Origin of the sequence: Cryobacterium adonitolivorans, assembly GCF_004402695.1 — a bacterium.
Lineage (GTDB): Bacteria > Actinomycetota > Actinomycetes > Actinomycetales > Microbacteriaceae > Cryobacterium > Cryobacterium adonitolivorans.
On record NZ_SOFL01000057.1, the window covers coordinates 1 to 56,753 of the forward strand.

A 56,753-nucleotide genomic window follows, 5' to 3' on the forward strand; every position below is an offset into this window, starting at 1 on the left:
AACCGACGGCGAACCTCACGCGGAAACCCCGTACGACCACCCATAACCAACACCTCAATCAATCAGGTGTTGCAACGACCCCCTGAACCCAAGGGGCGCAATTGTCCGCACCGGCCACAGTTGCGGGGCTGGGTTCCCTAGGCGACGGTGGTGCCGAACAGCAGACCGAGCAGGTAGGTGACCCCGGCGGCGCCGAGGCCGATCACGAGCTGGCGCAGTGCCCGCTTCAGCGGCGGACCGCCGGAGAGCAGCCCGACGACAGCGCCGGTGGCCAGCAACGCCAGGCCCACGAGCACCGCGGCGACGATGATCGCGGCGACACCCTGCATGCCGAACACGTAGGGCAGCACCGGCAGCAGCGCCCCGGAGGCGAAGAAGCAGAAGCTGGAGATCGCGGCACCCATGCCGGTGCCGATGGCCTCGTGCTCGTCGATCTGGGAGGTGCTCGAGGCGTTCAGCCGGCTCACATCGAGCGCTCCGGTGGCGACGGCCACGGTGCGCAGCATCTCGCGGGCGTGCACCTCGGCCTCCTCGGGCGTCATGCCTTGGGCACGGTAAACCAGGGTGAGTTCGTTGGCGGCCTCGTCCAGGTGCGAGAGCACGCTGCGCGTGGCCGGGTTCGGGGTGGACGCCTCGAGGAGTTCGCGTTGGGAGCGCACCGACACGTACTCCCCAGCGCCCATCGACAGGGCCCCTGCCAGCAGCCCGGCGATGCCGGTGAAGAGGATGGTGGCGGTGGGCACTCCGGTCGCCCCGATGCCGAGTACGAGGGCGAGGTTGCTCACCAGGCCGTCATTGACGCCGAACACCGCGGCACGGAAGGTGCCGGACAGCCGTTGGCGGCCCCGAGCGGCCAGGCCGCGTACGACCTCCTCGTGGATACTCTCGTCGGCGGCCATGGCGCTGGTGGCATCGGCGTCGCCGTCGTATGGTGACCGGGCCTCAGCGCGTTGGGCGAGCGCCAGCACGAAGACCGAGCCGAACCGGCGGGCCAGCAGGCCCAGCACCCGGGTGCGCAGCGCACCCTTCCGGGGCGCCCCGACCCTGTCGCCGAGCAGGTCGCGCCAGTGCGCTTCGTGGCGCCCCTCGGCCTCGGCGAGGGCGAGCAGAATTTCACGTTCCTCCCCGGTACGCCGTCCGGCCAGGTCACGGTAGACGGCGGCTTCGGCCTGTTCATCGGCCAGGTAGCGCCGCCACCGACGGATGTCTGCCTCGGCGGGCTGGTTGAGGTCGGCCACCGCGATCACGACTCCGGAGCTGCCTCGAGCGAGCCCTGCGACACGCGGGCCGAATCGTGCGGGCCGGTGCCGTCGAGTCCGTAGAACGGCTCCTCGAAGTGCACCACCCACACCGCCTCCTTGCCCACCACGGGCGCGTAGAGCGCCGAGCCGACGAGTTCCCCGGGCGCGGTGATGACCCCGATCGGGTCCTCCACCATCGAGTCGGGGTAGCGGCTGCGGTCCAGCCGAACCACCACCTGCATACCGACGCCGAACACCACGGTCGCCCCATCCGGTGCGGGGGCGTTGGCCGGCCGGCGGTTCCAGAGGGCCATTACTCCCCTGACCCCGACGGTGCCGGCTCCACCGCTGCACTGCCGGCACGTTCGAGCACGAGTTCGCGCACCCTGGCGGCATCCGCCTGGCCGCGCATGGCCTTCATCACCGCGCCGATGACGGCACCGGCAGCCTGAACCTTGCCGTCGCGGATCTTCGCGAGGACGTCGGGCTGGGAGGCGAGAGCCTCGTCGATGGCCGCGATCAGCGGGCCGTCGTCGCTGACCACGGCAAGGCCGCGGCTGGCGACGACCTCGCTGGGGGTGCCCTCGCCGGCGATGACGCCCTCGAGCACCTGGCGGGCCAGGCGGTCGGTGAGCGTGCCGTCGGTGATCAGTTCGATCAGTGCGGCGACCTGCGCCGGTGTCACCAGGCTGTCGGCGGAGACGCCGGCGGCATTGGCGAGGCGGGCGATTTCGCCGGTCCACCACTTGCGGGCTGCCTGGGCGGGCGCGCCGGCGGCGATGGTGGCCTCCAGAACGTCGAGGAGATCGGAGTTGACGACATCCTGGAACTCGAGGTTCACAAAGCCCCAGTCGGCCTGCAGCCGCTTGCGTCGGGCCGCGGGCGGCTCGGGCAGCGTGGCGCGCAGCTCTTCGACCCAGGCGCGCGACGGGGCGACGGGCACCAGGTCGGGCTCGGGGAAATAGCGGTAGTCGTCGGCGTCGCTCTTGGGCCGGCCGGCGGAGGTGGTGCCGGTGTCCTCGTGCCAGTGCCGGGTCTCCTGGGTGATTGTGCCGCCGGCGTGTAGCAGCGCGGCCTGACGCTGGATCTCGTAGCGCACGGCGCGTTCGACGCTGCGCAGCGAGTTGACGTTCTTGGTCTCGGTGCGGGTGCCCAGGATGTTCGAGCCGCGCGGGCGCAGCGACACGTTCGCGTCGCAGCGCACGTTGCCCTCCTCCATGCGTGCGTTCGAGACGCCGAGCGCCTTGACGATCTCGCGGATCGCGGCAACGTAGGTCTTGCCGATCTCGGGTGAGTCGGCCTCGCCGCCCTCGATCATCTGGGTGACGATCTCCACCAGCGGCACGCCGCCGCGGTTGTAGTCCACCAGCGAGTAGTCGGCACCCTGGATGCGTCCGGCGGCGCCACCCATGTGGGTGAGCTTGCCGGCGTCGTCCTCCATGTGCGCGCGCTCGATGTCGACGGTCACCAGGCGGCCGGTCTCCAGCTCTATGGTGAGCTGGCCGTTGAACGCGATCGGTTCGTCGTACTGCGAGGTCTGGAAGTTCTTCGCGGTGTCGGGGTAGAAGTAGTTCTTGCGGGCGAAACGGCTGGTCTCGGCGATCTCGCAGCCGAGGGCCAGGCCCAGGCGGATCGAGGACTCGATGGCCTGACGATTCACCTGCGGCAGCCCGCCGGGCAGGCCCAGGCAGGTGGGGCAGGTGTTGGTGTTGGCACCGGAACCGAATTCGTTGGCGCAGCCGCAGAACATCTTGGTCTTGGTGTTGAGTTCGACGTGCACCTCGAAGCCGAGCACCGGCTCGAACAGTTCGAGGGCCTTGTCATAGTCCATCAATTCAGCTTTCGCCATCAGACGGCTCCCCCTTCGGTTGCGAACATTTCGATGTTGGCCAGCGCGGGCGCCTGGCTGAGCAGGGTGTGCCCCCAGTGCGCCTCGAGCAGCTGCTCGACGGCGGCGCCGAACGTGTACAGGCGGGCATCCGCGCGGGCGGGCGCCATCACCTGCAGACCCACCGGCAGGCCGTCCTCGGGCGCGAGGCCCATCGGCAGGCTCATGCCGGGGATGCCGGCGAGGTTGGCCGGGATAGTGGTGATGTCGTTGAGGTACATCGCCATCGGGTCTTCGGTCTTCTCACCGAACTTGAACGCCGTCGTCGGCGCCGTGGGCGAGACGAGCAGGTCGACCTTGTCGAACGCGGCGGCGAAGTCGCGCTGGATGAGCGTGCGCACCTTCTGGGCGCTGCCGTAGTAGGCGTCGTAGTAGCCGGCGCTGAGGGCATAGGTGCCCAGGATGATGCGGCGCTTGACCTCGTCGCCGAAGCCGGCGTCGCGGGTGGCGGCCATGACGCGCTCGCTGGTGAGCGGGCCGTCTTCGGGGTTGACCCGGATGCCGAAGCGCACGGAGTCGAAGCGAGCCAGGTTGCTGGACGCCTCGGCGGGCAGGATCAGGTAGTAGGCGGAGACCGCGTACTCGAAGTTCGGGGCGCTCACCTCGCTGACGATAGCGCCGGCCGCGGACAGCAGGGCCAGGGTCTCCTCGAAGCGCTGCTTGACGCCGGCCTGGAAGCCTGCGCCGTTGAGTTCCTTGATCACGCCGATCCGCACACCCTTGAGGGCGCCGTCGGCCAGCCCGGCCTGGGCGGCGGCGGTCATCGACGGCCACGCGTCGGTGAGCGAGGTGGAGTCCAGCGGGTCGTGCCCGCCGATCACGTCGTGCAGCAGGGCCGCGTCGAGCACCGTGCGGGTGACCGGGCCGACCTGGTCGAGCGAGGAGGCCAGCGCGATCGCGCCGTAGCGGGAGACGCCGCCGTAGGTGGGCTTGACGCCGACGGAACCGGTGACGGCGGCGGGCTGGCGGATGGAGCCGCCGGTGTCGCTGCCGAGCGCCAGGGGCGCCTCGAAGGCGGCGACCGCGGCCGCTGAGCCACCGCCGGAGCCGCCGGGGATGCGGTTCAGGTCCCACGGGTTGTGGGTGGGGCCGTAGGCGGAGTGTTCGGTGGAGGAGCCCATCGCGAACTCGTCCATGTTGGTCTTGCCGAGGGGGATGAGGTCGGCGTCGCGGATGCGTCGAACGACGGTGGCGTCGTACGGCGGGATCCAGCCCTCGAGGATCTTCGACCCGGAGGTCGTGGGCATGTCGTGGGTGGCGAGCACGTCCTTGATGGCGATCGGCACGCCGGCCAGCGGACCGAGCTTCTCGCCGGCGGCTCGACGGGCGTCGACCCTGGCGGCGGTGGCGAGGGCGGCGTCGCGGGCCACATGCAGGAATGCGTGCACGTCGGGCTCGACGGCGTCGATGTGGTCGAGGTGGGCGCGGGTGACGTCGACGGAGCTGACCGAGCCGTCGGCGAGCAGGCCGGCCAGGGCGGCGGCGGTCTGGTTGATGAGACTGGTCACGGGTTACTCCTCGTCCAGGATGGCGGGCACGCGGAATTTGTCACCGGCACGGTCGGGGGCGCCGGAGAGGGCCTGGTCGACGGTGAGCGACGGCACGACGACGTCGTCACGGAACACATTCGTGAGCGGCATCGGGTGGCTGGTCGCCGGTACGTCGGGCGTCGCGACCTCGGCGACCCTGGCGACAGAGTCGACGATCTGGCCAAGTTCGACCGTGAGGCGATCGATTTCTGCCGAGCTGAGGTCGATCCGGGCGAGGTTGGCCAGATGGGCAACCTGCTCGGCCGTGATTTCAGACATGAAACTCCCAAGAAAATCGAAGCGGAAGCTTCAATTCTATTCGTCGCCGTCGGTGGCCAGGTCCGCGTTGTCGGTGCCGATCAGCGCCATGTTGTGCAGGGACTCGCTTCCGGGCTTGAAATAGTCGTTGTGGCCGAGCGATCCGTCCAGCCAGGCGCCGGTGACGACGTCCGTCGCGCCGTTCACGCCGAGGGCCCTGGCGCCATAGGAGGAGGCGCCGGGGTCGCTGCCGAAGAACGCCGAGTTCACCGCCGGGTCCCAGTCGGCCTTGCCGACGAAGACGTTCCCATCGGCGACCTTGAGCTTGTCGGCGGATTGGATCTCGCTTCCAGGGGAACCGACGACGACGAGCGCGTCCACCTCCACGGAACCATTGGCCAGCGCCATGAGCGACACTGTCGAACCGTAGGAATGCGCGAAGACCGAGATGAAGGGCTGGTCGGCTCCGCGACTGGCACGAACGCCGGCCCAGGAGGTTTCGAGGAAGTTGGCGCCTGCCACGGCGCGGTCCCGCCCGCCGACGGAGAACAGGTCGGGCGCTTCATAGCCGATCCAGGAGATCGTGGCCACGGTCTTCGCGGTGGTCGCCGCGGCATCCGGGTACCCGGCGTCCAACCGGACGGGGCCGCCTGATGCGGATGCCGGCGTGACGGATGCGATGACGGATGTGGCCTGGGGCGCGGCGGGTTTTTTCGCTTGTGCCGCCAGGACGGCCAGCTGTTCGCGGTAGACGTCGTCGGCCACGGTGGTCCAGTTCACCATCTGCGGTTCGACCTGATAGTTCATCCCCGGCACCAGGTAGCCGATGTAGTCGGCGGTGTCCGGGTTGCCCAGGGCGATGGCCGCCCGCCCCGACCCGTTCGGGTCGAGCAGGATCAGGCTGCGTTTGGGCCCGCCGTCGCTGGGCTGCAGGGCGAGCTGGACCTGGCCGAGCGTGGCCACCCGGCTGGTGGTCAGGGAGCGTTCGGACTCCGACGGGTGGCCGGCGAGGACTCGCTTGGCGTCGGCGAGCGACGCGCGCAGGTAGCGCTCGTTGGCGCGGCTGCGCTCGGCCAGCGGTACGCCGTCGAGGTTGCCGACCAGCCGCGGCGTCGCGGCGGTGAGGGTGGCCCGCTGCCTGGGGTCGAGCATCGTCCACCAGGCCGAGACCACCGTGGCTTCGGGCGGGGTCGTCAGCAACGTGTCGATGTGGGTGGGATGTTCGGCCGCGAAGGTCCTCAGCTCGGCGTCGGCGAGGTGGGACATGCCCACGAGCAGGTTGGACCCGGTCATGGTGCCCAGGGCGGCCACGTCGATGTCGATGGCGGCGGCCGATTGCACCTCGAGCTGCGACCAGGCCGGCGAGGCGCCCACGTCGCTCTGGCGGTCGGAGACGCGGGTCGGAACGGCCTCGTAGACGCTGACCTGCGAATATTCAGGCATCGAAACGGGCCCGCCCACCCCGACGAGGGCGAGCGAGGCAGTGAGCAGAGCAGCGGCCTCGAATAGCACGATGCGTCCCGTCCCCTCCCGAACGAATGAGCAGCAAGCAGACTCGACGCCCCTGGCAAGTCATGCGCTCTCAGCCTACCGAGCCGAGCGGGCTGCCACTGCCCCTCATTCAGGGCGATCGGGGGCTTTTTGGTGCAAATTCACGCCAGTGTGTCCGGCAGGTTTCCGGCTCGGGCATCCGCGGACACCGTGAGGTAAATTTATAACGCCGAACGCAACTGTTGCCCGTTCGGACTTCTGCGCCCGGTGCGCCGGACGCAGACGTCCGCTTCGGCAACAGTTGCCCGGCCGGGGATCGGCTGGCCGACGACTCAGCCGCCGGCGAGCTCGGCCAGCAAGGCGACCTCGTCGGCGTCGGCCAGGCCCGCCCGGCGTGGGCCCTGCGGCACCCTGAGGCGCTCCCAGCGCAGGGTGTCTGCGAGGGTCTCGGCCAGCGGGCGGGTGACCAGTCCGGCGGCGCGGGCGGCGCTGCTGTCGCGGGCGTTGAATCCGGCGAAGTCGGGCAGCGGCAGCCAGAGCGGCAGCGACCGGGCCCCGGACCAGGGCTCGACGTCGTGGTCCAGCAGCCAGCGGGCATTCGCGCCAACGACCGGGCCGGTGTGCCCGGCAACTCCCCTCGCCACGGCCAGGTGTTCGGCCAGCGGCACCGTCTCCCCCATCGTGTTGAACACCCCGGCGGTGCGGTCCTCGGCGGCGTCGACGATCCACTCGGCCAGGTCGCGCACGTCGATCACCTGGGTGAGCAGGCCGGGAACATCCGGCACCAGCACACTCCCGTCCGCGGCAGCGGGCTGGCTGAACCGCAACGGCCAGTAGCCGGTGCGGTCGAACACGTCACCGGGGCCGCCGATCAGGCCCGACCGCGCGATGAGCGACCTGTCGGCGCCGAATGCCCCGAGCACCAACTCTTCGCAGGCCACCTTCGCTTCACCGTAGGTCTCCATGGATTCCATCACGTCCCCCTTCAGCGCCCGCAGCAGCCCGGCGCTCTCGTCCTGCCCCGGGGTGGCGGTGTCGGCATAGACGTTGCCCGACGACACGAAAATATACGAAGCGGCCCGCTCGCGCAGCGCCGCCACGGCCGAGGCGACCTGCCCGGGCTGCCGCGACACGTCCACGACCACATCCCAGTCCTCTGAGACCACTTCCGCGTACGCCCCGGCCTGGTCGCGGTCGCCTCGCACGAAGCGGATGCCTGCCGGCGCATTCCCGGATTCGCCCCTGGCCAGGCAGGTGACCCGGTGGCCGTGGTGCATCGCCGCCGTCGCGATGGTGCTGCCGAGCCAGGCCGTACCGCCGAGAATGAGGAATCGCATGAGGCCAGCTAACCCAATCATCTGTCCCCGCGGCAAGGGCGTTTCGCTCTGGGCACAGTAGATAGGGAGCAGCGACCGAGCCCTCCCGCCGGCGTGGGGCTAGTCGGTGTCGCGGCCGGGCTCGGTTGCGGCGACAGACTCTGGTTCGGCATCGGTCGCGGCCGGAGCCTCCGCCGCCACGGCATCGGGCAGCCCGGCCGGGCCGTGCTCGAGGAGCAGCCGGAACTGGTCGGCGTCGATGATGCGCACCCCGAGCTGCTCGGCCTTGGCCAGCTTGGAGCCGGCGCCGGGGCCGGCGGCCACGAAATCGGTCTTCTTCGACACGCTGGAGGCGTTCTTGCCGCCGGCGGCGATTATCGCCTCCGACGCGCCCTCGCGGGTGAACCCCTCGAGCGAGCCCGTCGCCACGACGGTGAGCCCGGTGAGCACTCCCCCGGCCGCTGCCGCTGCGCCGGGACCAGGATGCCCCGGCGTGCTGAACTGCACTCCGGCCGCGGCCCACTGCTCAACGATCTCGCGGTGCCAGTCCACCTCGAACCAATCGATCACGGCGTCGGCGATGATGCCGCCCACCCCGTCGACCTCGGCGAGTGCGTCGCGGCCGGCCGCCCGGATGGTCTCGAGAGAACCGAAGTGATTTGCCAGGGCCCGTGCGGCCACCGGCCCCACGTGACGGATGTTGAGCGAGACCAGGATGCGCCAGAGCGGCTTGGTCTTGGCGAGTTCGATCTCGGCGATCAGTTTCACGGCGTTGGACGAGGGCTGCGGGCCGTCCTGGCCGGCCTTCTTCTCGGCGGCGGACGGATTGCGCCGGAACGGGGTGCGCTGGCGCACCGTTCCGTCCTCGTCCTCGCGGGGCAGGCCGGTCTCGGGGTCGCGCACGACGACACTGATCGGCAGCAGATCCCCGATAGTGAGGTCGAACAACCCGGCCTCTGTATCCAACGGCGGCGTCTCGGGCACCGTGGGCTGGGTGAGCGCCGCCGCGGTCACCTCGCCGAGCACCTCGATGTCAAGGGCGCCGCGCGAGCCGATGTGCTCGACCCGGCCGCCGACCTGGGCCGGGCAGCTGCGCGCGTTGGGGCAGCGCAGATCGATGTCGCCTTCCTTGGCAGCCTTGAGCGGGGTGCCGCACACCGGGCAGTCGGCAGGCATCACGAATTCGCGTTCGGTGCCGTCGCGGAGTTCAACGACCGGGCCGAGAACCTCGGGAATCACGTCGCCGGCCTTGCGCAGCACGACGGTGTCGCCGATGAGCACGCCCTTGGCCTTGACGACGTCCTGGTTGTGCAGGGTGGCCTGGCGCACGACGGACCCGGCGACCCGCACCGGTTCCATCACGGCAAACGGAGTAGCCCGGCCGGTGCGGCCCACGCTCACGACGATGTCGAGCAGCCTGGTGTTCACCTGCTCCGGCGGGTACTTGTACGCGATCGCCCAGCGCGGCGCCCGGCTGGTGGCGCCGAGTTCGTCGTGCAGGGCAAGCTCGTCCACCTTGATGACGATGCCGTCGATCTCGTGTTCGACGCTGCCGCGGTGTTCACCGAAATACTCGATGAACGCGGATGCCTCGCCCGGCGTTGCGACAACCTTGTAGTGGGTGCTGGTGGGCAGGCCCCAGCTGTCGAGCAGGTCGTAGACGGCGGACTGGGACTCCGCGCCAGGGTGGGCCCAGGCGCCGATGCCGTGCACGAGCATCCGCAGCCGGCCGAGCCTGGCTTTCATCAGGGCCAGCTGGTCGGCGTTCTTGCTTTCGGCCTTCTGCCGCAGCGACCCGCTGGCCGCGTTGCGGGGGTTGGCGAACACACGTTCACCGGCAGCGCTCTGGGCGGCGTTGAGTTCGCGGAACGCCTCGACGGGAAAGAAGACCTCCCCGCGAACCTCCATCAGCGGCGGATGCCCGGTGCCGCTCAGCCGGGCGGGGATGCCGGGCACGAGGGCGATGTTCTCGGTGACGTCTTCGCCGACAACGCCGTCGCCGCGGGTTGCGGCGCTGACGAGCACCCCTTTCCGATAACGGAGGTTGATGGCCAGGCCGTCGATCTTGAGTTCGCAGAGGTAGTGCACGGCGCGGTTGGCGTCGCGTTGCACCTTGGCCGCCCAAGCCTCGAATTCGTCGATGGAGAACACGTTGTCGAGGCTGAGCATCCGTTCGGCGTGCTGCACCGGGTCGAACAGGGTGGTCTCGGCGCGGCCGCCGACCGTCTGAGTGGGGCTGTCCTGGCTGGCCAGCTCGGGGAAGAGCCGTTCGAGTTCGCCGAGCCGGATGATCAGGGCGTCGTACTCCGCGTCGGAGATGACAACCTCGTTGCGCTCGTAGTACGCGTCACGGGCCTCGAGGATACGGGTAGTGAGACCGGCGGCCTCGTCGCCGGCCGCGGCCAGCGCGGCCGCGGGCGAACCCTGCGTCGCGTCAGGCATTGACCGTGGCGGGGTCGGCAACTCCAGCGGAGTCGACGGGCACGGCGCTGACGGTGCGATCGATGGTGCACTGGCCCAGCACCCGGGTGCCCACGTAGACGACGGCGGTCTGGCCGGGAGCCACGCCGGTCAGCGGCTCGGTCGGGAGGATGCGCAGTTCGGTGTGCGCCACGGTCGGCGGGTTCGCGGAGGGGTCGGCGTGCACACTGATGACCTGGGCCACGGCGGGCTCCGGGTCGGCGTGGGCACGGATCTGCACGTCGCAGGCGAATTCGATCTCGGGGTACTCCGGGGCGCGTCCGGCCCAGGTGTACTTGGTGCCGGCGATCTCCTTGATCGCCAGGGCCTCCTTGGGCCCGACGACCACGGTGTTGGACACCGGGCGTACCTCGAGCACGAACCGGGGCTTGCCGTCGGCGGCGGGGGTGCCGATCGAGAGGCCCTTGCGCTGGCCGACGGTGAACGCCACGGCGCCCTCGTGCGAGCCGAGCTTGTTGCCCTCGCGGTCCAGGATGTCGCCGGTTTCCGGGGCGACCCGCTCGCCGAGCCAGCCGCGCGTGTCGCCGTCGGGGATGAAGCAGATGTCGTAGGAGTCGGGCTTGTTCGCCACCGAGAAGCCGCGCTCGGCGGCCTCGGCCCGCACCTCGGCCTTGGACGGCGTCGTACCGAGCGGGAACATCGAGTGCGCGAGCTGCTCCTTGGTGAGCACGCCGAGCACGTAGGACTGGTCTTTGGCCCAGGCGCTGGCGCGGTGCAGTTCACGGTTGCCGTCGGCATCCGTCACGATCGAGGCGTAGTGGCCGGTGCAGACGGCGTCGAAGCCGAGCGCCAGCGCCTTCTCGAGCAGGGCCGCGAACTTGATCTTCTCGTTGCAACGCATGCACGGGTTGGGGGTGCGGCCGGCGGCGTACTCGGCGATGAAGTCGTCGACCACGTCGAGCTTGAACCGCTCGGAGAAGTCCCACACGTAGTAGGGGATGCCGATGATGTTCGCGGCCCGTTGGGCGTCCATCGAATCCTCGACGGTGCAGCAGCCGCGGCTGCCGGTGCGGAGCGTGCCGGGCATGCGGCTGAGGGCCAGGTGTACCCCGACCACCTCGTGCCCTGCCTCGACCGCGCGGGCTGCGGCCACGGCGGAATCCACCCCACCGCTCATTGCTGCCAGAATCTTCACTGGTTAAGTGTACGCACGCGGCGCCGAGTCGGCCATTCCCGCGCCGAATGCCTGCGCCCAGGCGGCCGGGAGGGCGCTGATCAGGGCATCGACGTCGGCCTGGGTCGTCGTGCGGCCCAGGGTGATCCGCAGGGCGCTGCGGGCTTCGGCCTCGCTCCGGCCCATGGCGCGCAGCACGTGGGACGGTTCGGGGATGCCGGCCTGGCAGGCGGACCCTGTCGACACCGACACCCCGGCGACGTCGAGCAGGAACAGGAGCGAGTCGCCCTCGCAGCCGGGGAAGGTGAAGTGGGCGTTGCCGGGCAGCCGCCCGGCGGGGTCGGGATCGCCGTTGTAGACGGCGGAAGGCACCGTGGCACGTACCCCGGCGATCACGGCGTCGCGCAGCACGCTCAGGCGCCGGTTCTCGGCCTCGAGGTCGGCCGTCATCGCGGTGGCCGCCACCGCGAACGACACCGCCGCCGCCACATCCTGGGTGCCGCTGCGCACCTGGCGCTGTTGGCCGCCGCCGTGGATCAGCGGCACGACCGTAATCGTGCGCGACAGGACGAGGGCGCCGATGCCCACCGGCCCGCCGATCTTGTGCGCCGACACGCTCAGCGCGGACACCCCAGCGCCGTGCAGGGCTGCGAAGTCGATCGGCACGTGGCCGTACGCGGAGATGGCGTCCACGTGCACCGGGATGCCGTGGGCCGCGGCGAGCGCCGCGACCTCCTCGACGGGCTGCACCGTACCCACCTCGTTGTTGGCGGCCAGCAGGGTCATCAGGGCCACATCGTGCGGGTCCTGCAGGATCGCCGTTTCGAGGGCAGACACGTCGATACGTCCCAGCGCGTCCAGCGGGATCCACTGCACCCGGGCGCCCTCCTGCTGCGCGAGCCATTCCACGGTGTCCACGGTGGCGTGGTGTTCTCCACCGGGCACGAGGATCCGGGTGCGGGGCGCCCGGGCCCAGTACAGGCCCTTGATGGCCAGATTCACCGATTCTGTACCGCTGCCGGTGAAGACGATCTCAATGGGGTCGCAGTTCACGCTCGCGGCGACCCGTTCACGGGCCTCCTCGAGCATCCGCTTGGCGTTCTGTCCTTGGCTGTGGATGGACGCCGGGTTGCCGACGACGGCCATCGCTTCCGCATACGCGGTGATGGCGGCCGGCAGCATGGGAGCCGTCGCCGCGTGGTCGAGATACGCGTGGTCAAAATACACCGACATGTGCTCGCCTCCTGGCAGATGTGTGGACGGCGGGTAGGTCGCCTGGACTGGTTTAAATACTCTGTCCGCACTGATTACTCTAGATCTCATGACTCCAGCTGACTCCCTCCGCAATCTGGGCGTCCGCGCTACGAGCAATGGCGGGGAACTCCGCGTCTGGTCCGAAAACGCCGACGCCATCGAACTGTGTATCTTCGACCACACCGATCCCAACTGGATCGTGCGCACGGTCCCCATGGTGCGCGACGCCCACAACGTCTGGGTCGGCCGGTCCCGCACCCTCACCGCCGGCCGCCGGTACGGTATCCGGGTCTCCGGGCCCGCCGGCCCCACGCACTCGTTCCACCCCGAGAAGACCCTGATCGACCCGTACGCGCGGGGACTGGCCCGAGTGGGACCCGATCAGTGGCAGTCCACCATGGTCGACGGCGACTTCGACTGGGCCGGAGCCGTCAAACCGAACACCCCGATGGACCACACCGTCGTCTACGAGGCACACGTGCGCGGCCTGAGCAAGCTCAGCCCGGCCATGCCGGTGGAACTCCGCGGCACCTACGCCGGCCTGGCCCACGAGAGCACCATCGCGTACCTCAAGAACCTCGGCGTGACGGCCGTGGAACTGCTGCCCGTGCAGTCGTTCGTCTCCGAACAGCGCCTGATCAAGCAGGGCCTGTCGAACTACTGGGGCTACAACACCCTGAACTTCTTCACCCCGCACGCCGACTACGCCACTCAGGCTTCCCAGTCCGAGGGGCCGGAGGCGGTGCTGCGGGAGTTCAAGGGCATGGTCAAGCTGCTGCACGAGGCCGGCCTCGAGGTCATCCTCGACGTCGTCTACAACCACACCGCCGAGGAGGGCCCGGCCGGGCCGGTCACGAGCCTCCGCGGCATCGACAACGCCACCTACTACCGGCAGAACGCCAAGGGCCACTACATCGACGTCACCGGTTGCGGCAACACCGTCAACTTCGGCCACGAAGTGCCGATGCGTCTGGTGCTGGACTCCCTGCGGTACTGGGCAAACGAGGTGCAGATCGACGGGTTCAGGTTCGACCTGGCCGCGACCCTCGGCCGCGACGAGAACGTGCACTACACGCCGGACCACCCGCTGCTCACCGCCATCCGGGACGACCCGGACCTGGCCGGGGTGAAGCTCATCGCCGAACCGTGGGATGTGGGCATGGGCGGGTGGCAGACCGGCAACTTCCCGACCGGCTGGTCGGAGTGGAACGACCGGTACCGCGACCGGATGCGATCCTTCTGGCTCACCGACGTCGCCGCCGTGCGCAACCACTCCACCTCCGACAGCGGCGTCGGCCGGTTCGCCTCCCGCCTGGCCGGGTCGGCCAACACCTTCTCGCTTGAGCGCGGCCCTGTCGCCTCGCTGAACTTCATCACCGCCCACGACGGCTTCACCATGGCCGACCTCACCGCGTACAACGTCAAGCACAACGTCGGCAACGGCGAAGCGAACCGGGACGGCACCGACGGGAACAACTCGTTCAACCACGGTGTCGAGGGGCCCACTCGCGACGTCACGGTGCTGCGAACCCGTCGGCGGGCGATGCGCAACCTGCTGGGCACCCTCCTGCTCTCGGCGGGAGTGCCGATGCTCACCGCCGGTGACGAGTACGGTCGCAGCCAGCGCGGCAACAACAACGCCTACTGCCACGACAGCGAGCTCACCTGGCTGGACTGGAATTTCGACGACTGGCAGCTGGACCTGCACCGGGTCACCCGGCAGTTGCTCGCCCTGCGCCGGGAGAACCCGTCCCTGCGTCCGGTCAAGTTCGGCCGGCCGGGGTTCACCACGCCCGGCGCCAGCCAGATGGACTGGTACAACGCCGCGGGGGCGTCGATGTCGGAGACCGACTGGAACTCCCCAAAGGAACGCACTCTGCAATATCTGGCAGCCAGCACCCCCGAACACGAGGCGTTCAACCGCATCCTGCTGATCGTGCACGGCCTGGAGACCCCCGCTGAGGTGACCCTGCCCATCCACTCGGGCGTCGCCAGCTACACGGTGCTCTGGGACTCCAGCCACGACGACATCCGCGAGGTGCAGAGCTCGCACATGCCCGGCGCCCGCCTCACCATGCACGAAACCTCGATGCTGCTGTTGCGGGCCGAGGAAGCCCGGGCATGACCAAGCCGGATGCCGGCGGCACACCGGCCACGGTGGCGCTGCAGCGTGCGGGCATCCGGTTCACCGCCCACCGCTACCCGCACGACGCGGCCGTGGCCGGTTATGGCCTCGAGGCTGCAGACGAGCTCGGGCTGGACCCCGACCGGGTCTTCAAGACCCTCCTCGCCGACGTCGAGGGATCCCTCGTCGTGGCCATCGTGCCCGTCTCCGGCCAGCTGGACCTCAAGGCCCTGGCGGTCGCCGTCGGCGCCAAGAAGGCCGTCATGGCCGACCCGAAGACGGCCGAGCGCAAGACCGGCTACGTCGTGGGCGGCATCAGCCCGATCGGCCAGAAAACCCGGCTGAGCACGGTGCTGGACGAGACGGCCGAACTCTTCGACTCCGTCTACGTTTCCGGTGGTCACCGGGGCTTCGACCTCGAGCTCTCCCCCGGAGACCTCATCACTGTCACCGGCGCCATCGTGGCCGCGATCGGCCGGGACCGGTGAGGAACCGGTTCAGCCGGCGACGGCCACCAGCCCCATCTCGGCCGCGCTGATCAGCAGGTCGTTGCGCGGAACCACCCGCACCGTGTACCCGAACCCGCCGGCCCGGTCGAGTTCGACCGTGCCGGTGAACAGGGTGGGCGAGCCGAGCGTCACGGTTTCGGTGGCGTCCTGCCCCAGGGCGTCGTTGATCGGCTCGAGGGCCTGCGTGTTGACGTCGGTGAGATCGTCGCCGCCCGTGCTCCGGCCGTAAACGACCTGAACCGTCACGTCCTCCGGCGCGAGACCGTTCAACTGCACGTGGGCGCGGAGACGCAGCTCGTCGCCCACCTGCGGCACAGGGGCGACCCCACCGGACTCCACGTGCTCGACGGCCACTCCGGGCCACGCTCCCACGATGCGGGCCTTCCACAGGGCCAGTTCGCGGGCCGGCCGGTAGTTGTTGACCGACAACCGTGCCGCGGAGACACCCGCGGGCCGGTAGAGCTTCTCCACGTATTCGCGCACCATGCGGCCGGCATTCAGCTCGGGCGAGAGTCCGGCCAGGGTCTGGCGGATGTTGGCGACCCAGCGTTCGGGCACGTCATCGGCGTTGCGCTCGTAGAACGGCGGCGCCACCTGGTGCTCGATGAGTTCGTACAGGGCCTCGGCCTCGAGGCGGTCGCGTTCGGCGGAGTTGGTGCTCGCGTCGGCCGAGGGAATGGCCCACCCGTTCTGACCGTCGAAGTACTCCGGCCACCAGCCATCCAGGATCGAGAGGTTGAGGGCGCCGTTCAGGGCCGCCTTCATGCCGGAGGTGCCGCAGGCCTCGAGCGGGCGCAGCGGGTTGTTCAGCCACACGTCGGTGCCCGGGTACATCAGCTGCGCCATGCCGATGTTGTAGTCGGGCAGGAACGCGATGCGGGTGCGCAGCTCCGGGTCGGCGGCGAACTGCACGATCCTCTGGATCAACCGCTTGCCCTCCTCGTCGGCGGGGTGCGACTTTCCGGCGATGACGATCTGCACAGGGTGTTCGGGGTGCAGCAGCAGGGCGCGCAGCCGCTCGGGATCGTGCAGCATCAGGGTGAGGCGCTTGTAGGTGGGCACCCGGCGGGCGAAACCGATGGTGAGCACGTTGGGGTCGAAGACCTGGTTGATCCACGCCGGCACGAGTCCGCCCGGATTCTGCACCAACCAGGCCGCGCTGATCCGGCGACGGGCGTCCTCGACGAACTGGCGGCGCATGTCCCCCCGCACCCCCCACAGGTCCTGGTCGCTCACCTCGGGCGACGCCCAGTCGGCCGTGGAGGTGTCGGCTGTGCCGAGGCGGTTCTCCGCGAGGGCCTTGAGTGCCGGGTCGGTCCAGGTGGGTGCGTGCACACCGTTGGTGATCGAGGTGATCGGCACCTCGCTGGCGTCGAAGCCCGGCCAGAGGCCGCTGAACATGCGCCGGCTCACCTCGCCGTGCAGCTTCGAGACGCCGTTGGCGTGCTGCCCCAGCCGCAGACCCATGATGGCCATGTTGAACACGTCCGGCGACCCGCCCGGGTAGCTTTCGGCGCCCAGGCCCATCAGGTCGTCCACGGCCACACCTGGCAGCAGGTCGGTCTCGAAGTAACGGCGCACGAGGGAGGTCTCGAACCTGTCGATGCCCGCCGCCACCGGGGTGTGCGTGGTGAATACAGTGCCGGCACGCGCCACCTGCAACGCCTCGCCGAAGCTCAGGCCCTCACCGATCAGGCTGGAGATGCGCTCCAGGCCGAGAAATCCGGCGTGTCCCTCGTTGGTGTGGAACACCTCGGGCTCATCACGGCCGTTGAGGTTGCTCCACAGGCGCACGGCACGGGCACCTCCGATGCCGAGCAGCAGTTCCTGCAGCAGGCGGTGTTCGCCGCCGCCGCCGTAGAGCCGGTCGGTCACCTGGCGCAACTCGTCGGTGTTCTCCGGGATGTCGGTGTCCAGCATCAGCAGGCGGATGCGACCGACCCTGGCCTCCCAGACCCTGGCGTGCAGGGTGCGGTCGTCCGGCAGGGCGAGGGACACCTGGACCGGCGAACCGTCTGCGCGGCGCAACACCGACAAGGGCAGGCCGTCAGGGTCGAGCAGCGGGTAGCTTTCCAGCTGCCAACCGTCGGTTGAGATCGCCTGGCTGAAATATCCGGCCTTATAGAACAGGCCGACCCCGACAAGCGGAACGCCCAGGTCCGAGGCGCTCTTGAGGTGGTCGCCGGCGAGGATGCCCAGCCCGCCGGAGTATTGCGGCAGCGCGGCCGCGATGCCGAACTCCGGCGAGAAGTAGGCGATGGACGCCGGCTTCTCCCCCTCAAGGCCCTGGTACCAGCGCGGCTGCTCAAGATAGTCGCGCAGGTCGTCGCGCACGACGTTCACCCCGGAGACGTAGTCGTGATCCTGAGCGAGCTCCTGCAGCCGGGCCGGGTCGACGGCGCCGAGCAGGGCCACAGGGTCGGTGCCGATGCGCCGCCAGAGCTCTGGGGCAATGTGCTCGAAGAGCTGCCGGGTGGGTTCGTGCCATGACCAGCGTAAATTGCCGGCCAGCTCGTCGAGCGCGGCCAGCGACTCTGGCAGGACTGCACGGACTGTAAATTTACGGATCGCCTTCACGAACCTTACTTTAGGGGCGCGACGCGACGAACGGGTAACGGCGGTGCGCGCGTGTGACCACCGATTCGGCCCCCGTTCGCGCTACGGTCATCATGTGGCTAAGACACCAAAACGAACCGGTACCGCCCTCTCAACGCCGAGCATCGCGGATGTTCCGACCCAAGTCGGTCGAATCCCCGTCCTCGACCTCTCCCCGCAGCTGAACGACAACCTCTGGCCGGCGAAGGCATTCGCCGGCGAGGTCGTACCGTTCGGGGCAACGGCTTTCAGGGAGGGGCACGACGCCATCGGCGTGATGCTGCACCTCACTGCGCCGGACGGCACCCAGACTCAGCACCCGATGCGCCCTGGCGCCCCTGGCACCGACAGGTACGAGACCCTCGTACGCCTGGACCTTCAGGGCTCGTACACCTATAGGGTGCGCGCCTATGCGGATGACTTCGCCACCTGGGTGCACAACGCCGAGATCAAGATCCCCGCCGGCATCGACGTCGAGCTGATGTTCCTGATCGGTTCGACGCTACTGGCCTCGGCCGGCAGGGACCTCAAGCGTCCCACCGTCGAACGTCGGCTGTTCGCGGGCGCCGCCAAGACCCTCGCCAACCGCAAGCTCGCGCTCGAGACCCGGCTGGCCGTCGTCACCGATCCGGCCCTCGCCGCTGCCGCTGCCGTGCGCCCCCTCGCCAGCCTCGACTCGTTCTCGGCCGAGCGCACCGTTCGGGTCGAACGCACCCGCGCCGGCGTCGGCTCCTGGTACGAGTTCTTTCCCCGCTCGGAGGGCGCCGTCCGGCTGGACGACGGCAGCTGGCAGAGCGGCACGTTCCGCACCGCCGCCGCACGCCTGCCCGGCGTCGCCGCGATGGGCTTCGACGTGCTCTACCTGCCGCCGATCCACCCCATCGGCCGCTCCTTCCGTAAGGGCCCGAACAACACCCTCGACGCCGGTGAGAACGACCCCGGCTCGCCGTGGGCGATCGGTTCGGCGGCCGGCGGCCACGACGCCATCCACCCCGAGCTGGGCACCATCGACGACTTCAGCTTCTTCCTGGACGCCGCCCGCGACGCTGGGCTCGAGGTCGCCATCGACCTGGCCCTGCAGGCCTCGCCGGACCACCCCTGGGTGACCGAGCACCCGGAGTGGTTCACCACCCTGCCCGACGGCACCATCGCCTATGCCGAGAACCCGCCGAAGAAGTATCAGGACATCTATCCGATCAACTTCGACAACGATCCCGCCGGCATCCGTGCCGAGGTCCTGCGCCTGGTGCGCTACTGGGTCGGCGTGGGCGTGAACATCTTCCGGGTCGACAACCCGCACACCAAGCCGTTGGACTTTTGGGAGTGGCTGATCGGCACCATCAACCGGGAATCGCCCGATGTGGTGTTCCTGGCCGAGGCGTTCACCCGGCCGGCTCTGTTGCAGGGCCTGGCCAAAATTGGTTTCCAGCAGTCGTACACCTACTTCACCTGGCGCAACACCAAGGAAGAGCTCGAGGAGTTCTTCGAGGGCCTGGCCCACGACACCGCGGACTATCTGCGCCCCAACCTCTTCGTGAACACCCCCGACATCCTCTCCGAGTACCTGCAGTTCGGCGGCCCGGCAGCGTTCAAGATCCGCGCGGCCCTGGCCGCAACCGCAGCGCCCACCTGGGGCCTGTACGCGGGATTCGAACTCTACGAGAGCGTCGCCCGCGCCGGCGCCGAGGAGAACATCGACAACGAAAAGTACGAGCTCCGGCCCCGCGACTACGCGAAGGCCGAAGCGCTCGGCAAGTCGCTTGCGCCGTTCCTCGCCCGGCTGGGCCGCATCCGTGCAGCTCACCCCGCCCTTCGCCAGCTGCGCAACCTCGACATCCACTCCAGCGACGACGACTCGATCCTCGTCTACAGCAAGTACCTGTCCGGTGAGTTCACCGACGACGGTCGCAGCGACGCGCTCATCGTCGTCGCCAACGTCGACCCGCATTCGGTACGCGAGACCGTGGTGCACCTGGATGTGTCCAGGTTCGGCCTCCCCCTCGGCTCGCACTTCGAGGTCGAAGACCTCATAACCGGTGCCGTGTGGACCTGGTCTGCGGACAACTTCGTGCGCCTCGACGCCTTCACCGAACCTGTGCACATCCTGCACGTGCGGATCCCGCAGGTACAAAATCAGAACGGACTGGCCGAATGAGACACGCCACCGGCCGCCCGGCCGACGAACTGCCCACCATCTCCGCGCACATCCTCGAGACCGTCTCGGTGGGCTCGTACTACAACCCGCACGAGGTGCTCGGCCAGCACCTGCTCGACCTGCCGGACATCGCCGACCCGCTCACCGTCATCCGGGCCCTGCGCCCGCTGGCGATCGAGGTCGTCGCAGTGCTGTCCACCGGTGCCCGCGTTGAGCTGTCCCACCTGGGCTACGGCATCTGGCAGGGCGTCAGCACCATCGGCCCGCAGGACTACGAGATCGAAGCGCACTACGAGGGCGGTCCGGCCTGGATCAGTGACGATCCGTACCGCTACCGGCCCACACTGGGCGAGCTAGACCTGCACCTGATCGGCGAGGGCCGGCACGAACGCCTCTGGGACGTGCTCGGCGCCCAGGTTCGCACGTTCACCGGCGTGACCAAGCCCGTCAGCGGCACCTCGTTCTCAGTCTGGGCGCCGCACGCCCGAGCCGTGCGCGTGATCGGCGACTTCAACAGATGGTCCGGCGTTCTGCACGCGATGCGCAACATGGGCAGCACCGGCGTCTGGGAGCTCTTCGTGCCCGGCCTGGCCGCGGGCTCCAACTACAAATTCGAAATCCTCACCCAGGCCGGCGAATGGGTGCAAAAGGCAGACCCGATGGCCCGCTACACCCAGGTGCCGCCACTGACCGCGTCGGTGGTCGGCGAGAGCGACTACACCTGGCAGGATGCCGCGTGGCTGGCCGAGCGTAGCGCCACCGACCCGCACAACCGGGCGATGAGCGTCTACGAGATGCACGTGGGCTCCTGGCGTCCCGGGCTGGGCTACCGGGCACTGGCCGACGAGCTGATCGGTTACCTCGAGGAACTCGCCTACACACACGTGGAGTTCATGCCGCTGTCCGAGCACCCGTTCGGCGGCTCCTGGGGCTACCAGGTCACCGGCTACTACGCGCCGACGAGCCGGTTCGGCCACCCCGACGACCTTCGCTACCTGATCGACCGGCTGCATCAGGCCGGCATCGGCGTGATCATGGACTGGGTGCCGGGCCACTTCCCCAAGGACGAGTTCGCCCTGGCCCGCTTCGACGGCCAGGCGCTGTACGAGCACCCGGACCCGCGCCGCGGCGAGCAGATGGACTGGGGCACCTATGTCTTCGACTTCGGTCAGATGCAGGTGCGAAACTTCCTCGTCGCAAACGCTCTGTACTGGCTCGAGGAGTTCCACATCGACGCCCTCCGCGTGGACGCGGTCGCCTCGATGCTGTACCTGGACTACTCGCGCAAGGACGGCGAGTGGGAACCCAACAAGTTCGGCGGCCGGGAGAACCTCGAGGCGATCAGCCTGCTGCAGGAGATCACCGCAACGGCCTACAAGCGCAATCCCGGCACGATCATGATCGCCGAGGAGTCCACCAACTGGGGTGGCGTCACCGCGGCGACCTCCGGCGGCGGCCTGGGCTTCGGGCTCAAGTGGAACATGGGCTGGATGCACGACTCGCTCGAGTACATGAGCGAAAACCCGATGCACCGCGGCTACCACCACAACGAGATCACCTTCTCGTTCGTCTACGCGTTCAGTGAGAACTTCCTTCTGCCGATCAGCCACGACGAGGTCGTGCACGGCAAGGGCTCCCTGATCGCCAAGATGCCGGGCGACCCGTGGCAGCAGCTCGCCAACGTGCGCGTCTACCTGGCCTTCATGTGGGCGCACCCGGGCAAGCAGCTCCTGTTCATGGGGCAGGAATTCGGGCAGCGTTCCGAGTGGAGCGAAGAGCGCGGCCTGGACTGGTGGATGCTCGACCAGCCCGGCCACCGCGGCCTGTTCAACCTCGTCGGCCAGCTCAACCGGGTGTACCGGGACACGCCCAGCCTCTGGGCCAGGGATAACGAACCCGGCGGGTTCGAGCTGCTCGACGGCGGCGCCGCGGCGGAGAACGTGGTCAGCTTCGTGCGCTGGGACAACGACGGCACTCCAGTGGTCTGTCTGTTCAACTTCTCCGGTCGGCCGCATACCGGCTACCGGGTGGGGCTGCCCATGGCCGGGGCCTGGGAGGAGATCCTCAACACGGATGCCGAAAACTTCGGCGGCTCCGGGGTGGGCAACCTCGGTGAGGTGACCGCGTTCGCCGAGCCGTGGGCCGGCCGGCCGGCATCCGCCACCCTCACCCTGCCGCCGCTCGGCGCGCTCTGGCTGCGACTGCGCCGCTAGGAACAACCGTGAGTTGAGCTTGTCGGGACCCCCTCGGGGTTTCGACATGCTCAACCAAAGGATGGCGCAACCGATCGTTGGTCGAGCCTGCAAGGAGACCCCGCGAGCCGACCTACCTATGCAGCACACGAGGTTTTGACAAGCTCACCCAACGGATGGGAGCGACGAGACCCCGCGAGCCCGCCCACCGGCACAACCGATCGTTGGTCGAGCTCGTCGAGACCCCGCGAGCGGACCTATCGACCTGACTCACCAGGTTTCGACAAGCTCGACCAACGGATGGGCGCGACGACGACTCGGCACGCTCAACCGGTGCTGTCAGTAGAGCAGCGCGGTGAGGCGCTTGCGGGCCGGCGGCACGCGCGGGTCGTCGGTGCCGACGACCTCGAACAGCTCAAGGATGCGCTGGCGGATCACGTTCCGGCCGGCAGCATCCTGACCGGGGAACAGGCCCAGCAGCCTGTCGAAGGCGTCTTCGATGTGGCCGCCGGACAGGTCCAGGTCGGCGACGAGGAGCTGCCCGTCGAGGTTCTCCGGGTCGTCAGCGGCTGCCGAACGCACCTCGGCGATGGTCTTGCCCTGCAGGCGACCGAGCAGACTCACCTGGGCGAGACCGGCGGCGGCCATGGTGTCGCGGGGGTCGCGGGCCAGGGCGAGCTTGTAGATGTCGATCGCCGCGGCGTAGTCGCCGCGTTCGATGGCCTCGTAGGCTTCGCGGTGATGCGGCGGCAGTTCGGGCTCAACGGGCTCGGCCGGCGGGCCGTCCGGGGTCTCGGCGGCCTCGGCCACCCCCGTCACACCGTGCTGTGTCGCGAGCTCCAGCACACGTTCGAGCACTTCGCGGATCTGCACTACAGGCAGCACCCCGTCGAAAAGCTGCACCGGCTGACCGTTGATAACGGCCGCGAGGGTGGGCACCGACGTGGCCTGGAAGGCCTGCGCGAGCTGCGGGTTCGTGTCGATGTCCACGGTCGCGAGGACGAACCGGCCGTTGTACTCCCTGATCAGGTTCTCGATCACCGGGGTGAGCTGTGTCGCCGGTTCGCTCCAGGTGGCCCACAGGTCCACGATCACCGGAACGATCTTCGACAGTTCCAGCAGCTCGGCGAAGTTCGTATCGGTTCCCTCGAGCACCAGATTCGGCACCGGAACGACACCGGCGACGGCGCCGTCCGGCGCGGTCCCGGTGCTCACACCGGGCGCAGCCGCCGGCGGACGGTTCACAAGCGAGGACAGGTCGACGGCGCCGCGCAGGTTGGCGCCGGCTGGGGGGACAACGGTCATGGAAGCTCCACGGAATTGATCAGTCCCTGGGCGAAGCCAAGGAGAACGATTTTGTCGGTTGAATTGGCGGCAGGCACATGGAACAGGAGCTGTTCGCCGTAGGTGCTTTGGATGCCCTTGGACGTCGTATCGATACCGGAGAGCGCCTTGCTCGGGCCTTCCTTGGGAGTGATCGTCGCCTTGCCGTTCACGGCGGTGACCGTCGTGATCTCGTTGACGCTCACGGCCACGATACTGCCCGAGTCGTTGGTGGCAAGGGCGATGACCTCACCACTTCCGGCGTCGTTGGTGAACTCCATGGTGCCGGTGTCTTCGAGGTCGAGCAACTGCTTGTGCTTGTAGTCGATACCCAACTGGGTACGCGCAGTGTCACCCTCCGCTTCGAAAAGCGGGAACGAAGGGCTTTCCTCGCCGTGGAGGAGGACATCGGCATAGGCCGGTCCCACCTCGTTCGGCGGCATCGACATGAACTTGTTGTCCGGTGCGATGAGCGGTGCGCCGATGGTGGCCGGGGCGACCCCGGGCACCTTGGCCGAGGCCTCCAGCTGAACGGCGTACTCCACGAGGTAGTTCTCCCGCGGAGAGTTCTGCTTGAGCACCAGGGCCATGGTCGGCACCGAGGCCTCGTCGGAGGATTGCAGCACAGTCATGACCACGCGCGGCCAGGAGTCGGTCTGCTGCGGCAGCGTCAGGGTCAACGGGGAGTCCGGCAGCGCGGTGGTGGCCGCGAACGACGAATCGGCGGTGCGGATCTTGTAGTTGGCCAGCCTCTGTTCCAGAGCCGGGCCGGTGAACCGGGTGGCGATGCTGTCGGCGTCCAGGTTGGCGTCGGCGTCGGCGGTCAGCGTGACAATGTCACCGACGATGCGCTCGAGCTGCGGCACTGTCACCGCGGGCTGCGGCGCCTCGTCGGCGACGGGCTCCTGGGTGTCCTCGGCGCTGGGTGAGCGCGTGGCCGTTGCGGTACCGGTAGCCCCTGGAGCGTCGGTCGGCCAGAACTCCGGCGAGCATCCGCTGAGCACCAGGCCGGAGGCCAGCACGAGGGGGACGGCGATCATGGACCGGCCGATCGAGCGGCGCGGACCGGTGATCTCGCTGGCCTTGATGGTCTTGGGACGCGGCGCCCGGGGCAGCCTGGGCATGCGCGGCCCGCGCGGCACGTTGCGCCGCGGGCGCCGGGACCGGCGCAGGTGCAACAGTCCCAGCAGGTAGATCACGAAGCCGATCAGGGCAATAAGCGCTCCCCCGACGATCAGCGGGCCGGCCCACGGTGTCGCGTTGTCGGTCGGCCAGGCCACGGTGACGTCGGTCGGGGCCGGGGCGGTCCCGTCGGAGGCGATGAGGACGGAGATGCCCTCCGGCGCACTGATCGTGGTGGTCACCGACCGCTCGCCCGCGTACTCCTCCAGCCACAGGTCGGAGCCTGCGGGGTCGGTGGGCAGCGGGGCCGCTTCGGGTTCCTCGGTCGGCGCGACGGCGGTTCCGGTTGACGGGGTCACGGCCAGCTTCTTCGTGTCGGCGTCGAGGCTCACCGCCGAGTAGTCGTCGCCGCCGATCCAGGCTTGGATGTCCGCGGTGCGCGCGTAGGCGACGAAGACGCTGTCGGAGCCGGAAACCGTGAGGGTCTGGTTGCCGGGGAACGCACCCAGGGCACTGCCGTCGATCACCGCGTACGACGTACCGTCGTCGATGGTCGTGCTCAGGCTCGTGGAATCGGGTTCGAGAAAGACTGTTCGCTGCGCGATGCCAAATGCGATCATCAGCGCGGCGAGGACGAATGCCAGAATGGCAAAGACGAAACGCACGTAAAACCCTCCTGTGTTGCCTGCCGATGGCTGCAAATCACAAAACCTGCCACCGCTTCTCGGTGCCGGGAAGCAACAGACACGGACGTCCTACGATACTGGACGCTCCTGAGAGGTGCCTAATAGCCGTTTCTGCGCGATTCCGCCCTCCCCACGACCTCTTCTCCCCTGAAGGCGGGATGGGGAGCGTGTTCCGCGGGCACTAAAATTGCACGGGCTGCTCCGGCTGAATTTGACTCGGGGTCAGGCCCATCTATGAGGAGATAACGTGGCGACCGACGAGGCTGACTTCACCCAGGTATTCCGGGGGTACGACAAGGACGAGGTCGACAAGGCCATCCAGGGACTCCGGCGCGACCTGATCCAGGCCAACGCGCAGAGCACGGAGTCGGCCAAGGAAGTCAAACGGCTGGGCGCTCGGATCGACGACCTCAATGCCGAGATCGAAGAGGTCGGCAGTCCCACCTTCTCCGGGTTGGGCACCAAGCTCGAGAACACCCTGCGTGTCGCCGAGGAGCAGTCGACCCGGGTCATCGCCCAGGCCGACATCGACGCCGAGAAGCTCCGCGCGTCCGCATCCGCTGAGATCGACGCGCTGAAGCGCCAGGCGTCTGAACACGCCGAACGGTCGGTATCCGACGCCACCGTCAAGGCCGGCCGACTGCTCACCGATGCCCAGGCCGAGGCGGATGACCTGCTCGCCCGCGCCGGGCTGGCCTCAGAACAACTCACCCAGGATGCCCTCCAGGAGGCCGCAGCGATCCGTGGTGCCGTCGCGACCGAGGCGGCGGAGCTTCGTGCCACGGTGAAGCGTGAGGTCGCCGCCATCCGTACCGAGGCGGAACGCGAGGCCGCGGAGGTGCGAGTCGTCGCGCAGCGCGAGGCCACCGAAGCGAGGGAAATCGCCGCCGGCCTGACCCGCGAAACAGAGTTGACGCGCGCGGAGGTGGCCCACGAGCTGGACCAGCAGCGTGCCGACCTGGCCCGCGAAACCGAACAGGCCCGGATCGATCTCGCCGCAGAGACCGAACAGGATCGCATCGACCTGGCACGCGAGACCGAACAGGCCCGGATCGATCTGGCCCACGAGACCGAACAGGCCCGCTCTGACCTGTCCGTGGAGATCGAGCAGGGTCGCACCGACCTGGCCAGGGAGATCGAACTGGCTCGCGCGGCCCTCGCCATCGAGGGTGAGCAGGCGCACACCGACCTCGACCGCGAGCTGGACCGGGACCGGGCGGCCGTGAACCGCGACCTCGACAAGGCGCACGCCGACCTCGCCGCGGAGACCGAGCAGGCCAGGGCCGACCTCGCCCGGGAACTCGAGCAGGCCAAGGCCGACTTCGACGCCGACAGCGAGCAGGCCAGAATCGATCTGGATAACCACCTCACCGCCACCCGCAAGCGCGGCGAGCACGAGGCGGCCAAGCTCCGACGCGAGATCGACCAGATCCGCGCAGACCTCGAGGTGGAGCTCAAGGCCCGCAGGGACGAAGCCGAACAGGACCACCTGGCCCGGCACCAGGCGGCCGTCGCCCAGACCCAGCGGTACCTGGACGACTCCTCCGCCCAGCTCGCCGACACCAACGCCCGCACCGTTCAGCTCCGCGCCCTCAACGAACAGCTGGACGCCGGCGCCCGCGCCGAGGCGAAGGCGGCGAAGTCGAAGGCCGACGATGAAGCCGAACGCATCGTGCGCGACGCGGAGGACCGGGCCGCCGCCCTCGTCGCCGGCGCGGAGACACGCACGCGTGAACTGGTCGCCGACGCTGAAGACCGCCTGGCGCAGATTAGGATGGAGCGCGACTCGGTCGCCGGCTACTTCGAGAGCCTGCGCAGCGTCCTGACTCAGGCGGAGAAAGTGAACGCTGACCAGGACTAGTCACGACAACGCCGTAGCCGGTCCGCGCCTCGCGGCCGGCCTGGCCCGCCGAGCAAGTGGAGACAACAGTGAAGATCCAAAACGCCTTCCGTCTGGGCCTGGTGGCAACGCTGGGTGTCGGCGTCGGGATGCTGATCCTGAGCTCGATCGTCTCACTGTCCACGATCATCACCTATATCGGGGCGGCCCTGTTCCTCGCCCTCGGACTCGACCCGGCCGTCTCGTGGCTGGAGAAGAAGAAGTTCCCGCGGTGGGCGGCCATCCTCACGGTGCTCGTCGCCGTGCTGGGCGCGCTGACCGGCGTGATCTTCGCGATCGTGCCGATCGTCGCCGACCAGATCTCCAACCTGTCTGAGCGCATTCCCGCCCTGGTGAAGTCCGTGAACTCGGCCACCTTCCTGGTCGACCTGCAGAAGCAGTTCCCGGCCCTGGACGTGCAGGAAATCGTCAAGGCCGTCACGGACTACCTCGGCGGAAACCTGACGACGATCACGTCCACCATCGTCCAATCCGGATTCGCCATCGTCAGCGGACTGTTCGGCGGCCTGATCATCCTGATCCTCACGCTGTACTTCACGGCGTCGCTGAACAGCATCAAGCGAGCCACCTACCAGCTGGTTCCCGCGTCCAAGCGGGAACGCTTCGCCGACCTGAGCGAGCAGATCACCACGGCCGTGGGCCGGTTCATCGTGGGCCAGGGCGCCCTCGCCGCCTGCAACGGTGTCTTCAGCTTTATCTTCCTGTCGATCATCGGCGCACCCTTCCCCGCACTGCTGGCGTTGATCGCGTTCCTCTTCTCGCTCATCCCGCTGGTGGGCACCATCACCGGGTCCGTCATCATCGTCGCCACCTGCATGATCCCCGGCATCGGCAGCTCCTGGCTCACCGTGCTCGTCGCGGGCATCTACTACCTGGTCTACATGCAGATCGAGGCGTACGTGCTCAGCCCGAACATCATGAACCGCGCCGTCGCCGTTCCCGGCGCCGTCGTGGTGGTGGCAGCCCTCGCCGGTGGGTCGTTGCTGGGCATCCTCGGTGCCCTCATCGCGATCCCGGTCGCCGCGTCGGTCATCATGATCATCAAGCAGGTCGTGATCCCCCGCCAGAACGAGCTGTAGGGCCGCCGGAGCGGCCCGTCAGGCGGCGAGCAGCGGCGGGGTTGCTGGCGCCCGCCGAGCGCTCACACGCTGGGCAGAGCTCGCCGGGCCAAAGTTCGCCGGGTCAGAGTTGGCTGGGCCATTCCTCGGGCAACGGGCCGGCCGCCGGGTTGACGACGGCGACGATCTCGTTGAGCACCCGGCGGGTCTGGCTCTCCCCCACCCACAGGTGCTTCGCGCCGTCCACACTGATCAACCGGGCGTCCGGCACACTCGCGAACCGGATGCGCGCCTCGTCGGGACGCAGGTAGTCGTCGTGCTCCGGCACCAGCACCACAAGTTCGCGCTCGTCGCCCGCCCAGGCGGCCAGCTCGGCATCCGTCGCCCGGTGAAGGGGCGGTGACAGCAGGATGGCGCCGCGGATCGGGTACTCGAGGCCGTACTTGATCGCGAGCTCGGTGCCGAACGACCAGCCGACCAGCCAGGGGGCCGGCAGGCCGCGTTGGGCAACGAAGGCCATTGCGGCGGCGACGTCGGCACGTTCGGCGTCACCGTGTCCGAAGCTGCCCCCGCTGGTGCCCCGCGGCGAGCTGGTGCCCCGCGTGTTGAAGCGCAGTACGGCGAGGTCGGCCAGCGCCGGCAGGCGTCCGGCGGCCTTGCGCAGGATGTGCGAGTCCATGAAGCCGCCGTGCGTGGGCAGCGGATGCAGGGTGACCAGGGTGGCGACTGCGGGACGGTTCACCGGCGTGGCAAGCTCGCCCACCAGGGTGAGGCCGTCGTCGGTGTGCAGCTCGATCTGCTCGCGGGTTGCGGGCAGGTCGATGCCGCCGCGGATCTCGACTGGTCCAGCCATGGTGGTGCTCCTCAGGGGTGATGAAGGCGTGCGGGAGAGCTACGGTTACTTGATCTTCCAGCAGTGCAGGTGCCAGTGCCGCCGGGCGGCGAGGTCCGCCGCGTCGCCGGTCACGCCGTCGCCGCGCCAGGTGACCATGTGGGCCACGCCGGGGTTGATGTCCAGCAGGCAGCCGGGGCAGAGGTAGGTCTTGCCCGCCTGGGCAGCGCTGATCGGCTGAACGTGCCAGACCCCGTCGCGTTTCACCTCGGTGCGGCGCCAGCCGGCGAGCATGCGCGACAGGTCATCGGTCTCGTCTTCGCCGGTGCCGGTTCTGCGGCCCTTGGGGCGATTGCTGCGCGGCATGGTGCAAGTCTAACCCTGGCTCGGCAGGCCCCACGGGACCGGTCGGTCGGGCGGCTCAGTACCAGCCGACGTCGACCGAATGGCCCCAGGCGCCGCACGGGGTGCCGTAACGGCCGCTGATGTAGCCCAGGCCCCATTCGATCTGGGTGGCGGCGTTGGTCTCCCAGTCGGAGCCGGCTGTGGCCATCTTGGAACCGGGCAGTGCCTGCGGGATCCCGTAGGCTCCGCTGCTGGAGTTGGCCGCGTTGACCCGCCAGCCGGATTCCTTGTTCCACAGCGACACCAGGCAGCTGTATTGGTCCTCGCCCCAGCCGCGGGACGCCACAGCGCCGTACGCGTAGGCCTGGGCGGAGCCCGGGTCGGGGACGGCGGCGGGTGCGGCGCTGACGGTTCCGGACGACAAAGCTGATGCGGCGGCCACGGGGACGGGCGCGGGTTCCGGCTCGGGTTCGTTGATGGTGTAGCCGTCGATGACGACAGCGTTGGCTACGGTGCTCGCCACGAGCAGTGACTGGGCGGCCTCGCCCTTGTACCGGTCGGAGGCTGCGCCGGGCACCTGGAAGTACGGTGACGCCGTCGCCCCGGAGTAGGGGTCGACCACAGTGACGAGCACGAAGGCGGCCGCGGCGGTGAACGCGAACAGCGAGAGCGTCACGTTGCTGCGGGACCGCGGTCGGTGCATGCTCCGCTGGCTGGGCCGGGAGGGCGCCTGCCCGATCAAGGCAACGGGTGCACGGAGCGATTTGGTGACCGGTGTGCTCACCGGCGTCGCGCCCGAAACAGGCGCGGAAATATTGAGATGTCTACCCACGATGATTCGACCCTAGCCCACTTCGCGGGTAACAGCGAGGTAACGACACGCGTGATGTCACCGAACGGCGAGCATCACGTCCACGACACTGTCGAGGACCAGGTCGACCTGGGCCTCCCTGTAGCCGGTTCGCTGGGGGCGGAAGACTGACGTGCGCACGTCGTCGACGGTGACCGGGTGACCGTCCTGGAAGTAGGTGACGAGCTTCGCGGCGAGGCGGTCGACATCGGCCTTGTTGTAGCCGGTGCTGAAAATGCTGGTGCGGGCGAACCGGTGCCCAGCGGGTCGGCCGAGGCGGTTGATGAGCACCTGTGCGGTCTGACGCGCCTCGTCGAGCCAGGCCTGGGATCCGGAGTCGCCTGTGGCCTGTTCCCGCTCCCTCAGCGCGAAGGCGTCCTCGAGACGCTCCAGGGCCGCGTCGACGTGAAGAGGCGAATAGCCGCCCTTCTGCATGGCGAAAGCCGTGTGACGGATGTCGGTTGCGGTGAGCCGGTCCGTCCCGCCCGCGTCGTCGTACGCCTGACGTGTCGACTCGAGGAACTCCTCGACCTGCTTGAGGTTGTAGCCGAGCATCTTCTTGCTGGTTCGCGGAAACGTAGTGCTCACCGCCTCATTCTGCCTCACCGGACGCCGAGTGTCGAAAGCAGCCGGGTCAGGCGAAGATCAGGTAGAGCGCGTACGCCGCTGCCGCCGACGGAAGGATCGAGTCCAAGCGGTCCAGGAAACCGCCGTGCCCCGGCAGCCAGGAACTCATGTCCTTGATGCCCAGGTCCCGCTTGATCAGTGATTCCGCCAGGTCACCGAAGGTGGCCGTGATCAGGATCACCACACCGAAGATCGGACCGAACCACCAAGGTTCGCCCAGCATGAAGACGGCCAGCATGATGCCGACGAGCACACACACGACGGCCGCGCCGGCGAACCCCTCCCAGGTCTTCTTGGGACTGATCGACGGCACCATCCGGTGCTTGCCGAACGAGAGGCCGGCGGCGTACGCGGCGATGTCCGCGGAGATCACCAGTAGCAGGAACGCGAGCGTCCACCACTGGCCGCCGTCCTGGGCGACCAGCAGCACGGCGAAACTGGACAGGAACACGACATAGACCTGGATCAGGAAGCCGCCGCCGATGTCGGAGAGCACCAGCCTGCCCGGCGCGCGGTGCCGGGGGAAGGCGAGCATGGCCAGCCGCCACAGGGTGATCAGCACGATGCCGCCCAGCGTGGCGAGCCACTGGCCGCCGGCACCCCAGTAGAACGCGGCGGGCACGACGGCAACCGCCGACACCAGCACCGGGATCCGAGGCACCTTCCGGCCGCCCCGGCGCAGTGCCTCGGCGAGTTCAAAGGCCGTGAAGCCCACGACGACGAAGGCCACGATCATGAACAGCTCTTTGATGAAGATGAGGCTCACGAGCATCGCGCCGCCCAGGACCAGGCCGATCAGGGTCGCCAGAATGAGGTTGCGCCCGGTGCGCGCCTCGATGCGTTCGTTCGTCGCATCCAGCTGCGCCTTGGTCGCCTGTACCTGGCGTTCAATGTCAGCCTTGGTGGACTGCACCTGTGCCCGGAACTCGGCGCGGCCGGTGCCGCGACCCCGCTGGGGTGGCTGGGTGGGCCCTGGCTGATCCGTCATTCGCTTGGCCTCCGCTAGATAGCGAGGAGTTCGGCTTCCTTGCGCTTGAGAGCGTCGTCGATCGCGTCGATGTGCGTCTTCGTGATCTGCTCGAGTTCCTTCTCGCCACGAGCCACGTCATCGTCGCCGACCTCGCTCTTGAGCGCGTCGAGTTCGTCCTTGGCCTTGCGGCGCAGGTTGCGTACCGACACCTTGGCGTCCTCGCCCTTGGTCTTGACGATCTTGACGTATTCCTTGCGACGGTCGTTGGTCAGCTCGGGCAGGGACGCCCGGATGACGATGCCGTCGTTGCCGAGGTTGGCGCCGAGGTTCGGGGTGTCCCGGATAGCGTTCTCGATGTCGCGCAGGGCGCTCTTGTCGTACGGGGTGATCAGGAGCGTGCGTGCTTCCTGGTTCTGCAGCGAGGCCAGCTGGCCGAGCGGCGTTGGCGTGCCGTAGTAGTCGACCAGGATCTTCTGGAACATCTGGGGGTTCGCTCGACCCGTTCGCACGGTGGCGAAGTCTTCTTTGGCGGCCTCAAGCGCTTTGCTCATGCGCTGAGTGGTATCGGACAGGACATCCGCAATCACGGTGACTCCTTCTTCGGTGGCTTCAATAATCCTAGTTGGAGACGAGGGTTCCCAGTTCGGCGCCGAGAATGGCGGCGGTCACGTTGCCGTGCGGAGCCATCCCGAACACCCGCATGGGCATGCTGTTGTCCATGCAGAGGCTGAATGCCGTCGAGTCGACGACCTTGAGGCCGCGCTGGAGCGCATCCTGGTAAGTGATGCTGTGGATCTTGTGTGCGTCGGGGTTCGTGCGCGGGTCGTCGGAGTAGACCCCGTCGACGCCGTTCTTGGCCACCAGGACGACCTCGGCACCGATCTCGAGGGCGCGCTGGGCGGCCACGGTGTCGGTGGAGAAGTACGGCAGTCCGGCGCCGGCGCCGAAGATGACAACGCGGCCCTTTTCAAGGTGACGCTCGGCGCGGCGCGGAATGTACGGCTCGGCGACCTGGGTCATGGCGATGGCGGACTGCACGCGGGTCTCCGCGCCGGCCTGTTCCAGGAAGTCCTGCAACGCCAGGGCGTTCATCACGGTGCCCAGCATGCCCATGTAGTCGGCGCGACCGCGGTCCATGCCGCGCTGGGAGAGCTCGGCGCCGCGGAAGAAGTTACCGCCACCGACGACGATGGCGATCTCCACGCTCTGGGCGGCCTCGGCGATTTCCCGGGCCAGGCTGCTGATGACGTCGGGGTTGACGCCGAGGCTTCCCGCCCCAAATGCTTCACCCGACAGTTTGAGGAGGACTCTGCGCTTGGTACCTGTTTCTGACATGCCCGTGAGCGTCCTTCCGTTGTGGATCGTGATTCTAAAACTACCGGCTGAGCACCGGCGCGCTGTACTCCCGCTGCGGCCCGCCCGAGGGCGGGCAGAGAAGAAGGAGACCGGATTGCCGAGGCGATCCGATCTCCTTCTGTCTCAAATGTGTTACTGCTGGCTTACGCGCCGACCTTGAACCGGGCAAAGCCGGTGACGGTCAGGCCCGCGTCGGCGAGCACCTTGCTGACGGACAACTTGTTGTCCTTGGCGTAGTCCTGCTCGAGCAGGGCAACCTGCTTGAAGTACGCCTGAATGCGACCCTCGACGATCTTGGGCAGCGCGGCGGCCGGCTTGCCTTCGTTCTCGGAGATCTCCGTGACGATGCGACGCTCGGCCTCGACGGCTTCTGCGGGAACGTCTTCGCGAGCCAGGTACTCCGGGTTCGCGAACGAGATGTGCTGAGCGATGCTGCGAGCGGTTGCGGCATCCTCACCGGTGTAGCCCAGGACAACGCCGACCTGCGGGGGCAGGTCCTTGCTGGTCTTGTGCAGGTAGATCTCGAAGTTGTCACCGGTGACGGCTGCGACACGGCGAAGTTCGAACTTCTCGCCAATGATCGCGGCTTCGCCGTTGATGAGCTCACCCACGGTCTGCCCGTCGGCGGGGGCGGCAAGCGCCTCCTCGACGGAAGTGGCGCCGGCTGCGGAAACCGCGTCCAGAACCTTCTCGGAGAGAGCGCCGAACTTCTCGCCCTTGGCGACGAAGTCGGTCTCGCAAGCGAGCTCCAGCAGGTAAGCGATGTTGCCGATCACCTTGGCGGCGACGAGGCCCTCGGAGGTGGAGCGGTCAGCGCGCTTGGCGTTGCCCTTTGCACCCTTGAGACGCAGGATCTCGACCGCGCGCTCGATGTCGCCATCGGCTTCGACGAGTGCGTTCTTGGTGTCGACCATGCCGGTGCCGAGGCGCTCGCGCAGGATCTTGACGGATTCGAGGTTGAAGTTTGCCATACCTGTTGTCCTTACTTGGTGTCGGCTACGGGAGCGTCGGCTGCAACCTCTTCGGTTGCGGCTTCGGCCGCTGCGGGCTCTGCTGCTTCGGTCTCGGCGACGGGTGCCTCTTCTGCAACCTGCTCGGTGGCGACGGTTTCGTCGGCGACCTTCTCGGTGTCAGCGGAGGACTGCTCCGGGGTGGTCTCGGCCGGAGCTGCGAGCAACTCGGCTTCCCACGCGGCGAGGGGCTCAACTTCGGCGCCCTCTTCCGGCTTCTGGTGACGCTGGATGAGGCCCTCGGCTGCGGCGTCCGCGATGATGCGGGTGAGCAGGCCAACGGAGCGGATGGCGTCGTCGTTACCCGGGATCGGGTACTGAACGTCGTCAGGGTCGCAGTTGGTGTCGAGGATCGCGATGACGGGGATGCCGAGCTTGCGCGCCTCGTCGATGGCGAGGTGCTCCTTGTTGGTGTCGACAACCCAGAGCGCGGACGGCGTCTTGGTCAGGTTGCGGATTCCGCCGAGGCTCTTGTGCAGCTTGACGAGCTCGCGCTTCTTGATGAGCATTTCCTTCTTCGTGAAACCGCTCTTGGCGGTGTCTTCGAAGTCGAGCTCTTCGAGCTCTTTCATGCGGGCCAGACGCTTGGAGACGGTCTGGAAGTTGGTGAGGAGGCCACCGAGCCAGCGCTGGTTGACGTAGGGCTGGCCGACACGCGTCGCCTGCTCCGAAATCGATTCCTGCGCCTGCTTCTTGGTGCCGACGAAGAGGATGGTGCCGCCGTGGGCGACGGTCTCCTTGACGAAGTCATAGGCCTTGTCAACGAACCCGAGCGACTGCTGCAGGTCGATGATGTAGATGCCGGAACGCTCCGTGAAGATGAATCGCTTCATCTTCGGGTTCCAACGGCGGGTCTGGTGCCCGAAGTGCACGCCGCTGTCGAGCAGCTGGCGAATGGTTACGACGGCCATGAGCCGTCCTCCTTATCCGACGTTTCTGCACAGCAGAAAACGCCCATCGGTTTGTGTCGTGATCGGATGATCACTACTCCTGGTGCCCGGCGCACAACCGCCCGACTTCGTGAGAAGCGGGACCGAATGGATGTGTTGGCCGAATGGGCACGCGTAGTCAGCGCGCAAAGCGCTGCTCAGAGAACTCTAGCACCCGGCCGACCTCAGCCGCTGACCACCCCGCTCCCCGCAGCCGCTCCTCCACAGCCGGTCTTCCCGCACGTTGGGCACAGCCGCGCCCGCGGCGCGTCCACCGGCGGCCAGTCGTTCCATGGTGGGGCCATGACAGCCACAGGACGCCCCGACAGACACCGTGCCGCCACAGGCTGGTCCCTCCGCCGGTTCCGCTTCGCGGCACTGCCGGCGTGTGCCGTCTTGGCTGTAATGCTCACCGACGCCACGAGCGCCTCCGGCTCGCCGGCTCCGGCACCTGTCCCCGCGCTGCCGGCCGCTGCGGCGGTTCCGGGTGCGGCGGTCCCCGTTGCGACGGTGCACGCCGGATGGGCCTGGCCTGTCGGACCAGCGCGCGAGATGGTGCGTCCCTTCGAGGCGCCGGCCAGCCGGTATGCGGCCGGACACCGCGGCATCGACCTCCTAGCGGGCGAGGGCCACCCCGTGCGCTCCCCCGCTGACGGCGTGGTCACGTTCGTGGGCCGGGTCGTGGACCGGCCCGTTCTCTCCATCCAACACGGCGAAGACCTGGTGTCCAGCTTCGAGCCGGTCACCGCCACCGTGAGCGAGGGCGACCGGGTGCTGGCCGGCCAGATCGTGGGCGTCGTGGCGACAGGTTCGCACTGCACGGCGCGGTGTGTGCACTTCGGGGTGCGCCGCCACGGCCAGTACATCTCGCCGATGCTCTTTCTCGGCGGACTGGCTCGCGCCGTGTTGCTCCCGCTCCCGCCCACCGGTCCGATGCCGTACCCGGCCCGCTGACGCAGCGCGGCCGCGAGGCGAGCAGCGAGGCAATGCAGCGTGGCAATGGGAACCTGTCCGGTGCAGGCCGCGCAGCTTCGGTCGCCCGGGCCACGGTGAGTGGATGCGCCACCTTCGCGAGCTGTGACTTAAGCCCCGAAAGTCATAGGTTTTAGGTGCTTAACTCACAGTTCGCGAACGTGTCGGCCGGGAGGCATCCGCGGGGCGCGAGGTACACGACCCGCGCGCTTGCGACCCCGACTCGCTGAGTCATTCGCTCGCTTTGGTCGCGCGGGCCACGGCGAGTGGATGCGCCACTTTCGCGAGCTGTGACTTAAGCCCCGAGAATCATGGGTTTTAGGTGCTTATCTCACCGTTCGCGGAGGTGTTGGCCGGGGGACATCCGTGAGCCCGTCAGGCGCGGGGGTGCGCGAGCCGGTAGCTCTGTTGCAGCCGTTCCGCCGAGACGTGGGTGTAGATCTGGGTCGTGCCGAGGCTGGCGTGGCCGAGGATCTCCTGCACGGCACGCAGATCGGCGCCGCCGTCGAGCAGGTGCGTGGCCGCGGTGTGGCGCAGGGCGTGCGGACCGGCGGGACCCGTTCCGGGCATCGACTCCAGTAGTGCCGCCACCAGGCGGTACACGGCACGCACCCCGAGGCGCTGACGGTGGCTGCCGAGGAACAGGGCGCGAGGGTCGGACTGAGCCGATACGGACACCACGGGGGCGACGGCCAGCGCCGGGCGCGCCGCCTGCAGGTACCGCACGATGGCGGCCTGCGCCGGCACGCCGAACGGTACGACGCGTTCCTTATCGCCCTTGCCGGTGACGCGCACGGTCAGGCGGGACAGGTCGACGTCTCCGACATCGAGTCCGACGAGTTCGGAGACCCGCAGAGCCGATGCGTAGAGCAGTTCGATGATGGCCAGGTCACGCACAGCGCCGGGATCATCGGTGCCCGCTGCGGCCTCGAGCCGGTCCAACAGTTCCTCCATCTGGGTGTGGTTGATCACCCGCGGCAGGGTGCGGCCGGGTTTCGGCGACCGCAGCCGTACGGCGGGGTCACTGGGCAGCACGCCGTCGCGGGTGAGCCAGGCGGTGAACCCGCGCGCTGATGCGGAGCGCCTGGCGATGGTGGCTCGCGCCAGTCCCGCCTGCGTTCCGTTCCACAGCCAGTCGCGCAGGAGCTCCAGGGTCAGGCCGTCGACGGTGTCCACCGCCTGGTCCTCGGCGAACGTGGCCAGCCCGGACAGGTCGGCGCAGTACGCGCGCACCGTGTTCGCGGAGAACCCGCGTTCGGTGCCGAGATAGCGGGCGAAGCCGTCGATCGCCGGGTCGAGATGCATGTCTCCAGCATCCCCTGCGACGGGAGAGATTCCGGCAGCGACGCGGGAAAGGGCGTCATCCGCCGGCTCTGCCACGCTATTCACGCTCGTGCTCATGCTCCCCCGATCTCGGCTACCCCGCTGGTTGTGCCGCGTGCCGGGAGAACGCCTCCAGCCGGTCCTGTGGGCTGAGCCCCTCCATCCGGTCGAGGTAGGCCGGATCGAAGCGGGTGACCACGTCGAAGGCGCCCAGGGGAACGTTTGAGTGCACCACCTGATCGGCGTAGACGTGCACAAGATTGATCGACTGGCCGCCGCCGACACCCGTGAGCTGGCGTGGCGGGGCTGCCGCGTCGATCGTGTAGCAGGTGGCCGCGGCGACGGACACCGGGATCCCGGCGAACAGTCCCGTCGTGGCGTAGTGCAGGTGACCGCCGAGGATCGCGCGCACGTCGCTGCCCACGAGCACCTCGGCGAGCGCCGTCTGGTCGCGCAGTTCCAGAATGGTCATCAGCGGCAGGGCCGTGGGCACCGGCGGGTGGTGCAGTGCCAGCAGGGAACCGTGCTCGGTGGGTTCGCTCAGCACGTCGCGCAGCCAGGCGAGTTGGTCGGTCGTGACCTCTCCGTGGTGGTACCCGGGCACGCTGGTGTCGAGCGAGACCACCCGCAGTCCGTTGACGTCCACGACCCTGTCGACGGGCGCGTCGTGGGCCTCAAGACGCAGCAGTTCGGTTCTGAACGCCGCACGTTCATCGTGGTTGCCCATCACCCAGACCAGTGTTGCGCCCATCCGATCGGCGGAGGCCTCAACGATGTCGCGCACTCGGCGGTACGCATCCGGCTCGCCACGGTCGGCGATGTCGCCGGTGAAGACGAGGGCGTCGATGTCCAGACCGGAGGCTTCCAGTTGCGCCATCGCGCGATGCACGGTGCTGTCGGTGTCGACAGCGTCATACAGCAACCGCCCGGAGCCGTCCGCGCCCGTGCCGAGGAAGTGCGTGTCGCTGAGGTGCGCGATGAGGTGGGAGGCCCGCGGGTACTGGCCCATCTGCGCTGGACGACCCGGCAGGGCCGCGTTCGGGCCGCCGGTCGGTGCTGTTCCCGTCATGGCTGACCCCTCGCATTCGCGGATGACTCCGTATGCGGCGCGTCGTGTGCAGCGCCGTCACGAATCACCCTAAGCGCAACCACCGACCGTCTCCGGCATGAACGGGCGCAACTGTTACCGCTGCGTGCGCCGGTGTGCCGGGAACAGTTGTCCGGAGCGGCAACAGGTGAGATGACCGACGGCGTCGGCGCGTCACTCAGGCAACCCGCACCCAGCCGGTCGCGCGTTCCCGCACCGAGCCCTCGAAGTCGAGGGTGCCGAGCGCCCCGAGCACCGCAGCGGTCGACAGCCCGGAGCGCCGGGCGATGTCGGCAGGAACGCGAGGCGCCCGCACGCTGAGCGCGTCGAACACCCGCACCTGATCGCTCGTGCGTTCCCGGCTTCTTCCATCAGCAGCCCGGCCGTCCGCGCCGGCCAGGTCCAACTCCAGATCCACGCCCACTCCAATGAGCTCGGCCATCTCGGCCGCCGTCGTGACGCAGATGGCGTCGTAGTCCCTCAGCAGCCGGTGGCAGCCGGCCGAAGCGGGCGACGTCACCGGGCCGGGCACTGCGCCCAGCGGGCGCCCCAGGGCCGCCGCGTGCCCGGCCGTGTTGAGCGATCCGGAGCGCCAGCCCGCTTCGAGCACCACCGTGGCAGCACTCGAGGCGGCTATCAGCCGGTTGCGCTGCAGGAATCGCCACTTGGTGGGCGGCGCCCCACAGGGCAGCTCTGACAGCACGGCCCCCGCCTCGACGATGCGGGTGAGCAAGGCGTCGTGTCCGCTGGGATAGAAGCGGTCCACTCCCCCGGCCAGGAAAGCGACAGTCGTTCCGTGGCTGGCCAGCGCCGACCGATGCGCCATCCCGTCGATCCCGTACGCCGCCCCAGACACGATAGCGAGTCCCCGGTCGACCAGGCCCGCCGCCGCCTCCATCGCCACGTGTTCGCCGTACCCGGTCGCGGCGCGAGCACCGACCAGAGCGATCGAGTGGCGGAGCGCCCTCAAGGCATCCGGTCGGCCCCGCCACCACAGGGCCAGGGGGGCATGTCGGCCCAGGTCGTCGACCCCAGCGGGCCAGAGCGGGTCGCTGGGAAGGAGCAGGGCCGTCCCCGTGCGACGGGCCTGCTCGAGCGACCGGATCACCTCCGTCGACGACAGCCGCGGCCGCCACCGGGCGAGGGCCTGCTCCAGCTCGGGGCGCAGCCCGGCAGGGTCCCCCGCCTCGTTCTCGTCGACCATGGCCGTGAGCGTGCCGGCCAGCCGGTCCTGCGGCCACGACTCGACCACGGATCGCAGCGCCGTGGCCGCGCCGAGCAGGCCCACCACGGCGCCGGCCACCCCGTCGCCGGGTTCGGCGATGGTGGTCCAGGCCGCCCGGGCGAACACCTCGCTGGGGTCGGAGAGCAGCGCATCCGTGAGATGCGCATCCGAGTGCTGCCCATCCGAGTGCTGCGCATCCGCTAACCGCGCATCAGCTGATGCGGCCGTGCCTGCCGGGCGAACGCCCGCGGTGAGCGAGGCCACCACCGACTCGTCGAGACCGAACAGTGTCATGACGCCATCCCCTTTCGCAGGTACAGTGCCTGCCCCACTTCGTCTGGCCCGGGCCTGGCTACTCCGGTCAGGTCCGCGACGGACCACGCCACCCGCAGGATCCGGTCATAACCGCGCATGGTGATCCCACCCCGCTCCAGGGCCCGGTCGAGCATCGCCGTCACCGGGGCGCCCAGGCGCCTTTTGGAGCTGCGCAGCCACGGCCCGGACACCTGCGAGTTCAACGTCCACGGCGTTCCGGCCAGACGCTCCGCCGCGGTTTCCCGTGCGGCCAGAACCCGGTGCCTGGCCGCGGCGCTGGACAACCGTCCGCCGTCGGCCGACAGGCGCAGCTGCGCGGCGGTCACCCGGGTCACGGTGAGCTGGATGTCGATGCGGTCCAACAGCGGGCCGGAGATACGCGCGAGATAGCGCCGGCGGGCGTTCGGCGGGCAGGTGCACTCCTGATCCCCGGTGCCGTATTGGCCGCACGGGCATGGATTCGCGGCGAGCACCAGTTGGAACCTGGCGGGGAAATGGGCGATACCGTTGGCCCGGTGGATGCTGATCCGGCCGGATTCCAGGGGCTGGCGCAGGGCGTCGAGTACCGCTCCGGCGAACTCGGGCGCCTCGTCGAGGAAGAGCACGCCGTGGGACGCCCGCGCCGCCGCACCCGGCCGAATCTGCCCGCTGCCGCCGCCGACCATCGCGGCCGCCGTGATGGTGTGGTGCGGGGCCTCCAGCGGGGGCCGAGTGATCAACGAACGCCCCACCGGGCGACCGCTCAGCGACCGCAACGAGCTCACCTCCAGCGACGCGGCGGGGCCCAGGTCGGGCAGCAGCCCCGGCAGTCGGGCCGCGAGCATGGTCTTACCCGCCCCGGGCGGCCCGAGCATGAAGAGGTGGTGGCCTCCGGCCGCGGCTACCTGCAGGGCAAGGATGGCCTCGTCGTTGCCGACCACGTCGAGCAGGTCGATGCTCTCGTCGGCAGGGTCGTCCTCGACCGGTGCACACAGCACCTCCACGTCCTGGGGCTCCAACCTGGCGCCGTGCCAGATCAGCGCGTCACGAAGCGACGCGACCCCCACTACCCGGATCCCCGGCACCAGGGCCGCCTCCTCGGCGTTGCCGGCCGGGACCATCACCGTGCGGTGCCCGAGCCGTGCCGCGGCGATCACCGCCGGCAGCATGCCGGGTGTCGGCCGCAAGCGCCCGTCCAGGGCGAGCTCACCGATGTGCACGACGGCGCCCACCGACGCGGCGGAAACGACCCGGTCCGCGGCCAGGCAGGCCAGGGCAATGGCGAGGTCGAAACCGGAGCCGTGCTTGCGCAGGGCGGCGGGCGAGAGGTTCACGGTGAGCCGGTGCCCGTTCAGCGCGCAGCCAGAGTTCTTGGCGGCGGCGCGCACCCGTTCGGCGGCCTCTGCCAGGGCCGCGTCCGGCAGCCCGATCAGCCGCATCCCCGGCAACTGGCTGGAGATGTCGGCCTCGACCTCGACGAGCGACCCGGCCAGGCCGATCAGCGCGACGGAGTGGGTGCGGGCCAGGCCCATCAGGACACGCCCTCGAGATGTTCGACCACCGGTGCGTGGCCAGGGCGGGCGATCACGGCGATGGCGTCGATACGGATGTGACGCGCCCGCGGCTCGAATTGTGCGCACCACGCCCCGGCCAACCGGCGCAGCCGGGCCAGCTTGGCCACCGTGATGGCCTCGAACGGATGCCCGTACCCGGTCCCGGAACGGGTCTTCACCTCTACGAACACGAGGTCGCCGTCCTTGGCGACGATCAGGTCGATCTCGCCCTGCCCGCACCGCCAGTTACGCCCCACCACCGTGTACCCCGCCCGCGCCAGGTACTCCGCCGCGCAGTCTTCACCGCGCCGGCCCAAGTCGTCTTTGCGTGCCATGAGCACCTCCGCGACCAGCATGCGAGGGCCGGTATCGAACGCGGCCAGGCACGGTCAAGCCTGTGCACAGGCACGCGGGCACGCTCCTTGTGGAGGAGCGGGCTCCCGGTGTCGGGCCAACGGGGACCAGGCGGTGTCGGAGCGCCCCTCCGCCTGTATCTCCTTGGAGGCCTGCGCAAGCTCCTTGTCGCGCTCCTTGCCGTCGACCTTGAGCTCCTTCTTGGATGTGTTTCTGAGCCACGAGGACCGCTTTGCGGATTTCCTCGTCTAGCCGGTCCTTGCCCACGACGATGAGCGCGGCCTCGCCGGAGTCGAGCATCTCGCCGAGTTCGTTGATGTAATCCCGGTCCAGGCCGCGCCAGAAGTGACCGACGACACTGCCGGCCACGCCACCGACGATGGCGCTGCCGAGGATCGCCGGTGTCAACAACAGGCCGACAACGGCGCCGGCGTGCTTGCTGGTCTTGCGGTGCACCTGCACCGATCCGTCGGCCTCCTTGATGGCTACGGCGGCGTTACAGGTTCCGATCACCTTGGTGGAGTGCAGCTCGCTGACAACTTCAGGGTCGGACTCGGCCGTTGCCGCATTGGGGTAGACAGCTCCCGCTTTTTCGCGTGGGGTCGTGGGAATGGGGCCTTGTCGCAGGGGACGGTACCCAGCACCCGTGCGGGTGCCAACCGGCGCGGCCATAGGCTGATGCCATGATCTCCGACCGCCTGACGGACCTGTCGATGCGAGCCATGAATGCCGTGCACCGGACGTTGCTGGTGCTCACCCGCGGTCGGCTTGGCTGGAGGATCGGGCCGATGCGCGTAGTGGAACTGCACACCATCGGACGTAAAACCGGCGCGCGACGCTCCACGATGCTTACCGCCCCGATCCACGAGCCCGACCGGGTGGTGCTGATTGCGTCGAAGGGAGGCGATCACCGCAACCCGTTCTGGTACCTCAACCTGGTCGCCCACCCCGACGTGGAAATCACCGAGAACGGGGTCACCCGCCCGATGCGGGCCCGCACGGCCGGCGAGGCCGAGAAGGCGGAACTCTGGCCTGCGATCGTGCGCGCCTATTCCGGCTATGCCGGATACCAGCAGAAAACCACCAGGGACATCCCGGTGGTCATCTGCGAGCCGCCCGCCGCCTGAGACGGGAACCAGACCCTGGCTCGGGCTCAGTTGGCCGGGCTCAGCTGGTCAGCCGAGAAGTCCGTTCACCACCGATGCGCCACGTCGACCACGAGCCGGCTCCCGTCACCGGGGCCGTCGAGGATGAACGACCGGAACGGCAGCCGGGCGCGAACGCCGAGTCCAAACGTGCTCTGGCCTTCGAAGCCGCCGGCGAAGGAGACCTGTCGGAAGGTCTGGTAGCCGGAGACGTTGAGCGCTTCGCTGTCATTGTCCGGGTCGTAAGTCACAACACCGTTGGCATCGTACGAGTGCGCGAGTGCGATCACCCGCAGATCGGCTGCACCGCGGAGAGGCACGGGTATGCCCGATCCATCCTGAACGACCTCCGGCACGTAGCGAACATCGAACCCCTGAATGTCGCCGTTCACGTCGATTACGAAGCGGTCGAAGCACGCGTGCTCGCCCGAGCGTGCGTTGGTGACCGTCGCGGCCGACATTGTGCTCTGACTGTCGGGGAGCGAGCCCCAGGTGATGCCGCAGTAGGGGGCGGCCGTGGCGGCAGTGGTGCCGGAGGTGAGAAATACTGCACCCATCAACGCGCTGAGGATGAGTGCTACGGAACGCTTCATTGCGATCCACTCCTTGTGTCGAATTCCTAGGATTAATGCTACGCCGGAGCTTCAGATCCTTGGAGAACCCGATAGTTACGGATTGGACGCAATTTCCTATGAGTCTCCCCGGCCGGTCAACGGGTCAGCCGGGTGAGCTCCACATCGGTCCCGGCGAAGGCGGCATCCGTCGCGCGCAGCACACGCAACACGTTGGCGCCGGCCAGGGCGGCGAGCTCTGAGGCGCTCCAGCCGCGCCGGGCCAGTTCGAGCAACAGGGCCGGGTAGCCGTCGACTCCCTCGAGCTGTTCGGGGAACGCGTCGGTGCCGTCGAAGTCGCCGCCCAGGCCGATGTGGCGGATGCCGGCGACGTCCCGCGCGTGCTCCACGTGATCGGCCACCTGCGCCAGGGTCACCCGCGGTGCGGGGTGCTCTGGTCGCCGCCGAACCAGCCGGCGTACTCCGCCGACACGAACTGCGGCACGAAGGTGACCATCAGCACGCCGTCGTTGTCGGCCAAGCGCGCGAGGACGTCGTCGGGCACGTTGCGCGGGTGGGCGGTGACGGCGGAGCAGGAGCTGTGGCTGAAGATCACCGGGGCGCTCGTGGCGTCGAGGGCCGCGTGCGCCGTCGCCGGGGAGACGTGCGAGAGGTCGACGATCATGCCCAACCGGTTGAGCTCCCGGATGTACTCGACGCCGCGCGCGCTCAGGCCGTTGTGCACCGGATCGTCGGTACCCGAGTCGGCCCACGTCGTGTTGTGCACATGCGTGAGGGTGAGGTAGCGCACGCCCAGCCTGGCCAGCATCCGCAGCACAGCGGGGGAATCGTTGAGCGAGTGGGCGCCCTCGGCGCCCAGCAGTGAGGCGATGCGGCCGCTCGCGCGGGCACCCTCCACATCGGCGGCGCTCGTGGCGATCACGAAGCTCTGCGGATACCGGGCGGCGAGCCGGTACACCCAGTCGACCTGTTCCAGGGTGCCCTGCACGGCGCTGGGTCCCGCGAGGGAGTCCTTCACGTACACCGACCAGAATTGACCGCCAACCCGGCCTGTGCGTAGCCGGTCGATGTCGGTGTCGGTGTCCAGGGCGCCGTCCAGGCCCTCGACGGAGTAGTCCCGGTTCTCGCGGCACTCCCAGGCCCAGTCGTTGTGGCCGTCGATGAGCGGGGCCAGGTCGAGGGCCGCGGCCACCGTGGCGAGGGCATGGGCGCCGGACGGGACGGCGCCCACAGGGACAGCGCCCACAGGGACAGCGCGGGAGGGGTCGGTGCGTGCGGTCATCCGCACACGCTAGCAGCCGCTCGGCGGGCCGGCCGGGCTACTCGTCGAGCGCAAGTTCCTTGGGCAGCTCGAACTCCTTCGACGCCAGCTCCTCGACGTTGACGTCCTTGAACGTCAACACTCGCACCGACTTCACGAAACGGTCGGACCTGTAGACATCCCAGACCCAGACATCCTTCATCGTCAGCTCGAAGTAGAAGTCGTGTTCGGTGTCGCGACGTACAAGTTCAACCTCGTTTGCGAGGTAGAAGCGGCGCTCGGTTTCGACGACGTACTGGAACTGCCCCACAACGTCTCGATACTCGCGGTATAGGGCCAACTCGACCTCGCGGTCGTAGTCCTCGAACTCATCTTCTTCCATGGTGAGACAATCTTACGCGCAGTTCTCAGGCGGGAATTTTGAGCCAGCTGAGCCGGTGATGTTCGCTGGCTCCCAGCGCACCGATTGCGGTCATGTGTTGGGCGCTGCCGTAGCCCTTGTTGCCCGCCCAGCCGTAGCCGGGGGTGGCGAGGTCGGCCGCGATCATCAGCCTGTCGCGGTGCACCTTCGCGATCACAGATGCGGCGGAGACCGACGCGCAGTCCTGGTCGGCCTTGATGCGGGTCACCACGGCCAGCGGGGTGGCCAGCGCCTTGTTGAGCCAGTCGTCGTTGCCGTCAAGCAGCACCACCCCGCCGACGATGTCGACGCCGTCGGCGTGCAGCTGCGCGAGCGCGCGCTTGCCGGCCAGGCCGAGCGCCGCGATGATGCCCACGATGTCCACCTCCTGCGGTGACGCCAGTCCGACCGCGCTGTGACGCACCCAGGCCGCGGCGAGCGGGGCGAGCAGCTCCCGACGCGGTTCGCTCAGGAGCTTGGAGTCGCGGAGTCCGACCGGGAACGCACCGACGTCGGCCGTCACCACCGCGAGGCCCACGGCGACGGGGCCCGCGAGGGCACCGCGGCCGACCTCGTCGCAGCCGATCACGCAGCTGGCACCGGCGGCGAGCATCGCCAGCTCCACCTCGAGGGTGGGCTCGACGACGGCCATCATCACGGGCGGGTCCTCGTCGGGTACGGGGCGTTCACTTGTCGGCTTCCTCGACCCCGCGGAACACCTCAGGGTAGTCGTCCAGCCAGCTCCAGCGATCGAGCGGCCAGCTGATCACGAGGGCGCGGCCGACGACGTTGTCCATTGGCACGAACCCCTTGCCCGGAGCGTTGGGGTGGTAGCGGGAGTCGAGGGAGTCGTAGCGATTGTCGCCCATCACCCACAGCGAATTCTTCGGAACGACGACGTCGAAGGCGTCCTTGGACACGCCGGACTGGCCGGCGGGCAGGAGCGCATACGGTTCGCTGAGCGGGATGTCGTTCACGCTCATCTGGCCCAGCGTGTTGCAGCAGACCACGTGGTCCCCGGGAAGACCGATGACCCGTTTGATCAGATGGTCGTTGCTGTCCGGCGCGGACAGGCCCACCACCGACATCGTCCAGTCGAGGGCCGCGACGATCGGGTTCTGTTCGATGGGCGGCTGCGCCGGCAGCCATCCGCCCGGATCGCGGAAGACGACGACGTCACCGCGGGAGACGGGCATCAGGCCGGGTTCAAGCTGGTTGACGATGATGCGGTCGTCGACCAGCAGGGTGTTCTCCATCGACCCCGACGGGATGTAGAAGGAACGCACGAGGAAGGTCTTGATCAGGAACGAGATGAGCAGTGCCACCACGAAAATGATGAGAAGGTCGCGAATGAATATCGCGACGCCGCGCTTCTTGCGCGGTGAATCTGATTCCAGGCGATGCGATCGCGAGGGCAGAGTGTTGTCTGTCATTTAACCGCCTGAGCTCCTCGCCCAGTTTAGCGGGGAGGAGCTCAGGGGGAAATCCAGCGGCTGCGAAAACGCTCAGGCTATTGCCCTGGTGAGTCGCGGCAGGCGCTGCTTAGTCGCGCTTTTCCTTGATCTTGGCCTTCTTGCCACGGAGACCGCGCAGGTAGTACAGCTTCGCGCGACGCACGTCACCGCGGACGACGACCTCGATGTGGTCGATCACCGGGGAGTGCACCGGGAAGGTACGCTCGACGCCGACCTGGAAGCTGACCTTACGGACGCAGAACGTCTCGCGGACGCCTTCACCGGAACGGCCGATGACGACGCCCTGGTAGACCTGGACACGCGAACGCGCGCCTTCAACGATGTTGACGTGAACCTTGACGGTGTCGCCGGCGCGGAACTCCGGGATGTCTGAACGCAGCGATGCCGCGTCCACCTGGTCGAGAATATGCATGTTTTTCGCTCTCTGTACCCGCCACAGGTCGAGGACGTTTCAGTGGCGCCCCGCCCGCTCACCGAAGGCGAGTTGGTGGCGACCAATTGAGTGTGTGCGTGCCGATATGAGTGCAGCTCCCCTGTGGCAGAGACATGCCGCGGCACAAGCGCTAATTCTGCCACTAAACCAGCCGCGCGCCAAACCCTCGGCCGACGGCACGTTTTAGAGCCCGGTCGGCTTCTCCCGGATGATGATCACCGACGGGTCGGCGGGCGTCGGATGCGCAGGGTCCTGGCGGGCCTCGTCCGGACGTATGGTGGACCGGTCGGTCATCGTCGGGAACGGGCTGGGCCCAGCGGGGACTGTGCCGAACCTGGCGGTTTCGTCGATGTAGACCATGGCCTCGCGCACCCGCGTGCGAGCGGCGTCGAAGAGTTCCCAGAGCACGAACCAGAAGGCGCCGAGTCCCACGAAGACCGCGAGCACCGACAGCCAGGGCGCGGCAACGGAGTACACGCCCATCAGCACGATCAAGACGTGCCAGAGGGACAGCGCGGCCACGTCCGCCCAGGACACCGCCTTGACCGCGCGCACGTCCTTGCGGGCCAGGATGAGCAGGCTGACCACGAGAAGGCCGAAACCGATGGCGATGGCACCGAAGGCGGCGCCGAGGACCTCCCAGGCCGAGGAGCCGAAAATGGACGCGGCGACCATCAGCCAGAGCGGAAGCGCGCCGACGGCTACGAACTGCCAGTAGTAGAAGACCCTGCGGAGAATCACAGTCCCCAGATTACCCGCGGGCCGCCCGCCGAGCCTTGGAGTTCGCTGGAGGCTGAAGGTCGGCGTCGTCCTCGGCGGGCAGGAGGTCGGGGCGCACCGCGCGGGTGCGGTCGATCTGCTGCTGCCGACGCCACGCCGCGATGGCGCCGTGGTTGCCGCTGAGCAGAACCGGCGGTACGTCCAGGCCCCGCCAGCTGGCGGGCTTGGTGTAACTGGGGTACTCCAGCAGGCCGTCCTCGTGCGATTCCTCGACGAGGCTCTCGGGGTTGCCCACCACGCCGGGGATGAGCCGGCCAATGGCCTCGATCATGGCCATCACGGCCACCTCTCCCCCGTTGAGCACGTAGTCGCCCAGGCTGACCAGGCGCACCCGGCCTCGGCCGGCGAAGTGGTCGACCACGCGCTGGTCGATGCCCTCGTAGCGCCCGCAGCCGAACACCAGGTGCGGCTCGCGGGCGAGTTCGCGGGCCATGGCCTGGGTGAACTGCTCCCCGGCGGGCGACGGGAAGATCAGCACAGGGCCGGTGGCGCGCTCCGGCGTGCCAGCATCCGTCTCATCGGTCGCCGGCAGGATGCTGTCCAGCGCTTCGCCCCAGGGTTCGGGCTTCATCACCATGCCGGCACCGCCGCCGTAGGGGGTGTCGTCGACGGTGTTGTGCCTGTCGTGGGTGAAATCGCGCAGGTTGTGCACGGCGAGGTCGATCAGGCCGGCCTGCCGGGCGCGGCCGAGAAGGGAGATGTCCAGCACACCGAAGAACTCCGGAAAAATACTGATGATGTCGATGCGCATAGGGGCAAGTCTACGAGTGGGCGGCGGCGCGCTCCGGCGCGTTCTCGGCGTCGTCCGACACGGCCGCCGCGCGGTTGACCTTGGTGCGGTGCGAGTAGTACAGAGGCAGGGCCGTGAAGAGCACGGCTCCCAGGAAGTTGCCGATCAGGACCGGGCCGGTGTTCCAGCCCCACCAGTCGCCGAAACTGATGTCCGCGCCGAGCAGCATGCCGGCCGGGATGACGAACATGTTCACCACGGCGTGCTCGAGGCCGAGGCCGAAGAAGGTGAGCACGGGCAGCCACATGCCCAGGATCTTGCCCGATGCCGAGGTGGACGTGTAGAACATGATGGTGCCCAGCGCCACCATCCAGTTGCAGAGCATGGCCTTGATGACGACCACCAGGATGCCGCCGGCACCGATCGCCTCATAGGGCAGCACCTTGTGCTCGGCCATGCGGATGATCGCCTGGATCATCGGATCCGTCGTGTCGGTGCCGAGGTAGGTGATGACACCCACGTACAGGACGGCGTACAGGCCGGCGCCGAAGATGTGCGCCGGGATGACGACGGCGAAGTTCTTCAGCCCCTTGGCAATGGTGGTGCGGCCCTCGAGGATGGCCAGCGGGATGAGTGCGAAGCTGCCGGTGACCAGTTCGAGGCCGAGCATCAGGATCACGCAGAAACCGACGGGAAACACGAGGGCACCGACAATCGGCAGCCCGGTCTGGGTAGCCGCGGTCAGTGCCAGCGTGGTGGCCGCACCGAGGATCGCTCCGGAGAGCGTGCCGCGCACGAACATCTGACGTGCGGTGAGGTTGGTTTTGACGACTCCGGAATGAACGAGCTGATCGATCAGGCGATCCGGTTTCACGTAGGACATGCGACGGTACTCCACTTCAACAGCCGCGATATCAACGAACGTGAAGTAGGTGTGGCGCGGCGCGCCTCTCCCCGTGAACTGGGTCAGGTCGCGTCTATGCGCCCTGACCGTCGGGAGTCGGCGTCGCTGCCGGTTCGTCGGAGTCTGGTTCCGCATCCGGTTCCGATGCCGCGTCCTCGGGAGTCGAGTCCTCGGCGTCGTCGGTGTCGGGTTCCTCCGGAAGCTCTTCGAGCAGGCCGGGGGGCGGGGTGATGGTGATGATGCCGGCCTTGACATCGACGGAGGGCACGATCGCCTTGACGAAGGGGATCATCACCTCGCCGGCGGCGGTCTTCACGATCAGAAGGTCTTGGGCCGGCAGGTGCTCGAGGCGCGTCAGCGTGCCGATCTGCACCCCGTCGCGCACCACGGCGAGTCCCACCAGCTGGTGGTCGTACCAGGCGTCTTCTTCGTCGGTCTGCTCGGCCGAGTCCTGGTCGATCCAGAGGATCGCCTTGGCCAGGGTCTCGGCGGCCTCGCGGTCGGGGACACCCTTGAAAAACCCGACGGCGTGCTGGTTGTACCAGCGCAGCTCGACGAGTTCGATGGTCCTGCCGTGCCAGGGTGAGCTGGTCGGCACCTGGAGGGTGAACACGGCGCCCGGGACGAAACGTCGTCCCGGGTCGTCCGTGAACAGCTCCAGCTTGATGGCGCCCTTGAGGCCATGGGCCTTGGTGAGGCGCCCCACCCGCAGTTGGGTGGCCGGGGTCGTGCTGTCGTCACTCATGAGGGGGCTGGTCACTGCCCGCTCAATTGTCGGTGTCGACAACGTCGACCCGCACGCGCTTGCCATCGGCCAGAGCGGCCACGAGAGTGCGCAGCGCCTTGGCGGTGCGACCGGCGCGGCCGATCACCCGGCCGAGGTCCTCGGGGTTCACACGAACCTCGAGCACCTCGCCACGGGGTGAGTTCTGGGCTACAACGTGCACGTCGTCCGGGTGATCAACGATTCCCTTGACGAGGTGCTCAAGCGCGGGAGCGAGCAAAATTACGCCTTGTCCTCTTCAGTTGCCGGTGCGGCAACTTCTTCGGTCTCAACCTTGGCCGCGGGCTTGTCGGCCTTGGGCTTCAGAACCGGCTTCTTCTTCTCGTCGGCGATGAAGGGAGCCTTGGGCTCCTTGATCTTGACGGTGGAGACGGCGTTCTTGTCACCCTTGAAGATGCCCCAGTCGCCGGTCAGCTTGAGGAGTGCCGCAACCTGCTCGGTCGGCTGCGCGCCGACGGAGAGCCAGTACTGGGCACGCTCGGACTTGACCTCGATGACCGAAGGCTCCTGCGTGGGGTGGTAGATGCCGATCTCTTCGATGACGCGACCATCGCGCTTGGTGCGCGAGTCGGCGACAACGATGCGGTAGTACGGCGCACGAATCTTGCCCATGCGCTTCAGACGGATTTTGACAGCCACAATTCTCCTGTGATTTAGATGTTTGGCGAACTGACAGCCGTGAGCGTGGGGGCACACTCGGCACAAGCTCAATAAGGTTCGTGTTACGCCGGATTAGAGGGTCGGGCGCAACGGAACTCGACTAATCATTGTGTCAGACATCGAGCACTTTGTGATAATCGAAGCCCCGAGTTGGCTGGAAAATGCGCAGCGCTACGTCACCTCGTGGAGCGCGGCGGACCGCGGCCACCCCGTTTAGCTGTCAGGATTGTGCCAGGTAGCCCCGAATCGGGGCATCGAAGCACGAAGGGCACCACTGTGGCAATCGAAAGCGTGGGCATCGAATTCGCTCGTTCTGAGCGGTCGACGGTCGGGATCGAGTGGGAGCTCGCCCTGGTCGACCGTGCGACCGGCGACCTCGTGTCGATCGCGGACGAGGTCCTCGCCGCCCTGCGGGGGCCGGACGGTTCCCCACACCCGCGCATCACCGGGGAGCTCCTCCTGAACACCGTTGAGCTCGTCTCCGGGGTGCACCGCACCGTGGCCGGTGCTGTCGCCGACGTCGCCGGGCAGGTCGCCGAGGTGCGTGCCATCACCTACCCGCTCGGAGTTGACCCGATCTGTTCCGGCTCGCATCCGTTCGGGCAGTGGTTCGACCAGGAGGTCACCGACAAGAAGCGGTACCACAAGCTCATCGACCGCACCCAGTGGTGGGGTCGCAACATGATGATCTGGGGCATCCACGTGCACGTCGGCATCGAGGACCGCGACAAGGTCATCCCGATCCTCAACGGCTTGCTCAGCTTCGTGCCGCACCTGCAGGCGCTGAGCGCGTCCAGCCCGTTCTGGGCCGGCGTCAACACGGGCTACGCCTCCAACCGTGCCCAGATGTTCCAGCAGCTTCCGACGGCCGGCCTGCCCTGGCGCCTCGACGACTGGGCCGGGTGGGAAGAGTACGTCAACGACCTCACGGTGACCGGAATCATCGAAGACGCCACCGAGGTGCGCTGGGACATCCGGCCTTCTCCGCGCTGGGGAACCATCGAGGTCCGGGCCTGCGACGGGGTGTCCACCGTCGAGGAACTCGGCGCGATCGCCGCGCTCATCCAGTGTCTCGTCGAGTGGATGTCGACGGAAATCGACGAGGGACGCCCGGTGCCCACCATGCAGCCGTGGTTCGTGCGCGAGAACAAGTGGCGGGCGGCCCGTTACGGACTGGCGGCCGAGATCATCGTGAACTCCACGGGCACCGAGCGGATGGTGACCGACGAGGTGCGCCGTCTCGTCGAGGTGCTCTCCCCCACGGCCGAACGCCTGGGCTGCCTGACGGAGTTGTTGCAGCTGAACCTTATCCTCGACCACGGTGCCAGCTACCAGCGCCAGCTGGCCGTGGCGGCCACGCACAACGGCAACCTCCCCGCCGTTGTCGCCGCCCTCAGCCGCGAGCTCCGCGAGGGCCTGGCCCGCGAGTCTCGCGAACCGTGAGCTTTGCCCCAGAAACTCGCGTTTCCTGGGGCTTTCCTCACGGCTCGCGGGTGGGGGCTAGGCGTTTTTCGCGTCTCGCCAGGCCAGCCAGTCGGTGACGGGCGCCAGGTCGTAATTGGGGCCGGAGATGCCCAGGGTGAACAGGGTGGTGCCGAGCTCGTAGAGCTCGTCGGCCTCTTCGGTGGTCTTTCCGCGCAGCTCCGTCGAGATCTCGATCTCGGCGATGTCGCGGCCCACGGTGTCACACCAGGTGCCCAGCACCCCGAGCTTGTGGGTGAGGACGTCGGGCGTGGAGAACGAGTGCCAGATGTCGGCGTGCTGCGCCACGATGCGCAGCGTCTTCTTCTCCCCACCGCCGCCGATGAGCACGGGGATGTCGCGCACGGGCGCGGGGTTCAGCTTGCCCCAGCGCGCCTCGATACGGGGCAGGTCGGCGGCGAGGGCATCAAGCCGGCTGCCGGCGGTCCCGAAGTCGTAGCCGTACTCGTCATAGTCCCGCTCGAACCAACCGGAGCCCGTACCGAAGATGAACCGCCCGCCGCTGATGTGGTCGATGGTGCGGGCCATGTCGGCCTGCAGATCGGCGTTCCGATAGCTGTTGCAGTTCACCAGCGCGCCCATGTCGATCAGGCTGGTCTGCTCTGCCCATGCCGCGAGAAGGGTCCAGGATTCGAAGTGCAGGCCCTCGCGGTCGCCGGAAAGCGGGAAGAAGTGGTCCCAATTGAAGACGATGTCCACGCCGAGGGCTTCGACGGCCGAGACGGCGTTCCGGATCGAGGTGTATTCGGCGTGCTGAGGGGCAATCTGAACGCCGAGGCGCACCGGGCGGGGCTGGGGAGAGGTCATTGGAAAATGATATTCCCCGGCCGCGCCCGGTCTGTGACGCCTGTGCCTGGCTAGCGGCCGAGCATCTTCTGCAGTGCCGCCAACTCCTCTGCCGACGGTCCGTCGGCTCCCGCCTTGGCGCCACCGCCCAGACCGAAGCCGGAGCCGCCGCCCGCTGGCGCGCCGCCGAGCTTTTCACCGGAGGCGATGGCCGCGTTCTCCGCGGCGCGCTTGGCCGGGTTGCCCGACTTCGAGCCCTTCTTTTTCTGCTGCACCTGGGGGCGTTTGCCGCCCATGCCGCCGGGGATCGGACCCATGCCTGGAATATTCGGCATACCGCCCTTGGCCACGGTCTTCATCATCTTCGCGGCCTGCTCGAACCTCTGCACGAGCTGGTTCACCTCGGTCACGCTTGACCCCGAGCCCCGGGCGATGCGCAGGCGACGGGACCCGTTGAGCAGCTTGGGGGTGACCCGCTCGGCCTTGGTCATCGACTGGATGATGGCCTCGGTGCGCACGATCTCGCGCTCGTCGAAGTTGTCCAATTGCTGCTTCATGGCGCCGGCGCCGGGCAGCATGCCCATCATCTTCTTGATGGAGCCCATGTTGCGCAGCTGCTGCATCTGGCCGAGGAAGTCGTCCAGTGTGAACGAATCGGTGGAGAACTTCTCTGCGATCTTGCGGGCTTCGTCCTCGTCGAAGGCACCCTGCGCCTGCTCGATCAGGGTGAGGATGTCACCGAGGTCGAGGATGCGACTGGCCATCCGGTCGGGGTGGAACGGTTCGAAGTCGTCGAGGTTCTCACCCGTGGACGCGAACATGATCGGGCGGCCGGTGATCGACGCCACCGACAGAGCGGCGCCACCGCGCGCGTCACCGTCGAGCTTGGAGAGCACGACACCGGTGAAGTCGACGCCGTCTTGGAAGGCGCGGGCCGTCGCCACAGCATCCTGGCCGATCATGGCGTCGATGACGAAGAGCACCTCGTCGGGGTCGATGGCCTTGCGGATGTCCGCGGCCTGCTTCATCATCTCGGCGTCGACGCCGAGACGTCCGGCGGTGTCGACGATGACCACGTCGTGCAGCTTCTGTTGGGCGTACTTGACGCCGTCGCGGGCGACCTTGACCGGGTTGCCGACACCGTTGCCGGGCTCCGGAGCGTACACGGGAACGCCGGCCTGGGCGCCGACGACCTCGAGCTGGGTGACGGCGTTGGGCCGCTGCAGGTCGGCGGCGACCAGGATCGGCGTGTGGCCGTCCTTGGCGAGCCACTTGGCGAGCTTGCCGGCCAGGGTGGTCTTACCGGCGCCCTGGAGGCCGGCGAGCATGATGATGGTCGGCGGCTTCTTCGCGAACTCGAGGCGGCGCTGCTGGCCGCCGAGGATCTGGATGAGCTCCTCGTTGACGATCTGCACGACCTGCTGAGCCGGGTTGAGCGCCTTGCTGACCTCATCGCCGAGGGCGCGTTCGCGCACCTTTCCGGTGAAGTCCTTGACCACCTCGAGCGCCACGTCGGCGTCGAGGAGGGCGCGACGGATCTCGCGGACGGTGCCGTCGACATCCGCTGCGCTGAGCTTGCCCTTGGTGCGGAGATTTTTAAACGTCTCGGCGAGGCGATCTGAGAGGTTTCCGAAAGTAGCCATTGTGGTCCTAGTTTAACCGGCTCCGGGGGACGCCGCTGCTCATGCGGTGGATTCGTGCGCCACCGGCGTACGGTGGAGGCTCCGCCTCTCACAAGGAGAACCCATGTCAGTAGTCGTCGTCGCCGTCATCACGCCTCTCGAAGGCCATCTCCAGAGGGTAGTTGATGCCTTTGCCGTCGTGGCCCCTCGAGTGCACGCCGAACAGGGCTGTGAGCTCTACGCCCTGCACCACGACGCTGACAACGTCATCATGATTGAGCGGTGGAGCAGCCCGGCCGACCTCGCCGCCCATGCGGCGGGAGCGCCGATCGGCGAGCTCAATGCCCTGCTCGCCGACCACGTGGAGGGCCCCACGGACGTGAGCGTGCTGGAGAGTGTGCCGCTCGGCGAGAGCGCGAAGGGCACCATCCAGTAGCGGCTCCAGCTAGGGCGCCGGGGCGATCAGGCGCTCGACGGCACGCACCACGCTGGCCCGCCTGGCGATGATCGCCTCTTCGTCCGGCTCCCGGTCGGCGGCCAGAGCCGACGCTGGCTCGTGGATCCAGCAGGAGACGATCCCGAAGACCAGGGCATTGAGATGGTCGGGGTCCCAGGAGGGGTCGACGCTGCCGGCCCTCTGCAGTGCGATGACTCCGCGGACCCGTTCGGCGTGGAAATCGTTGATGAGCGTCAACGGAGGGTTGATCGCCTCCTGGCCCTCCAGGTTGGCCCAGTCGATCATCCGGAGGTATTCCGGATGGGTCACCGCGTGGTCGTACAGGGCGCCCGCGAATTCGGGCAGGGTCTCCCCCGCGTTCTGTATTACAGAGTTCGCGAACTCGATCAGGTTAAGCTCCAGAACCGCGCTGAAGAGCTCCGCCTTGTGCCGGTAGTAGGCATACAGCCGTTCCTTGCTGGCCGAGGCGTTGCGGGCGATCCGGTCGATCCGGGCACCGGCGAGCCCGTGGGCGGCGAATTCCACCCTGGCGGCCTCGAGGATGCGCTGGCGGGTGGGTTCCGGCTCCTTCGGCGGCAGACCGGACCGAAATTCGTCGGTGTTCATGCCCCAAGTGTAGCAAAACGAACTAGTTCGTTCGGTATAGTTCTCGGCATGTCACAATCGAGCGCGACCGGCGTTTCCCCGGTTTCCACCCCTTCATCGCCCGACTCCTCCTCTCTCGAAGCCCCGGCCCACCACCCCCGGCGGTGGTGGCTGCTGGCCATCGTCGCTCTGGCCCAACTCACCGTGGTGCTGGACGGCACCATCGTCAACATCGCCCTTCCCCACGCGCAGGGCGACCTCGGCATGAGCGACGGCGACCGTACCTGGGTCGTCACCCTCTACGCGCTGGTCTTCGGCGCTCTGCTCCTCCTCGGCGGCCGGATCGCCGATTACTGGGGCCGCAAGCGTTCCTTCATCGTCGGCATGGCCGGCTTCGCCGTCGCCTCCACGCTCGGCGGCATGGCCCAGAGCACCTGGGAACTCCTCGCCGCCCGCGGATTGCAGGGGCTGTTCGCGGCGCTGCTCGCCCCGGCCTCTCTGGCGCTGCTCACCGTGAACTTCCCCGGCGGCAAGGATCGCATCAAGGCCTTCTCGGTCTACGGTGCGATCGCCGGCGGTGGCGCCGCGGTGGGCCTGGTGCTCGGTGGCGTGCTCACCGAATACGCCAGCTGGCGCTGGTGCCTACTGGTGAACGTGCCGATCGCGATCGTTGCCATCGCCGCCGCCATCCCGATCATCAAGGAGAGCAAGGC

At 68.2% G+C, this 56,753-nt stretch carries 55 protein-coding genes (1 of these 55 running past the window's edge); 11 read left to right on the plus strand and 44 right to left on the minus strand.

Annotated features, from left to right (window positions below; genetic code table 11):
• Positions 1–137: 137 nt before the first annotated feature.
• The 10 genes from E3O42_RS17175 to E3O42_RS17215 all read right to left on the minus strand — a co-directional run bounded on the left by E3O42_RS17175 (position 138) and on the right by E3O42_RS17215 (position 12,551).
• On the minus strand, positions 138–1,247 hold the full coding sequence (locus E3O42_RS17175) for a VIT1/CCC1 transporter family protein (RefSeq protein WP_241984900.1): 1,110 nt from the start codon (positions 1,245–1,247) through the stop codon (positions 138–140).
• On the minus strand, positions 1,244–1,555 hold the full coding sequence (locus E3O42_RS18665; protein ID WP_241984901.1) for a hypothetical protein: 312 nt from the start codon (positions 1,553–1,555) through the stop codon (positions 1,244–1,246). The genes E3O42_RS17175 and E3O42_RS18665 overlap by 4 nt, the downstream gene beginning before the upstream one ends.
• On the minus strand, positions 1,555–3,090 hold the full coding sequence (gene gatB / locus E3O42_RS17180) for an Asp-tRNA(Asn)/Glu-tRNA(Gln) amidotransferase subunit GatB (RefSeq protein WP_134455302.1): 1,536 nt from the start codon (positions 3,088–3,090) through the stop codon (positions 1,555–1,557). The genes E3O42_RS18665 and gatB overlap by 1 nt, the downstream gene beginning before the upstream one ends.
• Positions 3,090–4,637 (minus strand): Asp-tRNA(Asn)/Glu-tRNA(Gln) amidotransferase subunit GatA, encoded by a 1,548-nt coding sequence (gene gatA, locus E3O42_RS17185; RefSeq protein WP_134455304.1) that lies wholly within the window; start codon positions 4,635–4,637, stop codon positions 3,090–3,092. Before gatA ends, gatB begins: the two co-directional genes overlap by 1 nt.
• Before the next feature lie 3 nt (positions 4,638–4,640).
• Complete coding sequence (gatC, locus tag E3O42_RS17190) at positions 4,641–4,937, minus strand: Asp-tRNA(Asn)/Glu-tRNA(Gln) amidotransferase subunit GatC (RefSeq protein ID WP_088456438.1); 297 nt, start codon at positions 4,935–4,937, stop codon at positions 4,641–4,643.
• 36 nt (positions 4,938–4,973) lie between these two features.
• Positions 4,974–6,359 (minus strand): alpha/beta hydrolase, encoded by a 1,386-nt coding sequence (locus E3O42_RS17195; protein WP_134455306.1) that lies wholly within the window; start codon positions 6,357–6,359, stop codon positions 4,974–4,976.
• 380 nt (positions 6,360–6,739) lie between these two features.
• A complete protein-coding gene (locus E3O42_RS17200) occupies positions 6,740–7,744 on the minus strand; it encodes an NAD-dependent epimerase/dehydratase family protein (protein ID WP_134455308.1) in 1,005 nt (334 codons plus the stop codon).
• Between the two features lie 99 nt (positions 7,745–7,843).
• The gene (ligA, locus tag E3O42_RS17205) at positions 7,844–10,165 is read right to left on the minus strand and encodes an NAD-dependent DNA ligase LigA (RefSeq protein ID WP_134455310.1); all 2,322 of its coding nucleotides are present in this window, start codon (positions 10,163–10,165) and stop codon (positions 7,844–7,846) included.
• On the minus strand, positions 10,158–11,321 hold the full coding sequence (gene mnmA, locus E3O42_RS17210; RefSeq protein ID WP_134455448.1) for a tRNA 2-thiouridine(34) synthase MnmA: 1,164 nt from the start codon (positions 11,319–11,321) through the stop codon (positions 10,158–10,160). Before mnmA ends, ligA begins: the two co-directional genes overlap by 8 nt.
• A gap of 21 nt (positions 11,322–11,342) precedes the next feature.
• On the minus strand, positions 11,343–12,551 hold the full coding sequence (locus E3O42_RS17215; protein ID WP_134455312.1) for a cysteine desulfurase family protein: 1,209 nt from the start codon (positions 12,549–12,551) through the stop codon (positions 11,343–11,345).
• Between the two features lie 88 nt (positions 12,552–12,639).
• On the opposite strand from E3O42_RS17215, the gene glgX reads away from it, so the two are divergent.
• On the plus strand, positions 12,640–14,697 hold the full coding sequence (gene glgX, locus E3O42_RS17220) for a glycogen debranching protein GlgX (RefSeq protein WP_134455314.1): 2,058 nt from the start codon (positions 12,640–12,642) through the stop codon (positions 14,695–14,697).
• Positions 14,694–15,185 (plus strand): Cys-tRNA(Pro) deacylase, encoded by a 492-nt coding sequence (ybaK, locus tag E3O42_RS17225; RefSeq protein ID WP_134455316.1) that lies wholly within the window; start codon positions 14,694–14,696, stop codon positions 15,183–15,185. The genes glgX and ybaK overlap by 4 nt, the downstream gene beginning before the upstream one ends.
• Before the next feature lie 9 nt (positions 15,186–15,194).
• Here ybaK and glgP read toward each other — a convergent pair whose 3' ends face one another.
• On the minus strand, positions 15,195–17,783 hold the full coding sequence (gene glgP / locus E3O42_RS17230; RefSeq protein ID WP_134455318.1) for an alpha-glucan family phosphorylase: 2,589 nt from the start codon (positions 17,781–17,783) through the stop codon (positions 15,195–15,197).
• A gap of 199 nt (positions 17,784–17,982) precedes the next feature.
• Here glgP and E3O42_RS17235 point away from each other — a divergent pair, with 199 nt between their 5' ends.
• Complete coding sequence (locus E3O42_RS17235; protein ID WP_241984908.1) at positions 17,983–19,956, plus strand: maltotransferase domain-containing protein; 1,974 nt, start codon at positions 17,983–17,985, stop codon at positions 19,954–19,956.
• Positions 19,953–22,169 (plus strand): 1,4-alpha-glucan branching protein GlgB, encoded by a 2,217-nt coding sequence (gene glgB / locus E3O42_RS17240; protein WP_134455320.1) that lies wholly within the window; start codon positions 19,953–19,955, stop codon positions 22,167–22,169. The genes E3O42_RS17235 and glgB overlap by 4 nt, the downstream gene beginning before the upstream one ends.
• Before the next feature lie 318 nt (positions 22,170–22,487).
• Here glgB and E3O42_RS17245 read toward each other — a convergent pair whose 3' ends face one another.
• Positions 22,488–23,453: a tetratricopeptide repeat protein gene (locus E3O42_RS17245; protein WP_134455321.1), complete on the minus strand. Its 966-nt coding sequence runs from the start codon at positions 23,451–23,453 to the stop codon at positions 22,488–22,490.
• Positions 23,450–25,258, minus strand: coding sequence for a DUF8094 domain-containing protein (locus E3O42_RS17250; RefSeq protein WP_134455323.1), 1,809 nt, complete (start codon positions 25,256–25,258; stop codon positions 23,450–23,452). The genes E3O42_RS17245 and E3O42_RS17250 overlap by 4 nt, the downstream gene beginning before the upstream one ends.
• A gap of 268 nt (positions 25,259–25,526) precedes the next feature.
• Between E3O42_RS17250 and E3O42_RS17255 the strand changes: the two genes are divergently transcribed.
• Entirely contained in the window at positions 25,527–27,140 is a 1,614-nt protein-coding gene (locus E3O42_RS17255) for a coiled-coil domain-containing protein (protein WP_134455325.1), read from the plus strand.
• A 68-nt stretch (positions 27,141–27,208) separates the two neighbouring features.
• Positions 27,209–28,258 carry an AI-2E family transporter gene (locus E3O42_RS17260; protein WP_134455327.1) on the plus strand — a complete coding sequence of 350 codons (1,050 nt, stop codon included), beginning with the start codon at positions 27,209–27,211 and terminating at the stop codon, positions 28,256–28,258.
• 103 nt (positions 28,259–28,361) lie between these two features.
• Here the strand turns inward: E3O42_RS17260 and E3O42_RS17265 are convergent, their stop codons facing one another.
• From E3O42_RS17265 to rpsB, 9 genes are all read right to left on the minus strand, one after another.
• Positions 28,362–29,090: an alpha/beta hydrolase gene (locus E3O42_RS17265; RefSeq protein ID WP_134455329.1), complete on the minus strand. Its 729-nt coding sequence runs from the start codon at positions 29,088–29,090 to the stop codon at positions 28,362–28,364.
• 45 nt (positions 29,091–29,135) lie between these two features.
• Positions 29,136–29,435, minus strand: coding sequence for a hypothetical protein (locus E3O42_RS17270; protein WP_134455331.1), 300 nt, complete (start codon positions 29,433–29,435; stop codon positions 29,136–29,138).
• A gap of 55 nt (positions 29,436–29,490) precedes the next feature.
• On the minus strand, positions 29,491–30,117 hold the full coding sequence (locus E3O42_RS17275) for an aggregation-promoting factor C-terminal-like domain-containing protein (protein ID WP_134455333.1): 627 nt from the start codon (positions 30,115–30,117) through the stop codon (positions 29,491–29,493).
• A 186-nt stretch (positions 30,118–30,303) separates the two neighbouring features.
• On the minus strand, positions 30,304–30,852 hold the full coding sequence (locus E3O42_RS17280; RefSeq protein WP_134455335.1) for a DivIVA domain-containing protein: 549 nt from the start codon (positions 30,850–30,852) through the stop codon (positions 30,304–30,306).
• 46 nt (positions 30,853–30,898) lie between these two features.
• Entirely contained in the window at positions 30,899–31,879 is a 981-nt protein-coding gene (locus tag E3O42_RS17285) for a phosphatidate cytidylyltransferase (protein ID WP_134455337.1), read from the minus strand.
• Between the two features lie 14 nt (positions 31,880–31,893).
• Positions 31,894–32,448, minus strand: coding sequence for a ribosome recycling factor (frr, locus tag E3O42_RS17290; RefSeq protein WP_134455339.1), 555 nt, complete (start codon positions 32,446–32,448; stop codon positions 31,894–31,896).
• A 31-nt stretch (positions 32,449–32,479) separates the two neighbouring features.
• On the minus strand, positions 32,480–33,196 hold the full coding sequence (gene pyrH, locus E3O42_RS17295; RefSeq protein ID WP_134455341.1) for a UMP kinase: 717 nt from the start codon (positions 33,194–33,196) through the stop codon (positions 32,480–32,482).
• Positions 33,197–33,360: 164 nt separating this feature from the next.
• The gene (gene tsf, locus E3O42_RS17300; RefSeq protein WP_134455343.1) at positions 33,361–34,188 is read right to left on the minus strand and encodes a translation elongation factor Ts; all 828 of its coding nucleotides are present in this window, start codon (positions 34,186–34,188) and stop codon (positions 33,361–33,363) included.
• Between the two features lie 11 nt (positions 34,189–34,199).
• The gene (gene rpsB / locus E3O42_RS17305; protein ID WP_066596114.1) at positions 34,200–35,138 is read right to left on the minus strand and encodes a 30S ribosomal protein S2; all 939 of its coding nucleotides are present in this window, start codon (positions 35,136–35,138) and stop codon (positions 34,200–34,202) included.
• A gap of 321 nt (positions 35,139–35,459) precedes the next feature.
• Here rpsB and E3O42_RS17310 point away from each other — a divergent pair, with 321 nt between their 5' ends.
• Positions 35,460–36,110 (plus strand): M23 family metallopeptidase, encoded by a 651-nt coding sequence (locus E3O42_RS17310; RefSeq protein ID WP_241984902.1) that lies wholly within the window; start codon positions 35,460–35,462, stop codon positions 36,108–36,110.
• 393 nt (positions 36,111–36,503) lie between these two features.
• On the opposite strand, the gene E3O42_RS17315 is transcribed toward E3O42_RS17310, so the two are convergent.
• The 6 genes from E3O42_RS17315 to E3O42_RS19010 form a co-directional block, all read right to left on the minus strand.
• Positions 36,504–37,433, minus strand: a complete 930-nt coding sequence (locus tag E3O42_RS17315; RefSeq protein ID WP_134455345.1) for a tyrosine recombinase XerC — start codon at positions 37,431–37,433, stop codon at positions 36,504–36,506.
• A gap of 112 nt (positions 37,434–37,545) precedes the next feature.
• Positions 37,546–38,520 (minus strand): phosphodiesterase, encoded by a 975-nt coding sequence (locus E3O42_RS17320; RefSeq protein WP_134455347.1) that lies wholly within the window; start codon positions 38,518–38,520, stop codon positions 37,546–37,548.
• A gap of 196 nt (positions 38,521–38,716) precedes the next feature.
• The gene (dprA, locus tag E3O42_RS17325) at positions 38,717–40,057 is read right to left on the minus strand and encodes a DNA-processing protein DprA (protein ID WP_134455349.1); all 1,341 of its coding nucleotides are present in this window, start codon (positions 40,055–40,057) and stop codon (positions 38,717–38,719) included.
• Positions 40,054–41,589 (minus strand): YifB family Mg chelatase-like AAA ATPase, encoded by a 1,536-nt coding sequence (locus E3O42_RS17330; RefSeq protein ID WP_134455351.1) that lies wholly within the window; start codon positions 41,587–41,589, stop codon positions 40,054–40,056. The genes dprA and E3O42_RS17330 overlap by 4 nt, the downstream gene beginning before the upstream one ends.
• Positions 41,589–41,945, minus strand: a complete 357-nt coding sequence (locus E3O42_RS17335) for a YraN family protein (protein WP_134455353.1) — start codon at positions 41,943–41,945, stop codon at positions 41,589–41,591. Before E3O42_RS17335 ends, E3O42_RS17330 begins: the two co-directional genes overlap by 1 nt.
• Positions 41,911–42,636 carry a DUF1269 domain-containing protein gene (locus E3O42_RS19010; protein WP_134455355.1) on the minus strand — a complete coding sequence of 242 codons (726 nt, stop codon included), beginning with the start codon at positions 42,634–42,636 and terminating at the stop codon, positions 41,911–41,913. Before E3O42_RS19010 ends, E3O42_RS17335 begins: the two co-directional genes overlap by 35 nt.
• Before the next feature lie 11 nt (positions 42,637–42,647).
• Here E3O42_RS19010 and E3O42_RS17345 point away from each other — a divergent pair, with 11 nt between their 5' ends.
• A complete protein-coding gene (locus tag E3O42_RS17345; protein WP_134455357.1) occupies positions 42,648–43,091 on the plus strand; it encodes a nitroreductase/quinone reductase family protein in 444 nt (147 codons plus the stop codon).
• 65 nt (positions 43,092–43,156) lie between these two features.
• On the opposite strand, the gene E3O42_RS17350 is transcribed toward E3O42_RS17345, so the two are convergent.
• From E3O42_RS17350 to rpsP, 13 genes are all read right to left on the minus strand, one after another.
• Positions 43,157–43,702, minus strand: a complete 546-nt coding sequence (locus tag E3O42_RS17350; protein WP_134455359.1) for an AMIN-like domain-containing (lipo)protein — start codon at positions 43,700–43,702, stop codon at positions 43,157–43,159.
• Positions 43,703–43,818: 116 nt separating this feature from the next.
• The gene (locus E3O42_RS18670) at positions 43,819–44,097 is read right to left on the minus strand and encodes a membrane dipeptidase (RefSeq protein ID WP_420897897.1); all 279 of its coding nucleotides are present in this window, start codon (positions 44,095–44,097) and stop codon (positions 43,819–43,821) included.
• On the minus strand, positions 44,094–44,963 hold the full coding sequence (locus E3O42_RS17355; protein ID WP_241984903.1) for a dipeptidase: 870 nt from the start codon (positions 44,961–44,963) through the stop codon (positions 44,094–44,096). Before E3O42_RS17355 ends, E3O42_RS18670 begins: the two co-directional genes overlap by 4 nt.
• Positions 44,964–45,000: 37 nt before the next feature.
• Positions 45,001–45,324 carry a DUF2469 family protein gene (locus E3O42_RS17360; RefSeq protein WP_066596196.1) on the minus strand — a complete coding sequence of 108 codons (324 nt, stop codon included), beginning with the start codon at positions 45,322–45,324 and terminating at the stop codon, positions 45,001–45,003.
• Between the two features lie 25 nt (positions 45,325–45,349).
• On the minus strand, positions 45,350–45,994 hold the full coding sequence (locus tag E3O42_RS17365; protein ID WP_134455454.1) for a ribonuclease HII: 645 nt from the start codon (positions 45,992–45,994) through the stop codon (positions 45,350–45,352).
• Between the two features lie 34 nt (positions 45,995–46,028).
• Complete coding sequence (gene lepB, locus E3O42_RS17370) at positions 46,029–46,775, minus strand: signal peptidase I (RefSeq protein WP_134455361.1); 747 nt, start codon at positions 46,773–46,775, stop codon at positions 46,029–46,031.
• Between the two features lie 109 nt (positions 46,776–46,884).
• Positions 46,885–47,229, minus strand: a complete 345-nt coding sequence (rplS, locus tag E3O42_RS17375) for a 50S ribosomal protein L19 (RefSeq protein ID WP_088456470.1) — start codon at positions 47,227–47,229, stop codon at positions 46,885–46,887.
• A 204-nt stretch (positions 47,230–47,433) separates the two neighbouring features.
• On the minus strand, positions 47,434–47,991 hold the full coding sequence (locus tag E3O42_RS17380) for an MFS transporter (RefSeq protein ID WP_134455363.1): 558 nt from the start codon (positions 47,989–47,991) through the stop codon (positions 47,434–47,436).
• A gap of 10 nt (positions 47,992–48,001) precedes the next feature.
• Positions 48,002–48,781, minus strand: a complete 780-nt coding sequence (gene trmD, locus E3O42_RS17385; RefSeq protein WP_134455365.1) for a tRNA (guanosine(37)-N1)-methyltransferase TrmD — start codon at positions 48,779–48,781, stop codon at positions 48,002–48,004.
• Positions 48,782–48,791: 10 nt separating this feature from the next.
• Positions 48,792–49,643, minus strand: a complete 852-nt coding sequence (locus E3O42_RS17390; protein ID WP_134455367.1) for a formate/nitrite transporter family protein — start codon at positions 49,641–49,643, stop codon at positions 48,792–48,794.
• A gap of 94 nt (positions 49,644–49,737) precedes the next feature.
• The gene (gene rimM / locus E3O42_RS17395) at positions 49,738–50,409 is read right to left on the minus strand and encodes a ribosome maturation factor RimM (protein ID WP_241984910.1); all 672 of its coding nucleotides are present in this window, start codon (positions 50,407–50,409) and stop codon (positions 49,738–49,740) included.
• 22 nt (positions 50,410–50,431) lie between these two features.
• Complete coding sequence (locus E3O42_RS17400) at positions 50,432–50,668, minus strand: RNA-binding protein (RefSeq protein ID WP_088456475.1); 237 nt, start codon at positions 50,666–50,668, stop codon at positions 50,432–50,434.
• A 2-nt stretch (positions 50,669–50,670) separates the two neighbouring features.
• A complete protein-coding gene (gene rpsP / locus E3O42_RS17405) occupies positions 50,671–51,087 on the minus strand; it encodes a 30S ribosomal protein S16 (protein ID WP_134455371.1) in 417 nt (138 codons plus the stop codon).
• A 312-nt stretch (positions 51,088–51,399) separates the two neighbouring features.
• Between rpsP and E3O42_RS17410 the strand changes: the two genes are divergently transcribed.
• On the plus strand, positions 51,400–52,551 hold the full coding sequence (locus E3O42_RS17410) for a glutamate--cysteine ligase (RefSeq protein WP_134455456.1): 1,152 nt from the start codon (positions 51,400–51,402) through the stop codon (positions 52,549–52,551).
• A 57-nt stretch (positions 52,552–52,608) separates the two neighbouring features.
• Here E3O42_RS17410 and E3O42_RS17415 read toward each other — a convergent pair whose 3' ends face one another.
• Positions 52,609–53,397, minus strand: a complete 789-nt coding sequence (locus tag E3O42_RS17415) for an LLM class F420-dependent oxidoreductase (protein WP_134455373.1) — start codon at positions 53,395–53,397, stop codon at positions 52,609–52,611.
• Positions 53,398–53,447: 50 nt separating this feature from the next.
• Positions 53,448–55,019: a signal recognition particle protein gene (gene ffh, locus E3O42_RS17420; RefSeq protein ID WP_134455375.1), complete on the minus strand. Its 1,572-nt coding sequence runs from the start codon at positions 55,017–55,019 to the stop codon at positions 53,448–53,450.
• A 103-nt stretch (positions 55,020–55,122) separates the two neighbouring features.
• Here ffh and E3O42_RS17425 point away from each other — a divergent pair, with 103 nt between their 5' ends.
• Positions 55,123–55,434, plus strand: coding sequence for a putative quinol monooxygenase (locus tag E3O42_RS17425; RefSeq protein WP_134455377.1), 312 nt, complete (start codon positions 55,123–55,125; stop codon positions 55,432–55,434).
• A gap of 9 nt (positions 55,435–55,443) precedes the next feature.
• Here the strand turns inward: E3O42_RS17425 and E3O42_RS17430 are convergent, their stop codons facing one another.
• Positions 55,444–56,061, minus strand: a complete 618-nt coding sequence (locus tag E3O42_RS17430) for a TetR family transcriptional regulator (protein WP_134455379.1) — start codon at positions 56,059–56,061, stop codon at positions 55,444–55,446.
• A gap of 48 nt (positions 56,062–56,109) precedes the next feature.
• Here E3O42_RS17430 and E3O42_RS17435 point away from each other — a divergent pair, with 48 nt between their 5' ends.
• Positions 56,110–56,753: the start of an MFS transporter gene (locus tag E3O42_RS17435; RefSeq protein WP_134455381.1), read on the plus strand. Its footprint extends 871 nt past the window's final position; only the first 644 of its 1,515 coding nucleotides appear in the window; it begins with the start codon at positions 56,110–56,112; its stop codon lies off the right edge, out of view.

Bases quoted from the DNA above. Each gene is read 5' to 3' on its own strand.
- E3O42_RS18665 (WP_241984901.1), bottom strand. From the start codon at position 1,555: ATGGCCCTCTGGAACCGCCGGCCGGCCAACGCCCCCGCACCGGATGGG.
- gatB (WP_134455302.1), bottom strand. From the start codon at position 3,090: ATGGCGAAAGCTGAATTGATGGACTATGACAAGGCCCTCGAACTGTTC.
- gatC (WP_088456438.1), bottom strand. From the start codon at position 4,937: ATGTCTGAAATCACGGCCGAGCAGGTTGCCCATCTGGCCAACCTCGCC.
- E3O42_RS17195 (WP_134455306.1), bottom strand. From the start codon at position 6,359: ATGCCTGAATATTCGCAGGTCAGCGTCTACGAGGCCGTTCCGACCCGC.
- E3O42_RS17200 (WP_134455308.1), bottom strand. From the start codon at position 7,744: ATGCGATTCCTCATTCTCGGCGGTACGGCCTGGCTCGGCAGCACCATC.
- ligA (WP_134455310.1), bottom strand. From the start codon at position 10,165: ATGCCTGACGCGACGCAGGGTTCGCCCGCGGCCGCGCTGGCCGCGGCC.
- mnmA (WP_134455448.1), bottom strand. From the start codon at position 11,321: ATGAGCGGTGGGGTGGATTCCGCCGTGGCCGCAGCCCGCGCGGTCGAG.
- E3O42_RS17215 (WP_134455312.1), bottom strand. From the start codon at position 12,551: ATGTCGGTGTATTTTGACCACGCGTATCTCGACCACGCGGCGACGGCT.
- glgX (WP_134455314.1), top strand. From the start codon at position 12,640: ATGACTCCAGCTGACTCCCTCCGCAATCTGGGCGTCCGCGCTACGAGC.
- ybaK (WP_134455316.1), top strand. From the start codon at position 14,694: ATGACCAAGCCGGATGCCGGCGGCACACCGGCCACGGTGGCGCTGCAG.
- glgB (WP_134455320.1), top strand. From the start codon at position 19,953: ATGAGACACGCCACCGGCCGCCCGGCCGACGAACTGCCCACCATCTCC.
- E3O42_RS17245 (WP_134455321.1), bottom strand. From the start codon at position 23,453: ATGACCGTTGTCCCCCCAGCCGGCGCCAACCTGCGCGGCGCCGTCGAC.
- E3O42_RS17265 (WP_134455329.1), bottom strand. From the start codon at position 29,090: ATGGCTGGACCAGTCGAGATCCGCGGCGGCATCGACCTGCCCGCAACC.
- E3O42_RS17270 (WP_134455331.1), bottom strand. From the start codon at position 29,435: ATGCCGCGCAGCAATCGCCCCAAGGGCCGCAGAACCGGCACCGGCGAA.
- E3O42_RS17275 (WP_134455333.1), bottom strand. From the start codon at position 30,117: ATGCACCGACCGCGGTCCCGCAGCAACGTGACGCTCTCGCTGTTCGCG.
- E3O42_RS17285 (WP_134455337.1), bottom strand. From the start codon at position 31,879: ATGACGGATCAGCCAGGGCCCACCCAGCCACCCCAGCGGGGTCGCGGC.
- pyrH (WP_134455341.1), bottom strand. From the start codon at position 33,196: ATGTCAGAAACAGGTACCAAGCGCAGAGTCCTCCTCAAACTGTCGGGT.
- tsf (WP_134455343.1), bottom strand. From the start codon at position 34,188: ATGGCAAACTTCAACCTCGAATCCGTCAAGATCCTGCGCGAGCGCCTC.
- rpsB (WP_066596114.1), bottom strand. From the start codon at position 35,138: ATGGCCGTCGTAACCATTCGCCAGCTGCTCGACAGCGGCGTGCACTTC.
- E3O42_RS17310 (WP_241984902.1), top strand. From the start codon at position 35,460: ATGACAGCCACAGGACGCCCCGACAGACACCGTGCCGCCACAGGCTGG.
- E3O42_RS17315 (WP_134455345.1), bottom strand. From the start codon at position 37,433: ATGCATCTCGACCCGGCGATCGACGGCTTCGCCCGCTATCTCGGCACC.
- E3O42_RS17320 (WP_134455347.1), bottom strand. From the start codon at position 38,520: ATGACGGGAACAGCACCGACCGGCGGCCCGAACGCGGCCCTGCCGGGT.
- dprA (WP_134455349.1), bottom strand. From the start codon at position 40,057: ATGACACTGTTCGGTCTCGACGAGTCGGTGGTGGCCTCGCTCACCGCG.
- E3O42_RS17330 (WP_134455351.1), bottom strand. From the start codon at position 41,589: ATGGGCCTGGCCCGCACCCACTCCGTCGCGCTGATCGGCCTGGCCGGG.
- E3O42_RS17335 (WP_134455353.1), bottom strand. From the start codon at position 41,945: ATGGCACGCAAAGACGACTTGGGCCGGCGCGGTGAAGACTGCGCGGCG.
- E3O42_RS19010 (WP_134455355.1), bottom strand. From the start codon at position 42,636: ATGGCCGCGCCGGTTGGCACCCGCACGGGTGCTGGGTACCGTCCCCTG.
- E3O42_RS17345 (WP_134455357.1), top strand. From the start codon at position 42,648: ATGATCTCCGACCGCCTGACGGACCTGTCGATGCGAGCCATGAATGCC.
- E3O42_RS17350 (WP_134455359.1), bottom strand. From the start codon at position 43,702: ATGAAGCGTTCCGTAGCACTCATCCTCAGCGCGTTGATGGGTGCAGTA.
- E3O42_RS17355 (WP_241984903.1), bottom strand. From the start codon at position 44,963: ATGACCGCACGCACCGACCCCTCCCGCGCTGTCCCTGTGGGCGCTGTC.
- E3O42_RS17360 (WP_066596196.1), bottom strand. From the start codon at position 45,324: ATGGAAGAAGATGAGTTCGAGGACTACGACCGCGAGGTCGAGTTGGCC.
- E3O42_RS17365 (WP_134455454.1), bottom strand. From the start codon at position 45,994: ATGGCCGTCGTCGAGCCCACCCTCGAGGTGGAGCTGGCGATGCTCGCC.
- lepB (WP_134455361.1), bottom strand. From the start codon at position 46,775: ATGACAGACAACACTCTGCCCTCGCGATCGCATCGCCTGGAATCAGAT.
- rplS (WP_088456470.1), bottom strand. From the start codon at position 47,229: ATGCATATTCTCGACCAGGTGGACGCGGCATCGCTGCGTTCAGACATC.
- trmD (WP_134455365.1), bottom strand. From the start codon at position 48,781: ATGCGCATCGACATCATCAGTATTTTTCCGGAGTTCTTCGGTGTGCTG.
- E3O42_RS17390 (WP_134455367.1), bottom strand. From the start codon at position 49,643: ATGTCCTACGTGAAACCGGATCGCCTGATCGATCAGCTCGTTCATTCC.
- rimM (WP_241984910.1), bottom strand. From the start codon at position 50,409: ATGAGTGACGACAGCACGACCCCGGCCACCCAACTGCGGGTGGGGCGC.
- E3O42_RS17415 (WP_134455373.1), bottom strand. From the start codon at position 53,397: ATGACCTCTCCCCAGCCCCGCCCGGTGCGCCTCGGCGTTCAGATTGCC.
- ffh (WP_134455375.1), bottom strand. From the start codon at position 55,019: ATGGCTACTTTCGGAAACCTCTCAGATCGCCTCGCCGAGACGTTTAAA.
- E3O42_RS17425 (WP_134455377.1), top strand. From the start codon at position 55,123: ATGTCAGTAGTCGTCGTCGCCGTCATCACGCCTCTCGAAGGCCATCTC.
- E3O42_RS17430 (WP_134455379.1), bottom strand. From the start codon at position 56,061: ATGAACACCGACGAATTTCGGTCCGGTCTGCCGCCGAAGGAGCCGGAA.